Annotated in this window: 57 protein-coding genes (1 of these 57 only partly in view); 32 read left to right on the forward strand and 25 right to left on the reverse strand. The window is 46.6% G+C overall.

The genetic code is table 11. The features are described from left to right. Both PLE7327_RS21535 and PLE7327_RS21540 read left to right on the forward strand, forming a co-directional pair. Positions 1-208, forward strand: the 3' portion of a protein-coding gene (locus PLE7327_RS21535; protein WP_015145875.1) for a serine/threonine phosphatase. It extends 1,994 nt beyond the left edge of the window; only the last 208 of its 2,202 coding nucleotides appear in the window; the start codon falls outside the window, past its left edge; the stop codon is at positions 206-208. Positions 209-221: 13 nt separating this feature from the next. Further along, positions 222-1,460 carry an FHA domain-containing serine/threonine-protein kinase gene (locus PLE7327_RS21540; protein WP_015145876.1) on the forward strand — a complete coding sequence of 413 codons (1,239 nt, stop codon included), beginning with the start codon at positions 222-224 and terminating at the stop codon, positions 1,458-1,460. Between the two features lie 29 nt (positions 1,461-1,489). Here the strand turns inward: PLE7327_RS21540 and PLE7327_RS21545 are convergent, their stop codons facing one another. The 3 genes from PLE7327_RS21545 to PLE7327_RS21555 form a co-directional block, all read right to left on the reverse strand. Further along, positions 1,490-1,708, reverse strand: coding sequence for a DUF4327 family protein (locus PLE7327_RS21545; protein WP_015145877.1), 219 nt, complete (start codon positions 1,706-1,708; stop codon positions 1,490-1,492). Between the two features lie 186 nt (positions 1,709-1,894). Next, entirely contained in the window at positions 1,895-2,788 is an 894-nt protein-coding gene (argB, locus tag PLE7327_RS21550; RefSeq protein WP_015145878.1) for an acetylglutamate kinase, read from the reverse strand. Between the two features lie 47 nt (positions 2,789-2,835). Further along, positions 2,836-3,045, reverse strand: a complete 210-nt coding sequence (locus tag PLE7327_RS21555; protein WP_144266156.1) for a hypothetical protein — start codon at positions 3,043-3,045, stop codon at positions 2,836-2,838. 542 nt (positions 3,046-3,587) lie between these two features. On the opposite strand from PLE7327_RS21555, the gene PLE7327_RS21560 reads away from it, so the two are divergent. From PLE7327_RS21560 to PLE7327_RS21575, 4 genes are all read left to right on the forward strand, one after another. After that, the gene (locus PLE7327_RS21560) at positions 3,588-4,508 is read left to right on the forward strand and encodes a DUF4388 domain-containing protein (RefSeq protein ID WP_186005349.1); all 921 of its coding nucleotides are present in this window, start codon (positions 3,588-3,590) and stop codon (positions 4,506-4,508) included. Positions 4,509-4,781: 273 nt separating this feature from the next. Further along, the gene (locus tag PLE7327_RS21565; protein ID WP_015145880.1) at positions 4,782-5,498 is read left to right on the forward strand and encodes a hypothetical protein; all 717 of its coding nucleotides are present in this window, start codon (positions 4,782-4,784) and stop codon (positions 5,496-5,498) included. Between the two features lie 106 nt (positions 5,499-5,604). Beyond that, positions 5,605-5,850, forward strand: a complete 246-nt coding sequence (locus PLE7327_RS21570; protein WP_015145881.1) for a hypothetical protein — start codon at positions 5,605-5,607, stop codon at positions 5,848-5,850. 108 nt (positions 5,851-5,958) lie between these two features. Then, a complete protein-coding gene (locus tag PLE7327_RS21575) occupies positions 5,959-6,720 on the forward strand; it encodes a DUF561 domain-containing protein (protein WP_015145882.1) in 762 nt (253 codons plus the stop codon). Positions 6,721-6,816: 96 nt separating this feature from the next. Here the strand turns inward: PLE7327_RS21575 and PLE7327_RS21580 are convergent, their stop codons facing one another. Beyond that, positions 6,817-7,299, reverse strand: coding sequence for an adenosine-specific kinase (locus PLE7327_RS21580; RefSeq protein ID WP_015145883.1), 483 nt, complete (start codon positions 7,297-7,299; stop codon positions 6,817-6,819). Positions 7,300-7,520: 221 nt separating this feature from the next. On the opposite strand from PLE7327_RS21580, the gene PLE7327_RS21585 reads away from it, so the two are divergent. Beyond that, complete coding sequence (locus PLE7327_RS21585) at positions 7,521-7,991, forward strand: CRR6 family NdhI maturation factor (protein ID WP_015145884.1); 471 nt, start codon at positions 7,521-7,523, stop codon at positions 7,989-7,991. A gap of 7 nt (positions 7,992-7,998) precedes the next feature. Here PLE7327_RS21585 and PLE7327_RS21590 read toward each other — a convergent pair whose 3' ends face one another. Next, positions 7,999-8,277, reverse strand: a complete 279-nt coding sequence (locus tag PLE7327_RS21590) for a Mo-dependent nitrogenase C-terminal domain-containing protein (RefSeq protein ID WP_217523268.1) — start codon at positions 8,275-8,277, stop codon at positions 7,999-8,001. Between the two features lie 344 nt (positions 8,278-8,621). Here PLE7327_RS21590 and PLE7327_RS21595 point away from each other — a divergent pair, with 344 nt between their 5' ends. Both PLE7327_RS21595 and PLE7327_RS21600 read left to right on the forward strand, forming a co-directional pair. Beyond that, a complete protein-coding gene (locus PLE7327_RS21595) occupies positions 8,622-9,785 on the forward strand; it encodes a Na/Pi symporter (protein ID WP_015145886.1) in 1,164 nt (387 codons plus the stop codon). Between the two features lie 393 nt (positions 9,786-10,178). Beyond that, positions 10,179-10,703 carry a hypothetical protein gene (locus PLE7327_RS21600; RefSeq protein ID WP_015145887.1) on the forward strand — a complete coding sequence of 175 codons (525 nt, stop codon included), beginning with the start codon at positions 10,179-10,181 and terminating at the stop codon, positions 10,701-10,703. Positions 10,704-10,707: 4 nt separating this feature from the next. Here PLE7327_RS21600 and PLE7327_RS21605 read toward each other — a convergent pair whose 3' ends face one another. Continuing rightward, complete coding sequence (locus tag PLE7327_RS21605) at positions 10,708-11,778, reverse strand: PotD/PotF family extracellular solute-binding protein (RefSeq protein WP_015145888.1); 1,071 nt, start codon at positions 11,776-11,778, stop codon at positions 10,708-10,710. Between the two features lie 92 nt (positions 11,779-11,870). Beyond that, complete coding sequence (locus PLE7327_RS21610) at positions 11,871-12,518, reverse strand: TetR/AcrR family transcriptional regulator (protein ID WP_041393728.1); 648 nt, start codon at positions 12,516-12,518, stop codon at positions 11,871-11,873. A gap of 191 nt (positions 12,519-12,709) precedes the next feature. Here PLE7327_RS21610 and PLE7327_RS21615 point away from each other — a divergent pair, with 191 nt between their 5' ends. The 5 genes from PLE7327_RS21615 to PLE7327_RS21635 all read left to right on the forward strand — a co-directional run bounded on the left by PLE7327_RS21615 (position 12,710) and on the right by PLE7327_RS21635 (position 15,993). Then, the gene (locus PLE7327_RS21615; RefSeq protein ID WP_041393730.1) at positions 12,710-13,168 is read left to right on the forward strand and encodes a YbjN domain-containing protein; all 459 of its coding nucleotides are present in this window, start codon (positions 12,710-12,712) and stop codon (positions 13,166-13,168) included. A 257-nt stretch (positions 13,169-13,425) separates the two neighbouring features. Then, positions 13,426-14,145 carry a biotin/lipoate A/B protein ligase family protein gene (locus tag PLE7327_RS21620; protein WP_144266238.1) on the forward strand — a complete coding sequence of 240 codons (720 nt, stop codon included), beginning with the start codon at positions 13,426-13,428 and terminating at the stop codon, positions 14,143-14,145. Positions 14,146-14,178: 33 nt separating this feature from the next. Further along, positions 14,179-14,664 (forward strand): allophycocyanin subunit alpha-B, encoded by a 486-nt coding sequence (locus tag PLE7327_RS21625; RefSeq protein WP_015145892.1) that lies wholly within the window; start codon positions 14,179-14,181, stop codon positions 14,662-14,664. 82 nt (positions 14,665-14,746) lie between these two features. Continuing rightward, on the forward strand, positions 14,747-15,244 hold the full coding sequence (locus PLE7327_RS21630; RefSeq protein ID WP_015145893.1) for a hypothetical protein: 498 nt from the start codon (positions 14,747-14,749) through the stop codon (positions 15,242-15,244). A 242-nt stretch (positions 15,245-15,486) separates the two neighbouring features. Beyond that, entirely contained in the window at positions 15,487-15,993 is a 507-nt protein-coding gene (locus PLE7327_RS21635) for a M48 family metallopeptidase (protein WP_015145894.1), read from the forward strand. Between the two features lie 21 nt (positions 15,994-16,014). Here PLE7327_RS21635 and PLE7327_RS21640 read toward each other — a convergent pair whose 3' ends face one another. Then, the gene (locus PLE7327_RS21640) at positions 16,015-16,833 is read right to left on the reverse strand and encodes a carbon-nitrogen hydrolase family protein (RefSeq protein ID WP_015145895.1); all 819 of its coding nucleotides are present in this window, start codon (positions 16,831-16,833) and stop codon (positions 16,015-16,017) included. Positions 16,834-17,387: 554 nt separating this feature from the next. Between PLE7327_RS21640 and yidD the strand changes: the two genes are divergently transcribed. Both yidD and PLE7327_RS21650 read left to right on the forward strand, forming a co-directional pair. After that, a complete protein-coding gene (gene yidD, locus PLE7327_RS21645) occupies positions 17,388-17,636 on the forward strand; it encodes a membrane protein insertion efficiency factor YidD (RefSeq protein WP_015145896.1) in 249 nt (82 codons plus the stop codon). Between the two features lie 50 nt (positions 17,637-17,686). After that, positions 17,687-18,607, forward strand: coding sequence for an NAD(+) kinase (locus tag PLE7327_RS21650; RefSeq protein ID WP_015145897.1), 921 nt, complete (start codon positions 17,687-17,689; stop codon positions 18,605-18,607). 102 nt (positions 18,608-18,709) lie between these two features. Here the strand turns inward: PLE7327_RS21650 and obgE are convergent, their stop codons facing one another. The 3 genes from obgE to PLE7327_RS21665 all read right to left on the reverse strand — a co-directional run bounded on the left by obgE (position 18,710) and on the right by PLE7327_RS21665 (position 21,253). Then, on the reverse strand, positions 18,710-19,738 hold the full coding sequence (gene obgE / locus PLE7327_RS21655; protein WP_015145898.1) for a GTPase ObgE: 1,029 nt from the start codon (positions 19,736-19,738) through the stop codon (positions 18,710-18,712). A gap of 100 nt (positions 19,739-19,838) precedes the next feature. Continuing rightward, positions 19,839-20,540 (reverse strand): Mo-dependent nitrogenase C-terminal domain-containing protein, encoded by a 702-nt coding sequence (locus PLE7327_RS21660; protein ID WP_015145899.1) that lies wholly within the window; start codon positions 20,538-20,540, stop codon positions 19,839-19,841. A 107-nt stretch (positions 20,541-20,647) separates the two neighbouring features. Then, complete coding sequence (locus PLE7327_RS21665) at positions 20,648-21,253, reverse strand: L,D-transpeptidase (protein WP_015145900.1); 606 nt, start codon at positions 21,251-21,253, stop codon at positions 20,648-20,650. A 463-nt stretch (positions 21,254-21,716) separates the two neighbouring features. Here PLE7327_RS21665 and PLE7327_RS22940 point away from each other — a divergent pair, with 463 nt between their 5' ends. The 3 genes from PLE7327_RS22940 to PLE7327_RS21680 all read left to right on the forward strand — a co-directional run bounded on the left by PLE7327_RS22940 (position 21,717) and on the right by PLE7327_RS21680 (position 24,365). Continuing rightward, entirely contained in the window at positions 21,717-22,469 is a 753-nt protein-coding gene (locus PLE7327_RS22940) for a hypothetical protein (protein ID WP_015145901.1), read from the forward strand. Positions 22,470-22,697: 228 nt separating this feature from the next. Further along, on the forward strand, positions 22,698-23,510 hold the full coding sequence (locus PLE7327_RS21675) for a DUF2993 domain-containing protein (protein WP_015145902.1): 813 nt from the start codon (positions 22,698-22,700) through the stop codon (positions 23,508-23,510). Positions 23,511-23,732: 222 nt separating this feature from the next. After that, a complete protein-coding gene (locus PLE7327_RS21680; RefSeq protein WP_015145903.1) occupies positions 23,733-24,365 on the forward strand; it encodes a GerMN domain-containing protein in 633 nt (210 codons plus the stop codon). A gap of 7 nt (positions 24,366-24,372) precedes the next feature. Here the strand turns inward: PLE7327_RS21680 and accB are convergent, their stop codons facing one another. The 3 genes from accB to PLE7327_RS21695 form a co-directional block, all read right to left on the reverse strand. Continuing rightward, on the reverse strand, positions 24,373-24,873 hold the full coding sequence (gene accB / locus PLE7327_RS21685; RefSeq protein WP_015145904.1) for an acetyl-CoA carboxylase biotin carboxyl carrier protein: 501 nt from the start codon (positions 24,871-24,873) through the stop codon (positions 24,373-24,375). Between the two features lie 93 nt (positions 24,874-24,966). Continuing rightward, positions 24,967-25,524: an elongation factor P gene (gene efp / locus PLE7327_RS21690; RefSeq protein WP_015145905.1), complete on the reverse strand. Its 558-nt coding sequence runs from the start codon at positions 25,522-25,524 to the stop codon at positions 24,967-24,969. Positions 25,525-25,605: 81 nt separating this feature from the next. Then, positions 25,606-26,655 carry an aromatic ring-hydroxylating dioxygenase subunit alpha gene (locus PLE7327_RS21695; RefSeq protein WP_015145906.1) on the reverse strand — a complete coding sequence of 350 codons (1,050 nt, stop codon included), beginning with the start codon at positions 26,653-26,655 and terminating at the stop codon, positions 25,606-25,608. A gap of 135 nt (positions 26,656-26,790) precedes the next feature. Here PLE7327_RS21695 and PLE7327_RS21700 point away from each other — a divergent pair, with 135 nt between their 5' ends. Beyond that, positions 26,791-27,933: a peptidylprolyl isomerase gene (locus PLE7327_RS21700; RefSeq protein WP_015145907.1), complete on the forward strand. Its 1,143-nt coding sequence runs from the start codon at positions 26,791-26,793 to the stop codon at positions 27,931-27,933. Positions 27,934-27,970: 37 nt separating this feature from the next. On the opposite strand, the gene PLE7327_RS24570 is transcribed toward PLE7327_RS21700, so the two are convergent. Further along, the gene (locus tag PLE7327_RS24570; protein WP_015145908.1) at positions 27,971-28,189 is read right to left on the reverse strand and encodes a hypothetical protein; all 219 of its coding nucleotides are present in this window, start codon (positions 28,187-28,189) and stop codon (positions 27,971-27,973) included. A 215-nt stretch (positions 28,190-28,404) separates the two neighbouring features. On the opposite strand from PLE7327_RS24570, the gene thiL reads away from it, so the two are divergent. The 4 genes from thiL (at position 28,405) to PLE7327_RS22945 (ending at position 31,650) form a co-directional block, all read left to right on the forward strand. Next, complete coding sequence (gene thiL, locus PLE7327_RS21705; RefSeq protein WP_015145909.1) at positions 28,405-29,406, forward strand: thiamine-phosphate kinase; 1,002 nt, start codon at positions 28,405-28,407, stop codon at positions 29,404-29,406. Between the two features lie 88 nt (positions 29,407-29,494). Next, complete coding sequence (locus PLE7327_RS26795; RefSeq protein WP_144266239.1) at positions 29,495-29,692, forward strand: zinc ribbon domain-containing protein; 198 nt, start codon at positions 29,495-29,497, stop codon at positions 29,690-29,692. Positions 29,693-29,804: 112 nt separating this feature from the next. Further along, positions 29,805-30,989: an NAD(P)H-quinone oxidoreductase subunit H gene (locus tag PLE7327_RS21710; RefSeq protein WP_015145910.1), complete on the forward strand. Its 1,185-nt coding sequence runs from the start codon at positions 29,805-29,807 to the stop codon at positions 30,987-30,989. A 202-nt stretch (positions 30,990-31,191) separates the two neighbouring features. Beyond that, a complete protein-coding gene (locus PLE7327_RS22945) occupies positions 31,192-31,650 on the forward strand; it encodes a hypothetical protein (protein WP_015145911.1) in 459 nt (152 codons plus the stop codon). A gap of 224 nt (positions 31,651-31,874) precedes the next feature. On the opposite strand, the gene PLE7327_RS21720 is transcribed toward PLE7327_RS22945, so the two are convergent. Beyond that, entirely contained in the window at positions 31,875-32,858 is a 984-nt protein-coding gene (locus PLE7327_RS21720; RefSeq protein WP_015145912.1) for a succinate dehydrogenase/fumarate reductase iron-sulfur subunit, read from the reverse strand. Positions 32,859-33,313: 455 nt separating this feature from the next. On the opposite strand from PLE7327_RS21720, the gene PLE7327_RS21725 reads away from it, so the two are divergent. From PLE7327_RS21725 to PLE7327_RS22950, 3 genes are all read left to right on the forward strand, one after another. Beyond that, complete coding sequence (locus tag PLE7327_RS21725) at positions 33,314-33,718, forward strand: AbrB family transcriptional regulator (protein ID WP_015145913.1); 405 nt, start codon at positions 33,314-33,316, stop codon at positions 33,716-33,718. Positions 33,719-33,963: 245 nt separating this feature from the next. Then, the gene (locus tag PLE7327_RS21735) at positions 33,964-34,815 is read left to right on the forward strand and encodes a CPBP family intramembrane glutamic endopeptidase (RefSeq protein ID WP_015145914.1); all 852 of its coding nucleotides are present in this window, start codon (positions 33,964-33,966) and stop codon (positions 34,813-34,815) included. A 16-nt stretch (positions 34,816-34,831) separates the two neighbouring features. Continuing rightward, positions 34,832-35,551 (forward strand): COP23 domain-containing protein, encoded by a 720-nt coding sequence (locus PLE7327_RS22950; protein ID WP_015145915.1) that lies wholly within the window; start codon positions 34,832-34,834, stop codon positions 35,549-35,551. Positions 35,552-35,673: 122 nt separating this feature from the next. Here PLE7327_RS22950 and PLE7327_RS21745 read toward each other — a convergent pair whose 3' ends face one another. Together PLE7327_RS21745 and PLE7327_RS21750 are read right to left on the reverse strand one after the other, a co-directional pair. Further along, on the reverse strand, positions 35,674-36,501 hold the full coding sequence (locus PLE7327_RS21745; protein WP_015145916.1) for a hypothetical protein: 828 nt from the start codon (positions 36,499-36,501) through the stop codon (positions 35,674-35,676). Positions 36,502-36,573: 72 nt separating this feature from the next. After that, positions 36,574-39,507: an RNA helicase gene (locus PLE7327_RS21750; RefSeq protein WP_041393745.1), complete on the reverse strand. Its 2,934-nt coding sequence runs from the start codon at positions 39,505-39,507 to the stop codon at positions 36,574-36,576. Positions 39,508-39,871: 364 nt separating this feature from the next. Here PLE7327_RS21750 and PLE7327_RS21755 point away from each other — a divergent pair, with 364 nt between their 5' ends. After that, positions 39,872-40,861: a diguanylate cyclase gene (locus tag PLE7327_RS21755; protein ID WP_015145918.1), complete on the forward strand. Its 990-nt coding sequence runs from the start codon at positions 39,872-39,874 to the stop codon at positions 40,859-40,861. A 37-nt stretch (positions 40,862-40,898) separates the two neighbouring features. On the opposite strand, the gene PLE7327_RS21760 is transcribed toward PLE7327_RS21755, so the two are convergent. The 3 genes from PLE7327_RS21760 to PLE7327_RS21770 form a co-directional block, all read right to left on the reverse strand. Beyond that, the gene (locus tag PLE7327_RS21760) at positions 40,899-41,114 is read right to left on the reverse strand and encodes a hypothetical protein (RefSeq protein WP_015145919.1); all 216 of its coding nucleotides are present in this window, start codon (positions 41,112-41,114) and stop codon (positions 40,899-40,901) included. A gap of 33 nt (positions 41,115-41,147) precedes the next feature. Further along, entirely contained in the window at positions 41,148-43,622 is a 2,475-nt protein-coding gene (lon, locus tag PLE7327_RS21765; RefSeq protein ID WP_015145920.1) for an endopeptidase La, read from the reverse strand. A 383-nt stretch (positions 43,623-44,005) separates the two neighbouring features. Continuing rightward, positions 44,006-44,998 (reverse strand): hypothetical protein, encoded by a 993-nt coding sequence (locus PLE7327_RS21770; RefSeq protein WP_015145921.1) that lies wholly within the window; start codon positions 44,996-44,998, stop codon positions 44,006-44,008. Between the two features lie 391 nt (positions 44,999-45,389). Here PLE7327_RS21770 and PLE7327_RS21775 point away from each other — a divergent pair, with 391 nt between their 5' ends. The 4 genes from PLE7327_RS21775 to PLE7327_RS21790 all read left to right on the forward strand — a co-directional run bounded on the left by PLE7327_RS21775 (position 45,390) and on the right by PLE7327_RS21790 (position 54,017). Then, positions 45,390-46,178 (forward strand): class I SAM-dependent methyltransferase, encoded by a 789-nt coding sequence (locus PLE7327_RS21775; protein ID WP_015145922.1) that lies wholly within the window; start codon positions 45,390-45,392, stop codon positions 46,176-46,178. 253 nt (positions 46,179-46,431) lie between these two features. Then, the gene (locus PLE7327_RS25535) at positions 46,432-50,934 is read left to right on the forward strand and encodes a PAS domain-containing protein (protein WP_015145923.1); all 4,503 of its coding nucleotides are present in this window, start codon (positions 46,432-46,434) and stop codon (positions 50,932-50,934) included. Beyond that, positions 50,931-51,377 carry a response regulator gene (locus tag PLE7327_RS21785; RefSeq protein ID WP_015145924.1) on the forward strand — a complete coding sequence of 149 codons (447 nt, stop codon included), beginning with the start codon at positions 50,931-50,933 and terminating at the stop codon, positions 51,375-51,377. Before PLE7327_RS25535 ends, PLE7327_RS21785 begins: the two co-directional genes overlap by 4 nt. 27 nt (positions 51,378-51,404) lie before the next feature. Then, positions 51,405-54,017, forward strand: a complete 2,613-nt coding sequence (locus PLE7327_RS21790) for a PAS domain S-box protein (protein ID WP_015145925.1) — start codon at positions 51,405-51,407, stop codon at positions 54,015-54,017. Between the two features lie 160 nt (positions 54,018-54,177). Here PLE7327_RS21790 and PLE7327_RS21795 read toward each other — a convergent pair whose 3' ends face one another. The 4 genes from PLE7327_RS21795 to apcB all read right to left on the reverse strand — a co-directional run bounded on the left by PLE7327_RS21795 (position 54,178) and on the right by apcB (position 57,254). Next, complete coding sequence (locus tag PLE7327_RS21795; RefSeq protein ID WP_015145926.1) at positions 54,178-54,831, reverse strand: hypothetical protein; 654 nt, start codon at positions 54,829-54,831, stop codon at positions 54,178-54,180. 253 nt (positions 54,832-55,084) lie between these two features. Next, the gene (locus PLE7327_RS21800) at positions 55,085-56,278 is read right to left on the reverse strand and encodes an FtsW/RodA/SpoVE family cell cycle protein (protein WP_015145927.1); all 1,194 of its coding nucleotides are present in this window, start codon (positions 56,276-56,278) and stop codon (positions 55,085-55,087) included. An 82-nt stretch (positions 56,279-56,360) separates the two neighbouring features. After that, positions 56,361-56,564 carry a phycobilisome linker polypeptide gene (locus PLE7327_RS21805; RefSeq protein WP_015145928.1) on the reverse strand — a complete coding sequence of 68 codons (204 nt, stop codon included), beginning with the start codon at positions 56,562-56,564 and terminating at the stop codon, positions 56,361-56,363. A 204-nt stretch (positions 56,565-56,768) separates the two neighbouring features. Then, positions 56,769-57,254 carry an allophycocyanin subunit beta gene (gene apcB / locus PLE7327_RS21810; RefSeq protein WP_015145929.1) on the reverse strand — a complete coding sequence of 162 codons (486 nt, stop codon included), beginning with the start codon at positions 57,252-57,254 and terminating at the stop codon, positions 56,769-56,771. Positions 57,255-57,325: the final 71 nt, after the last annotated feature.

Below are 57,325 nucleotides of genomic sequence, written 5' to 3' on the forward strand. Positions count from 1 at the left end.
GCTGTGTTCTGACGGTCTTTCCGACAATCACCTGATCGAAACCCATTGGCAAACCTACTTGATCCCTCTAATTAGTGCTAACAACAATTTAGAAAAGGGACTGCGCAAGCTGATCGATTTTGCCAATCAACACAACGGTCACGACAACATCACTGCCATTCTTGTCAGAATGAAAGTACGACCCTATCTGGGAGGTGGCACTTGGTAATTTATCTAGCCTCATGATCGTTCTAAGTCTTTTAAATCCTGAAACCCATCAGCCTTTGCAAAAGTGGAGTTTCTCTGGAAAATCCGCCATCCGTATCGGTCGCCATCGCGATAACGATATAGTTCTGGCGCAATTTTTAGCCGTTTCTCGACATCACCTCGAACTCCAGCGACTCGAAGAGTCTTATACTAATTCGAGATGGCAGTTAATCAGTTACGGCTCGAACGGGACGTTTGTCAATGGCAGACTTGTCTCCCAAACTATTCTCAAAGATTCCGATCTAATCCAATTGGCCCCAGAGGGTCCCCTACTTCAATTTCGCTGTCAGGCAACCGAAGTAAATGTTCAAAAGACGCCAGTCGAGGTTTGCACCCATCTGGGCAATCCGCCGACTAATTTATTTTGTATTCACTGCGGCAAACCGATCGTCAAGCAACAGCATTTTATTCGTCACTATCAGGTGTTGCGAATCTTGGGACGAGGAGGCATGGGAACGACTTATCTCGCTTGGGACAGACGAGGAACCCCGACGGATTCTCCCTTGTTGCTAGTCCTCAAAGAAATGAATGCAGACATCGCACAGATTGCCAAAGCGAGGGAACTGTTTGAAAGAGAGGCTCGCATTCTTAAAACCCTCGACCATTCCGGCATTCCCAAGTACTATGATTTTTTTGTCGAAAATGGCAAAAAGTATCTGGCGATGGAATTAATCCACGGTCAGAATTTAGAACAATGGATCCTTGAGAAGGGGGCTGCTAAACCCCAACAAGCATTAACGTGGGCTATTCAAGCTTGCGATATTCTCGCCTATCTTCACTCGCTCAAACCGCCACTGGTTCATCGAGATGTCAAACCTGCTAACTTGATGTTACGCAAGATCGATAATTGCATCATGCTTTTAGATTTTGGCGCCGTGAAAGAAGTTGGTACGCCACAAGAAACGCGCATTGGCGCGCAAGGATACAGCGCTCCAGAACAAAGCCGAGGCAAACCTTGCCCGCAATCCGATCTTTATGCGATTGGGGCGACCCTAATCTTTTTACTGACGGGCGAAGCTCCTTTGAAATATTATCGTCGCCTGGGAGAGGAATGGAATTTTGATGTTAGTAGAGCGCCTAACATTCCCCCTCAGCTAGGTGAAGTTATCGTCAAGGCATGTCGTCCTCAATGGTACGATCGCTACCAAAGCGCTCAAGACTTGTCGCAGGCACTGACGGACTGCTTGGAGCGACGGTCGATTACCAAGCCATGAGGGCAAAGTATCTCTCGCTCCTACAGATGCTATTCTTCATCCCAAGCTTCGACTAGCAAGACCTCGCTGACCGGATCTTGCATGGTGAAGCCAAAATCGAGGAGTTCCTTTTTCCAAAAAGCCCAGTCGTCGCCATAGAGTAGGGCTAATTTCCAAAGCGGATCGTTGGGTTTGATCGCTTTTGATGAAACAAGTGAAGACAACTTGCGCTGAAACTTCACCATCGGGTGAGCGACTTGATTAGTCATAGACTGTTATCAATTTGCAAACTTAACTGGTTGTGTAAATGCTCTTTGAGCGATGCTTCTTTCTTTGTAAAGGTTCTACTGGATGTCTCGATTGTTATACGACGCTGAAGCATTCAATGTATATTTTTACCTATGAAAGTAGTTTTTCGCAAGTCTTTTTGAGACTAGGTACGGTAATTACTACCTTTATTGCATATATCCCGATGCAACGATCATCGAGCCAATGCCTTCATCGGTAAAGATTTCCAGGAGTAAAGCGTGCGGCAGACGACCATCGAGAATGTGTGCCGCCCGAACACCCTGCGCCAGCGATCGCACGCAACAATTGACCTTGGGGATCATGCCGCCTGCCACGATTCCTTGCGCGATCAATTCCCTCGCCTGTTGAATATTCAATCTAGTCAGCAGTGTAGAGGGATCTTTATAATCTCGTAAAATCCCCGGCGTATCGGTGAGCAAAATCAGCTTTTCTGCGCCCAGTGCGGCGGCAATTTCTCCAGCTACGGTGTCGGCATTGATATTGTACGCCTGTCCGCTTTCATCGGTAGCCACGCTGGAAATTACGGGTATGTAGCCGTTTTTGACCAGAGACTCGACCAACCTAGCATCGATATTGTTCACTTCGCCAACAAAGCCAATTTTTTCCTGGTCTACGGGTCGTGCCGTAATCAGATGCCCATCTTTGCCACAAAGTCCGACGGCTAATCCTCCGGCTTGATTGATAAGAGAGACGATTTCTTTGTTGACTCGTCCGACCAAGACCATCTCCACCACATCCATGGTAGGAGCGTCCGTTACCCGCAATCCATCTTTAAATTGAGGTTCTATGCCTAGTTTATCGAGCCAACTATTGATTTCCGGACCCCCTCCGTGAACGACGACGGGACGCACGCCAACGCAGGAGAGAAAAACGATGTCGCGGATGACTTTATCTTTGAGCGAACTGTCTTTCATCGCCGCACCGCCGTATTTGATGACCACGGTTCGACCGGAAAATTGTTGAATGTAAGGCAGTGCTTCGCTCAGAACTCTCACGCGAGTGGCTGCTGTTTGTTGAATATATTCACTCTCGTTGCTCATAACTGAGATAGTTGGATATTAATTGTTTCGTTAATCAGTTTATTGGGTTAGCAATCCTGACTTACTGTTCGCTGCGAACTAATTTCTAGTACAAACGAAAATCGTTTCTCTAGTTTTTTGGGCATAATTTTCCCCTCGCGCTTTTTTGCTTCGACTTCGATCGCGGGTGAGGGGTTAGCGATCGCAAACTTAATTTTACCCGAACGACATGACTTTACATTACACCAAGCTTGCCAATTCCAATTTATTTTTTTCACGAGCAAGCTATTTCCGATTGAGCTTGTCCCCTTTTGAGGTATTTGGCAAATGAAACCTTGGCTATTTTTCAGCATCTAGAATAGCGATCGCGAGAGAGAAAATTATAGCTATTTATACATGTAAGCTTTCGTCACAAGCAAGAACTAATAAAGATTATAAACGAATTACATACAAAAAAGTAACTTATCTATAACAAAAAAACAAACAAACTATTGAATAAAGAGTTTTGTATTTATATTTAGCAATCAAAAGTTGTTTAAAGAAAGAACGCGATCGCCTAAAAAATTTTCTTTACAAAAAGTTCTCTAGTTTTTATACCGCTCGTCTAGAACAATTAAACAAGCAAATAATTAATAACTAAAGGCAAATGCTCGCTAGTCCGAATGATGTCTCGAAGTGCTATGCACCGAGCGCACCTAACACGGCTCGACCTCTTCTGCTCGCACAAAAGAGCCAATAATATTACAGTTCTTCTAGAAGCTATTACAGTTCTTCTAGAAGCTCGAATAGTTTAAGTGTTGGAGATTTAGTTGAAATGGGAATGAGTGGCTCTTTGGAAACTTTCTCCCTTCCTGAGTTGTTTCGACTGATTGACTTAGGGACGAAAACGGGACGACTAACCGTACAACCTTTACCGAATTCAGAGGCGACCAGAGCGGTTGGCGCTTACTACATTTGGTTTCAAAACGGTCGGTTGGTCGCGATTACCAATCGCCAAGACAGTCAGGGATTGATGACTCTAATTGAAAATCGCGGCTGGTTGAGCAGGCGCGTTATCGAAAAATTAGCCGAGCTATGTCCGCTCGATATGTCATTCGGTGTATATTTGAAGACCATGGGGGTCTTGAAAGCAGAGCAACTGTGTTTACTTTTCCAAATGCATCTGCATCAAGTATATAGATTGTTTGAAGTGACATCGGGATGGTTTGTTTTTGAAGTTTCCTCGCCTGATGGCTCAGCAGCGAGTACCCTGACAATGCCATGGTTTGAGATGACGGGGATCGGCATGAGGGCGATGGAAGTCGCGCTATTGGCTCTGCGATTGGTCAGACACTGGGACGGGTATATCGATAAGCTGCCAGAACTGGGTTGTGCCTTGGCATCGCTAGTTCGCCATCCCCCTTTCCGACTCGACGCGCTGGAGTTGGAGATCTGGAAACTTGCCAATGGTTCGACGGTTCTAGAAGAGATCGCTTACCGGCTAGCCCAATCGTCCTTCGTCGTGCAAAGGACAGCTTTTCGTCTGATAATGGGCGGATTGGTAGAAGAAGTCACCCCAAACCTGCCAACCAATGGTCTAAGCGCTCAAGTTCTAGGACAAGAAAGGGCAAACTCAACCGAAGCATTAGCCGACAAGGAGTCAATCGCGGCAACCGTCAGCCAAGAATGGGAATCTGACAAATCTGAGACTAACAGCTCGTTGTTTGAGAATTTAGTGAGCTTTTTGCGGAGTAAATTTTAGTGGAAATTTTGCAGATTGAGATCGCCGCAACGGTTGATTCTCGAAAAACGCGCTTTGTTCGCCCGACATTCGCTTTCATTAATCGATCGGATGGTGATAACCGCCTTTTAATGAGAAGAAAAAGGTTACAGTATTTATGTAGGTTATAGAACCGATGGAGTCTTGTTGGTTTTAGCCAGCCAAGAGAGCGAGCATCCGGGCGGCTGAAATTACGCCTTGGCTTGCCTCATGAGTCGCAAATAAACGGTATAGGATTGCTAGTGATTGTCGAACATGAGTCGCGTAATTATTATTGTTAACAGCGAGGTCAAAGCGTCGGGAAAGCATGCTGGGGCTTCACCCGTGACCGAAAAAATGGTAGCCGCCCTCAAAAGCGCGATCGCTGCCAATTCGCCGACAGCGACTGTGGAAGTGTTAGCAGCAACAGCGCTGTGGTCGCAGGCAAGCCAGAATCAGCTTCAAAATTCCAATCCGATCTATTGTCCTTTAACGATTCAGTTGCCCGATTGGTTTGACTTTCCCGCTAGAGACATCTACAAAGCCTGTCGGGATATCGAGGGTAGGCGGCAATGGGTCGAACGCCATTTAGCTTACAAAACCAGTATTAGAGATTCTTGGTTAGGCGATCTTTGGCTGCCCGTGGTGCTGACGACAAAGAAAACTCTCTACGGGGAGGTCATCGGCGAAGGCGCTATCCCCAACTCTTACGAGCAACCCGTCGATTTGACGAATGAATTGCGCAAGTCTCTCTATTATCTAGCCGATCGCTTATTAGAATCTTTATCCGCTCCGCCAGCCGTTTACTTGTTGCAATTTAGACTAATCGGAAAAGAGATTGTCTTCGACCGACTGTGGCCCTTTCCGGCAGCTCCGGCGATCGCCTCGATCGGGAGCCAACAACCCGATCTGTTTGCCTGTCATTGGCAATGTTTGCTCGGAAAATCGCTCCGAAACTTGAGAAACATTTCTAAATCCCTGACTTTACCATAGGGAAGACTAATAAGAGAAAGAAGCTACAGGAGATACACATTAATGTTATGTTTAGTTTAAAATCCTCATTCAAGTTAGATAAGTACAAATAACTACTCAACCAGAAATGACAGCTCAATTAGTCTCCGACAGCTCTAGCGCCAGAGAATTCAGCGAGTCTTCCGTATCCAGTCGAGGTAGTTTGGCAACTGTTAGCGACAATGCAAGTTTAATGAAGTTGATGAAGTCCTATCAAGCCGACCAACAGGTTGAATACCTTCATTTGCAAGCCGAAATCGAAGTCCTCTTTCAACAGTTACAAGCTCTCAAACAGCAAAAGCTCAAACAAACCAATCGGCACGAAAAGAACTAGCGATCGCCGTGCCGAAATGTCAATCCAATTCGCAATTAACTATCGATCGATTGCGAAGTGCCAATTGTTTTGTCAAAATTATCCTAATTGGGATTCTATCGAAGAACTATGACCATCGACGCTCAATTACAGAAAGCATTTGCGGATCGGAAAGCCCTCAAAATCATTAGCGGCTTGAATAATTTCGATCGCGAGCGAGTAGCAGCCGTCGTCAAAGCAGCTCAAGCCGGCGGAGCGACTTTTGTCGATATTGCCGCCGATCCAGATTTAATTCGCTACGTCCGTCAGCTGGTAAATCTACCGATTTGCGTTTCGGCAGTAGAACCGGAATTGTTGGCGGGCGCGGTGGAAGCCGGTGCCGACCTCATTGAAATCGGTAACTTTGACAGTTTTTATGCCCAAGGGCGGCGTTTTGAAGCCCCCGAAGTTTTAGCCCTAACTCAAAGGACGCGATCGCTCCTACCGGAGGTCACTCTTTCGGTTACCGTTCCCCATATCCTATCCCTCGACGAGCAAGTTCGACTGGCAGAAGCCCTCGTTGAAGCCGGGGCAGACATCATTCAAACCGAAGGCGGAACCAGCAGTCATCCCGTTCATGCCGGAATTTTAGGCGCAATTGAAAAAGCGACTCCTACCTTAGCGGCTGCTTACAGCATTTCTCGCACCGTATCTACTCCCGTACTCTGCGCTTCTGGGCTATCTAGCGTCACCGTTCCCATGGCGATCGCAGCTGGCGCTTCCGGCGTTGGCGTGGGTTCCGCAATCAACCAACTCAACGACGAAGTAGCCATGGTAGCTGCCGTTCGGAGCTTGGTAGAAGCGCTAGAAACCGTTAGCTTTGCTGGCGATCGCGCTTATACTTATAGTTAAATCCAAATAATAACGGATATTGGATGGTGGCGAGGCAATCTTGCCACCGATATTTTATATTTGTCCCCAATCGTTCGTAAAAACTCCTAACGAACTTTATAATTTGTATCCAATCGTTCGTAAAAATTCCTGACGGACTTTTATATCTTCATCGCTTTCGACTCCCTTGGGCGAAAAACCATCCACAACCCCAAGGATTCCCCGTCCTTGTTCGGTTTCGGCAACGATAACCCGTACGGGATTAGCAGTGGCACAGTAAATCGTGCAGACTTCCTGGCATTGTTTGATGCTATTGAGAAAATTGATGGGAAAAGCGTCTTTGAGTAAAATGATAAAACTATGTCCCGCTGCGATCGCCTGAGCATTTTTTATCGCTACTTCTTGTAATTTTTCCTCGTTTCCTGCTACGCGAATCAAACATTGTCCCGATGCTTCGCAGAATGCTAGCCCAAATTTCACTTGTCCCGACGTTCCCACCATTACTTCATACAAGTCTTCTACTGTTTTGATGAAGTGGCTTTGACCGAGAATGAGATTGCATCCTTGGGGAATTTCTAGCGGCACAGATTTCAGTTCCATCGCTATCTCCTCTTTCTACCTAACTTATAAATTTATCAGCGCGACAGCTTTAGTAGCGTAAAAGCGAGTGACAATAGATTGAATCTTGAAGATTTTCAATAAATCCCATAGATTTTTTAGGAGTAGGTAAAAAAATTTTGGCGTAGGAAATGATATCTTGTTGATAAGATCTGACAGCAAACGATAAAGCATAATAATAACAAGGAATTCAACGGCAAAGCATGATGAGAATTACCTTGGATCGAGAATGTTTGCACGGGTTGGATCTATCTCCAGTCAGAGAAGTCGTCAATCGCCTTTTCAAACAGGGCGCGATCGCTACTAGCGAACAACAAATTAGCTTTGATTTTAATTATCCTCGCGATCCCGCCGATCCGAGAGAACTCTCGGAAATTCCAGAAATCCGATTATGGTTCGTGCGTTTAGATGCCGCTTATCCTTGGATGCCTTTTCTACTCGACTGGAAAGCGGGAGAATTAGCCCGTTACGCGGCAATGCTGGTTCCCCATCAATTTAACCGTAGCGAAGGCATCCGGTATAACCCGGAAGCACTAGAAATTTTTGTCATGCACAAGGTTTTCATTCTAGCAGACTGGCTCAAACAGCAGGGAATTCCCAGTCAGTCTCGCCTTCAGTCAATGGCGCAAATGTTTGGATACGAGTTAGATGAATCCTTTCTTAAATTGCTTTAGAGAAGGTTCAAATACTTTCTCCACACTCTTCGACCAAGTAACAGGCAGCACGAAAACGAAGTCTCACCAATTGTTCGTAGAAAGGATTGAGTTTGCATAGCGGTGGGATATGGGCTACCTTGCGACCAAAGAAGATAAGATCTCGTTCAAAGGGACATTGAACCGGAATGACTCGACAAAGAAATCGAGCAAAATTGCGATTTTGAATCTCAATAGTATCAAGCCAATAGCGCAAGGCTTCTAACCAGTGGCAAATTAGTTGAGCGATTTTTGAATTGGATCGCATCCTGCTTTGAATCATCGTTGTCAACCAGGAACAGCTACGTGATTTTTGAGCTGTAATTGCTGCCCTCAGTTCCCAACATATGTAGATTGGTTTAGCTTTGGTTAAAGAAACGGATAAGAGTTTTGCTTTTTGTATAAAGATTTCATCAAGGAAGCACTTTCATCTTCTGGGCGTGCTAGCATCAGTCCGCTTATATGAGCCAGGAACTTCAGTTCCTGGCAGACTTGCGCAGATTGTCATTCATCCAATCGATAGGCTTTAAGATCTCTAGCTAGTTTTCATAATTCCCAAATATCCGTCTGTATTAATAATGCCTAGCCATTAAAATTGCTATCGTAAATTCTATGGATAACGTAACGGAAGAAATCGAGCCTTCAAGTCAAGAAAAGACTTCTGCTTACTTGTGGATAGGGATCGTTGTCCTCGTTTACTTGCTCATTGTTGCGGTAGGGATAATTAGCTACGGCTTCAAATCGGTTGCGGGCGATCGCGCTCAAGAATTGTTTCAGTTTGCCACCAATCCCCTAGCTGGTTTAATTGTCGGTACTCTAACGACTGCCTTAATCCAATCCTCTAGTACAGTAACCTCTGTCATTGTCGGGTTAGTCGCGGGAGGGCTGCCCGTAACGGTTGCGGTTCCGATGGTGATGGGCGCCAATATTGGAACGACGATTACCAATACTCTTGTCAGTTTAGGACATATCCGCAACCAAGAAGAGTTCAAAAGTGCTTTCGCTGCGGCTACCATTCACGATTTTTTTAATCTAACCTGTGTTCTGATTTTTTTGCCACTGGAGATTGCAACTCATTTTTTAGAAAAGTATGCCTCATTTTTTGCCAATTTATTGGTTAATAGTTTCTCTACCAGTCTCGATGGCTTTGATGTCATTCAAGTCGCAACTGCCCCTGTCGCGAACCTCTTGAAAGCAGCAACAGAGGTTTTTCCCCATCCGTTTGACGGTCTTGCTCTCATGGCGATCGCTTTGGTACTGATTTTTGTCTCGATCCTCTACATGGGCAAGTTACTGAGACTTGCTATCGTCGGACAGGCAAAGATCCTGTTGCGAAGCGCGATCGGTCGAGGTTCTGCGATGGGAATTTTGTCGGGAATGCTCGTCACTATTTTAGTTCAATCCTCCTCAACGACGACCAGTCTGATTGTCCCGCTAGTAGGAACGGGTTTGCTCGCCCTAGAAGAAGTCTATCCTTTTACTTTGGGCGCGAATATCGGCACTTGCGTGACTGCCTTAATCGCAGCCACTGCGGTAGTAGATAACCATCTAGCTGCTCTTGAAATTGCCATGGTTCACCTGCTTTTTAATGTCACTGGAGTAACGCTGATCTATGGCATTCCTTTCTTAAGAAATCTACCTATCTTGGCTGCCCAAACCTTAGCTCAAATTGCCAGCCAAAGAAAGTATATTGCTTTTGCTTATATTTTCAGCGTCTTTTTCTTGATTCCCGCAATTTTATTGGGAGTAACGTCAATGCGATCGCGTCTTCTTTAGTAGTAGCGATCGATCCTCATAATATTAGAGGATGTCTGACAAGTATTCTTTGTCATTCTGAGTGGAGCGTAGCGGAACAAAGAATCTAGCTTAGAGATGCAAGCGCTAGCTAATCGCTTCGTTCAGCATGATATTTGTGACTTTCAGACTTTCTCTTAAAACTGCGACCGATCGCGACCCTAGCAATCGCAAAAGTTTGAAAAATTGAGGGTTAGAAACAGCGAAAAAGCCGACGAGACAATAGAAATTTTTGAAGAACTTTAAGAAGAGAATGTCGATATTTTGGTAGTAGTTTAGGAAGGCAATATTGGATAGCTGGGAACAAAGCGATCGCGAAATACGACTCTTTATAGTAATATGTCATTTATTATCGGTTAGAATCGCCAGATCTCGATGAAGTTACCTAAGCTATTTTTGGGAACGACATTGCTAGCAATATCGAGCTTATCTTTAAGCGTTCGCGACTTATCAGCCCAAGAACCAGAACAACAACTAGCCTGTTTCCCCTTACAAGTTATCGGCGGTTCGGGAGAAGAACTCTCAAAGACAGTTTCGCCACCTAGCGTTCCTCTTTTTAACAATAATTGGAATACAGATTTTGCAGTCGATGCTCGCGCGGATTACGATAACTACGTTGCCACGCTAACGCCAGAACATGATGGCGAATACTCGATCAAAATGTATCTGAAGTACAGTAACAATACCACAGATAAATTCTACGACCAAAAAGTGGTTTTATCTGCAGGTCAACCTTTGACCATTTCAGCTACTCCTCGTCGCAACGAGCAACCCTATCAGGTGAATATTTTTGTAGGCGGTTTAGTCTCAGTTGGCAAAACTTATCGGCTTACCGTTGAAGGGTGTTCTCAAGAAAGTTTCAGATTCGACACGGACACGAATGAAAAGTTCGATCGCTAGAAAACTATTGTCCGATCGCAGCTTTAAATTCTGTCCAGGCTTGGTCATAAAATTTTGTTGCCTCTCCAACATCTTTAATGTATTGCAAATTTTTTAGAGAATCCAAAGGGGGATAAATGGCAGGATTCTTGAGGTTATTTTTATCTACTAACCCTTTGGTCAAGGCTATTTTATTCGCCGTTGCAAACTTAGCATAGTCGGCATTTTTCGCTGCGACTTCTGGTTCTAGCATAAAATTAAGGAATTTTTCCGCCAATTCTCTGTGAGGAGCACCTTTAGGAATTGCGAGGGCATCAGCCCATAAAATCGTTCCTTCTTTGGGAACCGCATAGCGCAAATTTGGATTTTCTGCGGCAACCTTAGCCGTGTCTCCATTCCAATCGGAAGCAACATCTGCCTCTCCTTGGTTGAGCAAATCTCTACACGTACCCGGACCGAAAGCGACAACCATATCCTTGTGCTTGACGAGTAGGTCTTTTGCCTTGGCAATTTCTTCTGGTTTGGTAGTGTTGGGGTCGTAACCCAAATAAATCAAGGCAGCAGCCAGAGTAGGACGCATATCGTCTAGCCAAGCTACCCTTCCTTTATACTTGGAGTCAAACATCGCTCCCCAACTGTCAATCTTGCCTCCGGTAGCCTTGATGTTATAGCCAATTCCCATCGTTCCCCAATGGTAAGGAATTGAGTATTGGTTGCCCGGATCGAAGGGGGGATCGAGAAATTTTTTCTCAATATTGGCAAGATTGGGAAGCTTGTCTTTGTTAAGTTTTTCTAACAAGCCATCGGCAATTAAAATTGCGACCATGTAATCGCTGGGGAAAACCACATCATAGCCTGGATTGCCCGCCTTGAGCTTGGAATAGAGGGCTTCGTTATTATCAAAGACATCATAGTTGATTTTGGCGCTATACTGTTTCTCAAATTGCGCGATCGCATCTGGAGCTAGATAGTCCGTCCAGTTATAAATATTGAGAGCCTGCTCCTTTGCCTTATTGTTCCGATCGATGCTGCTACAGCCTATTGATAATGTCAGACCAAATACGAATAAAATTAGAAGAATCAGCGCTTTTTTCATCGCTTTTGCTTTGGAAACTCAACCGTTAGAAGAACATGGGGGTTAGATTACCATAAAACAACTCGATGCGCTTTAATAGCGGGTGCGGGTAATTATTCTTTTTCTTGTGCAAGGACTCCGTTGAGAAAAATATCTGCGATGCCTTCTGCCATTTCTTGCAGGGCTTTAGGAGAAGCTTTGGGTTCCATGATAGTGTCATTAGAAAACCCCGCGATCGCAAACATCCCTAAAAAGACTTGAGCGACAATTTTGGGGTTCATCGGGCGATAAATCCCCTTATCCATCGCCGTCTGAAAGAAAGCTTCGGCAACGTCTGTCATTTTGGCGATAACTTCTGATTGAATGCGTTCTCGTAACTCCCGATGATACTGTGCCTCAATAAAACACACGCGCAATAGATCGCTATTGTCTTGCAGTCGCATCATTCGCCGCCGCATTACTTGAGCAACCGCCTTATAACTTCCCATCTCGCTGAGTTCCGTTAGCAGATCCGTTAAAATATCTATCCAGCCAGAAGTCGCCACTTCGATAAGAATGGCTTTTTTATTGGCAAAATGGCGAAATATAGTTCCTTCGGCGACATTAGCAGCTGAGGCTAAATCCTTCGTCGTCGTTCCTTCATATCCTTTAGCAGCAAATAGACGCAAAGCAGCCTGAAGAATGCGAGTGCGAGTGTCATCTTCTTGAAAACTTGAATTGTTGATTGCTTCTGCCGACAGTTGCTGGCGAAAACTTTGCATAATCATAATAGGATTTAGGAGCGAGAGACAGATTGCCCTTAACATCGTAGAGTTATTGTCTACTATGAAACTTCATTATTGATATTAATCTTTATTAAGGATTAAGTTGTGTCGTTGAAAAACCGAATTCGGAGATAGCTATGTCCAATCCCAATCCAGAAACTCTAGCAGCCGACAGTCCAAATAGATCGATGAGCGATCGCGAACTTGAAACCATGACGGACGAATTCATCGAACGAACTAGCAGCCACAAAGAAGTCATAGAGACAGTTATCTCTAGCTTAGAACAAAATAACAGCGCTATGGTCGTCCAGACCGATTCAGGCTATCTATGGAAATTCCAATACGGTAGCGTAGAAGTTTTCGTCCAGCTAACGGGAGAAAGCGACGAAGATTTGCTCACCGTATGGTCGCCCGTGCTCAAATTCCCAATTCGGGACGAAGCTGGACTGATGCGCAAACTGCTAGAGATGAACTGGTCAGAAACCTTGGAAACTCGTTTTGGCATTAGTGGCGACCGCGTCGTCGTTCTCTCTCAGCGCGCCGTTGCCGACCTTTCCCCGGAAGAAATTTCCAGGGCAATTACCCTCGTTGCTACTATCGCCGACGATAATGACGAATCCCTCAAAAAAGCCTTTGGAACAGCTTAATATGTTAGAGGGTAGGGGAGTTGGGGAGACTTCTGAGACGGGGAGACAAAGAGGAGTGGGGAGAAAGTTACCTAATCCCCAATCCAAAATCCAAAATCTGTGGAACGCAGTCGCCGCACGCCGCTGGAATTGACGAAGTGCAAGCAGGCTTCGCCGTGAGACGGCGGAGTACCTTGCACTTCCAGCACAACGGCGACCGCAATCCAAAATCCTATTGGCGCTTGATTCCCCTACTCGAAGCATCTGGTGAAATACAGATGGCGATAGATCGCTGGCTGCTACAACAGCACCGACAAGGCAAGCATCCCCCTACCTTGCGATTTTATACTTGGTCGCCCGCAGCGATTTCTGTTGGCTATCATCAACATCATTACCCCGAACATTGGCGCGAATTAACCTGGCAAGGAAAGCCGATCGATTTGGTGCGTCGCCCGACGGGAGGGCGGGCAGTTCTGCATCAAGGCGATCTGACCTATATGGTCGTCGCGTCGAGTATTCCTGGCAGGCGGACAGAAGTTTATCAAAAGATTTGTGAATTTCTCGTTCATGGATGGCGATCGCTTGGGATCGAGCTACGCTATGGCAGTGCCGGACGCGGATACATTCACAATCCCAACTGTTTTGGCACGGCTACTAATGCCGATTTGGTCGCCCCAGACGGACGCAAACTAATTGGTAGCGCCCAACTGCGACAAGGAAATGCCATCCTACAACACGGTTCTATTTTATTAAACCCCAATCGCCAGCTCTTTAGGCAAGTCTTTGGCGACTCTGCCCCCGAACCCGTAAATTTACCAATTCAACTGACAGAAACTCGCGCGAGCCAAAAAGTCGTCGTGCAAGCCCTCACAGAAGCAGCCAGTCAGTGTTTTGGCATTGAGTTAGTCACCCAACCTTTATCCGAAATAGAACTTCAAGAAATTTATTGCGCCAATGTCAGCGATCGAGCGCGACATCCGACACTCAACTCAGGATAAACTACATTATGTTAATAGATTTGTGTTGATATCATGAGTGTAGTTAGCCAAGTCATTCTCAAAGCCGACGACGAACTCCGATATCCCAGTAGTGGAGAACTTCAGGGGATCCAAAAATTTTTAAAAACTGGTGAGCAGCGCATGCGCATCGCCCAAACTCTCGCAGAAAACGATAAAAAAATTGTCGATCGCGCCCAAAGCCAATTATTCAGAAAACGCCCTGATTTCAGGGCGCCAGGAGGAAATGCCTACGGTCAGCGCCAGTACAATCAATGCCTGCGCGACTATAGCTGGTATTTGCGTCTAGTGACCTATGGCATCCTGGCAGGAAGTGTCGAACCAATCGACAAAATTGGTTTAATCGGAGTTAAAGAAATGTATAATTCCCTCAACGTTCCCGTTCCCGGTATGGTTGAAGCCATTCGTTGCCTTAAAGATGCTGCTTTAGGGCTGCTGAACAAGGAAGATGCCATGGAGGCTGCCCCCTACTTCGATTACATTATCCAGGCAATGTCTTAATCGAGCATTGAAAACCAGAAGCTTGAAGTCTGAAAGAATGTCATGCTTTTCAGACTTCAAACTTTTAAAATTCAGCATTAATATGTCTGGCACCAAAAAATTCCCTTGGCTTTCTTCTTGTCTACTAATCCTAACCTATGGGGTTTTTGGCTGGGTTGTCGCTCAATCGAGTCTTGTTTGGAGCGAAGGGATAGTCGCACAAGGAAGAGCCTTAGGTTGGATTATAGACGATAAATCTGTCCATATAATTATCGATCTCTTAGGTGCCGCTCTAATTTTATTAATCGCGATCGCTTTTACGGCTCCCATTGCCCTGGCAACTATCTTTTTCGGCAGTTGGCTCAAATCAGAAACTAGAGCTTGGATTTCCATTCTAGGATGGGCGTTTGCTGTAGTATTTATCATTCGCTGGATTAATTACTTTGCCAGAATTTTGGTCTTGGTATGCGCCGCTCTTTTAGGACGATTGGAATTTCAGGCGGCAGGTTACAATAGCTGGCAAACATTTATTATCCTGACCTTAATCTGTCTCGGTGGATTCGCTAGCGGCGTGTTAGCCTTTATGCAGTTAGGACAGTAGATGAAGGGCAGGGGAGACAAGGAGGATAAGGGAGACTGGGAAGTGTGGGAAGTGTGTGAGGAGACGGGAAGATGGGGAGACAATTAACTACACCAATGACCAATGACGAATTTTTTTAGGGACAAGGGAAAAGGGGAAAAATGAAAATGTCCTTTGCCCTTTCCCCTTTCCCCTTTCTCCCAATCCCAATGACCAATGACCAATCCAAAATCCAAAATCTAAAATCGAATAACTGAATTGCTATGCCTGAAAACTCGGACAAAAAACCCATACAGCGAATACTGATAATCGTAGCGAGTAGTGCTTTTCTGGCAACGATGATATTTCCCATTGCTGGTTTGTTTAGCGATTCTCCCCAACCGTCAAACAATGTAGCGACTATAGATGCACAGTCATTTCAAAAACAATTGCAAGAGCAAGCACAAGGATATGAAGCCGTCCTCAAACGCGAACCCGATAACCAAATAGCGCTTCAAGGATTAGCAGAAACGCGACTTCAGATGAACGATCCTAAAGGAGCGATCGCGCCATTAGAGAAATTGGTAAAGTTAGATCCTAATAACCCAATTGGTTTAGAAGGATTGGCCAAGGCGCGGATTCGGATGAACGATCCTAAAGGAGCGATCGCACCATTAGAGAAATTGACAAAATTATATCCCGAACAGCAAGAAATTCAAAGCGTGCTGAAACAGCTTAAAGAGCAAGTCGCCCAGGGAAGTCAACAAACCCAACCCAAAAATCAAAAGTAATCGGCACTCGAAAACGTTTGCTTAAGCAAATACGCGATGTTGCAGCGATGGCATTTGTCGGCGGACTTGTTCGAGGCGAATGGGATTAATTTCTGCGATCGCTATGCCGGGTTCCTCTCCGGCATCTGCTAAAATCACCCCCCAAGGATCGACGATCGTGGCATGACCGTGAGAATAGCGCCTTTCGTAGTGATTTCCCGTTTGTGCAGGTGCGATGACGTAGCAGGTATTTTCGATCGCTCTCGCTTGCAGAAGCACTTTCCAGTGATCTTTTCCTGTAAAAGCAGTAAAAGCGGCGGGAATGAAGAGAATCTCGGCTCCTTTGAGCGAGAGATGGCGATAAAGTTCTGGGAAGCGAACGTCGTAGCAGATAGAAAGTCCTATCTTGCCTAGCTTATCAGAAGAATAGATAGGCGGTAAGGCATTACCCGCCATAACGGTACTAGACTCTCGATAAGTGTTTCCGTCGGGGACATTTACGTCAAACAGGTGAACTTTCTCATAGCGAGAGACTTCTATTCCGCTCGGATCGACTAGCAATGCAGTATTATAAGCTTTATTAGGATTGTTCTCGACAGGCACGGGAAATCCCCCGCCTAAAATTGTGACTTGAAACCGTTGCGCCATCGTTTTCAGAAATTTTTCAGCTTTGAGGGCAATCGTTTCAGCTTGAGCGAGTTTCTCTTCTTCTCTACCCAAAAAAGCAAAATTTTCCGGCAACCCGATTAATTCTGCTCCCTGACCGACTGCCAATTCTATTAATTCTTCAGCCTGAACTAGATTTTTTTCTAAGTCAGGCGTGCTAGTCATTTGGAGCGCAGCAGCGAGATAGGACATCATTAGTTTAGCCAGGAATCTTATTTTGAAATAATTAGCTATAATTGCTTTATTTTATCGCTTTTGATGCTATTGATAGGATGTAAGTCTTATAGGACTTGATATTTGGGAGACAAGAAATTGATTTCTTGGTGAAATCGAGTCACACTAAATCTCCCTGACTGCTAATATCAATTCCGTTAACGTTGGAATTGTATATACATAGTAGTGCGAGCAAGATGCTCGCACTAAGTATAATTCCGATACAAACCGATTTGAGATAACCCAGAACAAAAGGTAAATTTACTTGTCAATCTTCTTAACTATGGAGAAGCAGCGATAGACTTTGCGATCGCTTCTCAATTAAACTAATCAAATTTTGGTTCTTCTGAGAAATTTTGCGAGATATTAACTTGGTCGCAGTTAGGACTTTACCAAAAACCCCAGATTCCTTACTGAAATTATTTGACTATCGATTCCAATATCAACGCTTTTCATCGAACTAGATGGGATTAAAGCGATCGCCCTCTAAAATCCAATAGCATATTTATAGAGAGTTCTTTTTATGATAATTATCTATGAAAATCCCGGTCGTATGGCTGATTAAAGCTTACAGACTCTTTATTTCCCCCCTCTTTCCTCCGACTTGTCGCTTTCATCCCACTTGCTCTCAATATGCCCTAGAAGCCGTGGAAAGATTTGGAGCATTGCATGGTAGCTGGCTAGCGATTAAACGCATCCTGCGCTGTCATCCCCTGCATCCCGGCGGTTACGATCCCGTTCCACCCCTACCGCTCAAGAAACCAAAATCATGTCGCTGCCCTTGAGAGAGGATGAGATTTCTCGCTAAACTAGAGAGCAGTTGAGAACAGCGATCGTGGAGCTTAAACAGGTCATTATTGCCCATAAAGCCGGGGATCCCCAAAGCCAAGCTTGGGCAGAAAAATGTGCTCGACAGCTAGAAACCCGTCACTGTAAAGTTTTGATGGGACCTAGCGGATTTAAGGACAATCCCTATCCAGTTTTTCTCGCCTCTGCCACTTCTAAAATCGATCTGGCACTCGTATTAGGAGGAGATGGGACGGTACTGACAGCAGCACGACATCTCGCCCAAGAAGGTATCCCGATTTTGGCAGTCAACGTGGGAGGACATCTGGGATTTCTGACAGAACCTTTTGAAGAATTTCAAGACACCGAGCAAATTTGGGAACGCCTAGAATCGGATCGCTATGCCGTGCAGGAACGAATGATGTTGGAGGCGCGTCTGTTTGAAGGAAGTCGGATCGCTCCTCAGCCCGTAAGCGATCGCTTTTTTTGCCTCAACGAAATGTGCGTCAAACCCGCCAGTATCGATCGCATGCCCACCTCAATTTTAGAGATGGAAGTCGATGGAGAAATCGTAGATCAATATCAAGGGGACGGGTTATTAGTCTCAACCCCCACGGGTTCTACTTGTTATACGGCTTCTGCTAACGGTCCCATTATCCATCCCGGTATGAGTGCGATCGCGGTTACTCCCATCTGTCCTCTGAGCCTCTCTAGCCGTCCTATCGTTATTCCGGCTGGTTCTGTCGTCAGTATTTGGCCCTTAGGAGATTACGAACTCAATACCAAACTCTGGACTGATGGAACGCTAGCAACCTCAATTTGGCCTGGACAGTGGGTTAACGTCAGCATGGCAAAACGATTTGCTAAGTTTATTGTCCTGCGAGAAAGTTATTCTTTCTATCAAACCCTACGGGAAAAGTTGCAATGGGCAGGCGCAAGAATCCGCTATAGCAACAATCATCGGAATTAGCAGTGCGATCGCAGTCGATTAGATATTGGGATAATATCAATTCGGTTAATGTTGGAATTGTATATACCTGGTGGTTGTCTAACCGGATTTGATATTATATAATTACCCATCCAAATGTACTAAATAATGTACTAATTCCGAATCCTTCTCCAAACCTGCCCAGACTGCATTCAACAGCGCATCGAGTCCGATGCGAGCTGCGGCTGAGATAATCAAAATGGGATCTGAAGTTAACCGAGTCAGTTGACCTTTGACAGTATTTGCTATCTCCTCGTCAATCGCATCCGCTTTGTTGAGGGCGATAATCTGAGGACGATTGACTAACCCCCGTCCGTAAGCTTCTAACTCCTGTTGAATGGTTTGGTAGTCAGCAATGGGATCGGCAGCCGTCAAATCGACCAAATGCAACAGCAGACGCGTGCGCTCGATATGGCGCAGAAACTCGTGACCCAAACCCACGCCCTCATGGGCGCCAGCAATTAGCCCCGGAATATCGGCAAAGACAGTACCGTCTCCGGTTGGTTTGCGCACCACTCCCAAATTGGGGACGAGGGTAGTAAAAGGATAATCGGCAATTTTTGGATGCGCTGAAGAAAGGGCAGCAATGAGGGTAGACTTTCCCGCATTGGGCACGCCGATAATGCCGACCTCTGCCAATAATTTCAGCTCCAGACGCAACCGCCTGCGCTCTCCTGGTAGTCCGGGTAAAGCATATTCGGGAGCGCGATTTTGATTGCTCAAAAAATGCCTATTGCCCAACCCACCTTTGCCACCTTTGGCAGCACAGAACTGTTGTCCGTTCTCGACCAAATCGACCAGCAGTTCGTCGGTATCGGCATCGTAGACAACCGTGCCGCAGGGAACTTCAATAATGCGATCGCGTCCGTCTGCTCCCGTACAATTATTAGGACCGCCACGCTTACCATTTTCTGCTCTAAAGTGGCTGGCATACTTAAAATCTAGCAGCGTTTGCAGGCGATCGGTTGCCACCAAAATAACCGAACCGCCGCGCCCCCCATTGCCTCCAGATGGTCCTCCTGCTGGTACGTACTTTTCTCGGCGAAAGGCAACGATGCCGTCACCACCTTTCCCAGCTTCTACTTCAATTTCTGCTAGATCGATAAATTGCATATCAGTCGTTAGAGGTTAGTTCTATTAGTGAATTAGTTATTAGTTATTAGTCGTCTTTGCATCCCCCATAACCAACAACTAATAATAACTACTCACAAGTCTAGATATATTCTGAAACATCTTCTTTACATTCATCCGCCAGGTAGGACAAGGCGCGGAATCGCAAACCGACCAACTGTTCGTAGAGGGGATTGAGCTTGCAAAGCGGGGGAATATGGACGATTTTGCGACCAAATAGCGTGATATCTCGCTCGAACGGACATTGAGGCGGAACCATCTTACAGATAAAGCGAGCTAACCGAGGATCGTGAATTTCCATCCCGTCAAGCCAGTCCTTAATGGGATGTAGCACGTCGGGATGAGGATGGGGAGGACTGACTAAAGCAGAAGCCAATTGCTCATCCGTCGCTGAAGCCGAAGTTTCGACGGGCTTGCAAACCGTGTGCTCCAGAGCTTGTAAGGCTTTGACTTTGAGTCCGAACGCATCGCTAAATTGATGTAATAGTTCGGCTTCAGAGGTCGAATAAACTCCATCGGCTATGGCGACGAGAACGGCCGTTCTTAAAAAGTTTTCTGCAATTGTTTCGTCTCCTCCTAAAATTTCGGCTAATTCTTTTGGCTCGATAGATTTGTACAAAACCGATCCATCAGCATCAGAAAAAGCTAATTCTTTTGTCAGCTCAGCAATCAACTCTTGTTCTTCTCGATCGTAGTGCCCGTCCGTCCAGGCGATGGTTAGCAAACCTCTTAGCCATGCGGCGATTTGTTCGTTGGTATAAGGCGATCGAGTAACATTAATCATGACAAATAATAAAAATAGTTGACAGTATGGATTCCTCCGATTTCGATTTTATCCTTAGCTTTGCGTTGCGCGCAGTGAGGCTCGATTAGGGTTTTCCATACTCCGAGCTATGGCTCTACAATTACGGGCGTTCCGATTTGTACCAGAGCGAATAAAGCGATAATGTCTCGATTTCTCATGCGAACGCAGCCGTGAGAAACTGCTCGTCCTATCAGGTGTTCGGCAGGCGTGCCGTGAAAACCAATAAAATTTTTTCCGTCCGTCCAAAAACCGATCCATCTTTCTCCTAAAGGATTGTTCGGCCCTGGCGGAACGATCTTTCCATTCCACGGATGCTCCCAAGCAGGATTTTCTACCTTTTGAATGACCTGAAAATTCCCTGTGGGGGTTTCCCACCCTTTTTTGCCAACAGCAACTGGATAACTTTCCTGGATCTCGTCGCCTTGATAAAGATAAACCCGACGCTCTCGCAATTTAAGAACTAAACGAGTGTCGAGGGGATGAATAAAAGGATTAGTAAAAGGATGAAAAGGATTGGTAAAAGGGTCGCTAAGAAGGTTAGAAGTCGTCGCTAGAGCGTTAATATTCCTGGATACGGGCGCGTTCGTGATTTCAGAGGCAGACGCCTGCTGTTGGGCATCTAATAAAGGAATCGCCGTTCCGACGCAGAGCAGCCCCAAAATTGGGTAAAGAAATTTGGTGGTGAGGAACATTTCTTTTGTAGTTGCGCCTTATTTATATTTCTTCTTAAATTTTGCCCGCTATTTCGGAAAAGTTTTCCTTCTTTCGGAATATTTTCAGTCTTTAGTCCGGACTTGGTTTAAACTCAGATCTTGTACCTTTGGCATCAACGCCTAGAACTAAAGTTCTAGGCTCAAAGCTCAACTCGATTAAAATCGACTGAAATTCCTATTAGGTCTTCTTTAGAAGACTTTTTCGCTCGGACAGGAAATTAATGACAACAGCAGTTGTTGAGAATGGTGCAAGATCTCAGTATATGAGACGCTTAATTTATTCCTCGGCGGTTAATGCAACTACTGCAAGATGCAAGTTTAAAGAAACTTAACTGCCTAATATTTTTCAAACTTAGTTTCTCTAACGATAGATAGAGGTCATAGAAGAATCTCCAGCCGAATATAAAACAAGAAACTTAACTAAAAAAGTTTGGAGAAGACAATGGCTATTTATAAAAACCTAAAAGCGATCGCCTCAACTACGCTTTCTCTATTCTTGTGTGCGGTTGCTATTGCTCCAGCCAGTGCTCAGTACTCCCCTCGGCAGAGTCAGCAGCCAACCCAACGAAGAATGATGCAGCAACAAGAACAACAGATAGGTCGCATTAGGAGCGTTTCTAGCACTACCTCTACCTCTACAGTTGTTGTCGCGCTAGAAGATGGCACGACTCAAACCCTTCAAGTCTCGAATGCGAATCCCGATCTCGGACAAGCGAGACTCAAAACCAATGATTACGTGCTGATACGTAATGAACGAATTGTTGGAGTAGCCAATAGAGGTACGATTGCGAATATGATGGGATCGACGGCTGAGATCGAGCTAGAAAACGGAGAAACCAGAGAAATCGAAGTCTCGCGAGCCGACATGGGAACCATGAATCTAACACAAGGCTCTGAGGTATATGTTGTTAACAACCAAATCGTGGCACCAGCTAGTTCTATGACAAGTCAAACGGGGGGAACGACAACCACTCCCGATACGACCACTCCTAGTACGACCACTCCCAGTACGACCGACGAGACCACTACTCCTGGTACTACCACAACTCCCAGTACGACCGACGAGACCACCACTCCTGGTACTACCACAACTCCCAGTACGACCGACGAGACCACCACTGATGACGTAGATACTGAAATGCAAGAGACTCAAACGCCAGAACAAACTGAAGAACCCGTTAGAGGAATGTGGTAAATTCAACCGTTTGCCTTTGGATAAGGGAAGGATACGCCAATCTAGTTTGCAAAAAGAAAAAATCTATAGTCGTCCCTGGAGAAGGATTTAAATGATTTAAGAGTAAAGAATTTGAGGAGCAGAAACTAAGGTAAAATTGCCGGAAAAAGAACCAAAGTCGATAAAATCTGGTGAATCTCCTCTCCTTCAAACTCAAACCTAAATCTAGGGTTTTCAGGGACGACTAGCATGGAATTGATAACAATAATACTTTCTAGCTTACTGGCTGCGATTTCTCCGGCTGGCTTAATTATTGACAGCGTAGTTGAAAACACCTTGCGTTCTCAAGTCGAGGATGTCGAGCAGTTAGATGTTCGCATCGATAGCACGCCTGGCTATCAAGTGCTGCAAGGGAAAGTCGATCGCGTTCGCATTGCTAGTCGAGGCGTTCGACCGATTCGGGATCTCAGAATTGCAGTTGCAGAACTAGAAACCGACCCCATCAATGTAGATCTACAACGCCTCCAGAATGAAGGAGAAAAGGCACTGCCGCAAGCACTGCGCCAACCCTTCCGAGGAGCGGTTCGGCTCGCCATTAGCGAAAGCGATCTCAACCAAGCTTTAGAATCTCCCAACATCAAATCTCGACTGGAAGGGGTAATTAATAGCTTTGTGGAAGAGGCTAGTGAAGCTTCGGCATCATCTTTTAAAATATTAAAAGCGAGAGCAGACTTTTTGGGGAGCAATCGCCTTGGCTTAAGGCTGCAATTGCAGCAATCCCAGACGCACAAAGATGTCTCGGAGCCACCAGAGCCAGTCGAAATTAAGCTAGAGGTAGGACTAAATGTGGTAGCAGGGCGATCGCTACAACTGAACGATCCCAAAGGAATGGTTAACGGCAGACGTTTATCGACTAGACTCTTGAGAGGATTGGCTGAAGGATTGAGCGAAGAATTAGATTTGCGTCGATTAGAAAACAGGGGAATCACTGCTAGAGTGTTACACTTGAACGTCACAGACGAGGAAATGCATATTGCAGCATTTATCCAGGTGGAGCCATAAACAGAGACCAGTTATTTGATTTTGAAGTTTAGATTGTGGATTTTGGATTGGTGAGAGTTAATAGTGAGTGGTTAATGGTTAGTTTTCTCCCCATCCCCCAGTCTCCCTTATTTCCCAACACTCCCCATTTCCCAGTTGCCAGCCGATGAAAGATAGACAGGAACAGTAGACTGGATATATAGGGTCAATGAGTTTAGTCTAGCTGTATCAAAGAGGAGTTCTATGCAAGATCGACCCAAAAAACCTAAAAACAATCGATTATCTCTGGGAGTTATCGCAGGAATTACCATAGCAGCACTAGCTATCGGTGGCGGAGCCTCTTGGTTGGCTTATCGGACTCTCACTGCCTTAAAAACACCCTCCGAACCAACGGTAACCCAATCCGAACCGACGACCGCTCCGCCAGACCAATCTCTAGTCCAAGAAGAGGGAGCGCAAGTTTATTGGCTCGCCGATAGTGGGGGACGCTTGAAGTTGCTGCCGACCAAAGTAGCCGTTCAAAAATCTGCAAGCGAGCAGGAAAGGCTGGAAACGGCTTTTAAGGAATTATTAGCTGGACCTAAAAAGTCATCTGAGACTACGGCAATTCCTGAAGGCACGAAATTGCTAGATTTGACTGTAGAAAAAGATGGCGTTCATCTTAACTTATCTCAAGAATTTACGACGGGTGGCGGCAGTGCTTCGATGATGGGGCGCTTAGGGCAGATTGTATATACGGCAACGAGTGTAGACCCCAACACTCAGGTTTGGATTGATGTGGAAGGAAAACCGCTCGAACTGTTGGGTGAAGGAGAAGGATTGATGGTAGAACAACCCATGACTCGTAAAATTTTTGAAACGGATTTCGAGCTTTAGGAACGACTCAATCGGGATTGAGCCACATTAGAGTTTGACCGTATTCTACGGGTTCGCCGTTAGCCACGACGATCTCCATTATTTGTCCCGAAACTTCTGCTTCAATTTCGTTCATGAGCTTCATGGCCTCGATGATACAGACCGTTTGTCCCTGACGGATGCGATCGCCCGCTTCTACAAACGGCGGTTCGTCAGGGGCAGATGCTCGATAAAAGGTGCCCACCATAGGAGAAGTAATTGCTACCCATTTTGCGTCTGCGGGGGAAGGTGCAGAAACCTCTTGGGGTTCGCTGACAGGAGCGACAGGCGCTGTGGGCGGTTGAGAAACTGGGGAAACGCCACTCGGCGGTGCCGCTCCTACGGTAGCTGCTACAGTTTGAGTTGGTATGACTGGAGCGCTCTTGCGTACCGTTAGTTCAAAATCTTCGCTTTTTAGCGTTAACTCGGTAATATCGGTTTGAGCGATCGCCCTTAACAACTCCCGAAGTTCGTTGAAATTTATTGACACAAATCGTGCATCCCATATAACAATTAGGCGTTAGTTGTCCGCAGTAAGAACTCGACGACAACTAACAAACGATAAAGCCAAGCGTTCGCTCGTTCACTCTCTACCCAGATAGGAACCATCGCGGGTATCTACCTTAATCCGTTCGCCGACAGAAATAAACAAGGGAACCATTACCTGAGCGCCCGTCTCGACGATCGCGGGTTTTGAGCCACCAGTAGCCGTATCCCCTTTCACGCCCGGATCGGTTTCGATTACTTCGAGGATGACTGAAGTAGGAAGTTCGACTTCCAATACTTGCCCGTTCCAGAGTAAGATATTGACTTCCATCCCTTCTTTAAGAAACTTAGTGCGATCGCCAAGTTGCTCTGGTCTCAGATGAGCCTCTTCAAACGTTTCCATATCCATAAAGACGTATTGATCGGCTTCTTTATAGGTATGCTGCATTGTCCGCTTTTCTATAGTTGCTTGTGGAACGGTCTCGCCTGCTCGGAAAGTCCGCTCGACCACGTTCCCAGTCTGTACGTTTTTGAGTTTGGTACGCACGAAGGCAGAGCCTTTACCCGGTTTGACGTGAAGAAATTCTACAACTCGCCAGACAGATCCGTCTAATTCGATAGTTACACCACTGCGAAAATCGTTGCTCGAAATCATGAAGTGCTTTTAAAGCCTAAAAATATCGACATTTTATTTTACTAGAGAATGGGAGATGGTTAGGCTAGAAAATTTGCGCTCTCAACTGCGCCAGCGCAGTACCCGTTCTTTAACTGGATTGCTAAAGGGACGACCTTCAGAGATAGCGCGAGCAAATTCTGCTTTGAGCTGATAGTACCAACGGGCTTGCACGTCGGCATCTTCTATCAACATCAAGGGCGGGTCGTACTGCAAGCCGATCTGCTGTTTGATAACCATCTGTCGATCCTGATTTAAAAACGCTCGAATAAATGGCAACAAGAGCGGTTTTAGTAGGGCAAACCAAGGTAGGGTCGTATAAAATATCGTTGTCACTTCTGTCTCTGTTTCAGTAATCGGAGTAATGGCGGTTAAATTGCAAACAGTATTATTTTCAGTAATGACTTGTTCGATGCGAATGCCAGGTAGCCGAAAGGAAATTGCTACTTCTGGATTTTTGCCGATGAGATTATAGAAAAAGGTCGAGCGTTCCAGTCGATGTCGCTTCATGGTGAAACCGTAGGGAGAAGGAGAGAAGGCTTTTACTTCCTCGGACAGAACTGCATCGCTACGCCACCACCAAGCGCGATGGACAAACGGTACGTGGGCTGGATCCATTAAGCCGACAACGGCACGATCGACAAAGCAGGGGAAACGCTGTACTTCCATTGCCTGGTAGAAGCGATCGCCAAATTCGGGAACCTGCGGAATCTCGATTTCTGGCTCGCTTACAGCGGCGCGATTGCCGCGTGACATATAAATCCAGATGTTGCCCTGAATTTCGCGCACTGGATATTGTTTGACATGAAAGCGACTCAAATTAAGCTTTTGGTCGTCAGTCAGAGAGGGAATGGCACTACATTGTCCGCTAGCGTCAAAACGCCAACCATGATAGGCGCACTCCACCTCTTTTCCGTCGAACCGTCCGCAACTGAGGGGAACGGCTCTGTGAGGGCAGATATCGCGCAGAGCAAAAACCTGACCCATATTAGTACGTCCAAACAGAATAGGTTCGTTTAGTAAAGTCTTAGCAACTATCCGACCGGGTTTGAGCCGATCGCTGGGAAGGGCATAATACCAAATGTTACGTAAGAAAAAATTTGACTTATCCATTCTCACCAGAATTAAAGAGCGCGATCGCGCAGATCGCGCGAAGTTAGAGGTTGGATTGGGTATTGACAAGAGAGAGCTAAAACCCTACAAAGTATCTTTGGAGCGGTGTGGTAGTTTATGTAACTATTAAGATAAATGAAACCAATAAAAATTCTCTGGTTGCGTTGGTGCCGACATTTGTTGAAGACCAGTCTAGTTGCTCTACTTTTGGTTAGCCTGTCAGTTAGTTTAAGCGGAGCCGGATGGAATTGGGAACCTGCTAACTCGGTACTAATTGCTGCTTTAGCGCAAGGAAATGCGATTACCGACCCTTACGCAATTTTGCGATATTCTTTGCCGATCGACAACCAAGCAGTTCGGCAACTCCAAGACGCGATCGAAGATATTTCCAATCATTTGCGAGGAAAACGTTGGGGACCGATTGAGAAAGATGTAAAAGTTGCTGCCAAAATCTTATCTTCCAAAGAGAGCGATTTATTAGCTAGCGTTCCCGACGATCGCAAACCTAGAGCCGAAGCTGCGATCGCGCAGATGAAAGAGGATATCTCTCAACTGCAAGATGCAGTCAAAGCCCAAGATAAAAACCAAGTTTGGAGCAAGCGACGAGAATTACTCGCCCAGATTGGAAAATTAGAAGAGTTGATGGTACAAGGGTTTCCCTTTGAGGTGCCTGCCAAATACGCTAACTTGCCTCAGCTTAAGGGTCGTGCCACAGTAGAAATGGAGACGACTAAAGGACTCCTGACGATCGTCGTTGACGGTTATAGCGCCCCTGTCAACGGTGGAAACTTCGTCGATCTGGTGAATCGGGGATTTTATGATGGCTTGCCTTTCATGTCTTTGGAAGATGACTTTGTCGTGCAAACGGGCGATCCTCCCGGTCCCGAAGCCGGTTTTATCGATCCAAAAACGAAGCAATATCGAGCCATTCCGCTAGAAGTTTTAGTTAAAGGAGAAAAAGAGCCTATTTATGGCATTACTTTAGAAGATGCGGGAATTTATCTTCCCAATCTAGCGCTTCCTTTTAATGCCTATGGAGCAGTTGCTCTGGCTCGTCCGAGTGACGATCCCAATGGCGGTTCTTCTCAGTTCTTTTTCTTTAAATTCGACAATGAATTAACGCCTCCTGGCTTTAACCTGATGGATGGGCGCTACTCAGTATTCGGCTATGTGGTCGAAGGCAAAGAAGTTCTCGAACAACTGACCGACAAAGACAAGATTATTGCCGCTAAAGTGGTAGATGGACTAGACAATTTGGTGCAACCACAAGCGAGTTAAAGGTTGGGGAGTGGAAATTAGGAAGAATAGGCAACTCCTATTTTTCCTCCATGCACTCGCTCGACCGCGCAGAGCTATGCCGAGTAAAAGGGTTGACAATCGCTGCCATCACGCATAGCCATGCAAACGGAATCAGAAATGCGATCGCGCTCGCGAACACAGATGTAAATAAGCTGTTATTGGAGACGACTGCAAACCGATCCAGTTGGCTCATCTTGTCAAGTAAAACTGCTATGGTCAATACTGGTATAGACATTTCATCCCTCCTTTTTTTTCATAGTTAAGATTTCTAATCGTACTAGCTACGGAGAAAGCCAATTATTTAGGCAGACTATACCCGTAGCTTATCCGAGTGAAACACTCGCCCGCATTGACTAAATGTCATATCCCAACTATGACTTTTGTCACGATTGCTAGGGCGGTATACGCCGAATAACCTAGTTTGGATCTCTATAAGAAACAATAAATCGAGTGTCTCATCCCACAAAAACCGTTAAAGATATTGGCGAACAAGGGCTTTTGCAAAGGCTACAAAACTTTTGTCCGCCCGATATGGTGGGAGACGATGCAGCGGTACTGGAGATAGAATCTGGTTACTCTGTGGTAGTCACGACCGATATGCTGGTGGATGGGGTGCATTTTAGCGATCGCACGACTTCTCCAGAAGATGTGGGTTGGCGTGCGGCAGCGGCTAATTTATCCGACCTAGCAGCGATGGGGGCTTCTCCCATCGGAATTACGCTGGCTTTGGGTCTGCCAGGAGAGGTTGCGATAAGCTGGGTAGAAGCTCTCTATCATGGACTCTACGATTGCCTGCAACGATATCAAACCCCAATTGTAGGAGGAGATATTTGCCGCTCTTCAGTCATTACCGTCTCGATTACCGCCTTTGGTCGGGTTTTACCCCAGCGAGTCATCCGTCGTTTTAATGCTAAAGCAGGCGACGCGGTCGTGGCGACAGGATTTCACGGTTGCTCGCGAGCGGGATTAGAATTACTCCTACATCCAGAAAGCGGTCAAAATTTGGCAGAAATTGCCAAAAATACCTTGATTAAGACACACCAACGGCCACAACCGAGACTTGACATTTTAGACCATCTGTGGGTGGTAGTAGGAGATCGATCCGTTGCCGGGATGGACAGTAGCGATGGGTTAGCCGATGCAGTCGTGCAGATTTGTCGTTGCAGTGGCGTTGGCGCTCGCATCGAGCGGCAGGCAATTCCTATCTCACCTGCTTTGCACCAGTTTGTTTCGCCAGAGCAAGCTTTAGAATGGATCTTGTATGGCGGAGAAGATTTTGAGTTGGTTTTGTGTCTTTCGCCCCAGTCAGCTCAAGACTTAGTAAACCGCTTGGGAACGGGAGCAGCTATTATTGGTACGATTACTGGCGAACCAACCGTCGAGCTAATCGATCGCAGTGGCAATTATGCCCCGCGACAGCTAACCTTATCAGAAGGCTTTCAGCATTTCTAAGACAATTCGGAGTTCGCAATAGCGATCGAAATTATCAAATAAGACGAGCAGCGCAAAACTTCCGTAGTTTTTAACCGGAAGCGGACATATTGATGCTGCAAGTAGGAAAGGTGAAAAATTTGTTTGCACCAATTGCGGTCATGTCGATGATGCCAATTGGCAAGCAGCTAGGAATATCAAAGCCAAAGCAGTAAATCAATATCGATTGCTGCTTAAAACAACAACAAAGGTACGGCAGGACTTGCCGAAACCCAGACAGTTAATACTTATAATGATTAAAAGATAATGATTAAAAGAGAGGTGCTGCCGTTCTGGTATCTTAAAAGCTTTTTCAAGCTGCCAGTTTTAGCAACCAAAGCACCTTACCAATTTTTTGATGAGGGGACATTTGCTGTAGTATGGCAAGAATTGAAACCAGAACCGAACCCATGGTACTTAACATGGGTCCCCACCATCCCTCAATGCACGGCGTACTTCGCTTGATCGTCACCCTCGACGGGGAAGACGTAATCGACTGCGAACCCGTCATCGGTTATCTCCATCGAGGGATGGAAAAAATTGCCGAAAATCGTACGAACGTCATGTACGTCCCCTACGTAAGTCGATGGGACTACGCGGCGGGGATGTTTAACGAGGCAATTACCGTTAATGCGCCAGAAAAATTAGCTGACATTCAAGTTCCCAAACGCGCCCAGTATATCCGCGTCATTATGTTGGAACTCAACCGCATTGCCAATCATCTGCTATGGTTGGGACCATTTTTGGCTGACGTAGGTGCTCAAACTCCTTTTTTCTACATCTTCCGCGAACGGGAGATGATTTATGACCTCTGGGAAGCGGCAAGCGGTTATCGGATGGTCAATAACAACTACTTCCGCATCGGTGGCGTGGCAGTAGATTTACCCTACGGTTGGGTTGATAAGTGCGAAGATTTCTGCAACTACTTCGAACCGAAAGTCGATGAGTACGAGAAGCTAATCACCAATAACCCTATTTTCCGTCGCCGCGTCGAAGGCGTAGGAACGATTAGCCGCGAAGAGGCAATTAACTGGGGACTTTCCGGTCCCATGTTACGGGCTTCCGGGGTGAAGTGGGATTTGCGTAAGGTTGACCACTACGAGTGCTACGATGACTTTGACTGGGAAGTTCAGTGGGAAACAGCTGGCGATTGTTATGCTCGCTATCTGGTACGGATTCGGGAAATGCGGGAGTCGGTAAAAATTATCCGTCAGGCACTTAAAGGACTTCCCGGCGGTCCTTACGAAAATCTGGAAGCGAAGCGGATGATGGAAGGGAAAAAGTCTCAGTGGAATGATTTCGATTACCAGTACATCGCCAAAAAAGTCGCACCGACTTTTAAAATTCCCAAGGGCGAACATTACGTCCGCCTCGAAAGCGGAAAAGGGGAATTAGGGATCTTTATTATTGGCAACGATGATGTCTTCCCCTGGCGTTGGAAAATTCGGGCAGCCGATTTCAACAACCTGCAAATTTTACCCCATATTCTTAAAGGAGTAAAAGTAGCAGATATTGTAGCGATTCTCGGCAGTATCGATATTATTATGGGTTCGGTGGATAGATAATCGGTGATTGGTGACTGGGTAGAATTTATCCTATTTTCTAGTAAATGACTTGTAGGGGCGAACAACCGTTCGCCCCTACTTTTCTTATCCCAAGCTCGCGTTAGAATAGCGTGAGGTTTAATGCTGTAACCAAGTCCAACTAGCGATGCCAATAAAAAATAGACAAACATCCTCAACCGAAAAGCCAGTTGGAGGCAACCATATGAACACTTTTTTATCAGGCGTCGCAGTTCTGCTGTCTGTAATCGCGCTAGCAGGCGCAGGCTTTGCACTCACTCAAATGTTCCAATTACAGCAGAGCTTTCGTGAACTCAACGACTTTGTGCAAAGCTCACCTACTGTTTCCGAAACTGAATCTGACCAACAGGCGAACACTGAAATTCAGCCCGGTCAGTTTGTGCAATACGCATTTAAAGATAGGGCACAAGTCGAACTATTGTCGGTCAAGCGGATTCAAAATCCAGATGACGGGCAGCGAAATATTGTCAATGTCCAAGTGCGGGTTCGTAACCTTAAGGGTGGTGTAACTCATATAATTTCGCCAGACCAAACAATAGCACGAAATCCTAAAACTAATGAACGTTACGAATCCTATGATTATGTGATTATGTGGTTGACAAGGCGGCAAGAGAACAGGCTCGGAGGGACGGTACGGAGATAGATCGTTCAGGCAGAATTGCTCGTTCCACTAGTTCCATTACAATGGGTTTAGTGAAGAGAGGATCATCTGTTGATGGTTATGTATGGCTACTCATTCCTGAGGAAGTCCAAATGATCGATCTGATAGTACCAAAGACGGCAATATTCGAGAAAGTACCTATTTCAGAATAAGGTCAAGCTTCGGTATTCGATCGATAGTTTAACTAAGGTTTTAACTAAGGTGATTTACTGCTCGCTTGCTTGAACGGCTTCAATGAGCGATCGCACTTCTTCGGTTCCTTCGGATGGCTCGAAATAGGTGGGAAACTTCCCGCGCGTTACCATTCGCAATCCCAAAGGCACAAGGCTCATTAGCCCTCGCAAATCGCGGAAATAATTTCCTACGACATATAAGCCAAACTTGCGCTCGTCTATCCAGCCGCCTTGCTTGACCAACTCTATCAACACCTTGCGGTGGCGAATCGAACGGCTGGCTTGGGCATTTTTACGCTCTAGGATTTCCTGCTTGATTTCGCCGATGCGATCCATCGGGGCGACATCCATAGGACAGACGGCATTGCACATATAGCAGCGCGTGCAGCCCCAAACTCCTTGGGTGCCCAGGTTGTATTTCTCCAAGCGAGCTTCCGTGGTATCGTCGCGGGAGTCATCCACCATGCGCTGGGCTTTGGCTAGGGCGTGGGGACCGACAAAAGAGGGATCGACCGCGCGGGCATTACACTCAGAATAGCAAGCGCCGCACAAGATACAATTGCCCGATGCATCGAGACGCGATCGCTCCTCTGGCGTTTGCAAGAATTCTCGTTCTGGAATTTGTCTGGCACTGGTGCTGACGTAGGGATCGACGGCTTCTAAATTATCCCAGAAGCTTGTCATATCTACGACCAAATCTTTCATTACAGGCATGTTGCCCATTGGCGCTACGATAATTTCTGGGAGCTGAGTATCCGCTCCGTGGGAAAAGCGAGCAAGTTCGCTGCCAACGTTTTCTTTACATGCCAGGGCAGAACGACCGTTAATTCTCATCGCACAGCTACCGCAAATAGTGTTGCGGCAATTTTTCCGAAAAGCGAGGGTTCCATCGAGTTCCCACTTAATGCGATTGAGACAGTCTAAAATTGTATTTCCTGGCTCTACTTCTAAGGTATAAGTCTGAAAACTAGGTGCGCTGTTGGGCTGCTGTCGAAAAATTTTAAAACTGACTTGCATGGTTTCAATCGTTTGATCGTTTATTTTTTAAAAAAATCTTTAGATCTTGGGAAAAATAACTCCATAGATCAATCGCGCTGCTTCAAGCTTACCAAAACTTTAAGCTGCTTCCAGGAATTATCTAAGTAGTCTTTAGAGGATGGTATATTGGCTCAACTCGTTTTCCGAGCTAACCTCTGAGACTGCCTCAATTCTACTTTATTCTTTTTGTTTTGTTGGCAGATTGACTGAATTTCTCGATTATTTTGCACTTAAATCCCTGTTAAGGGGTTTTCAGACTATAGACATATCCTGTATTCAGTCTTCCTCTAACCATTCTAGTCTTAAATTTATAATTCTTGAAAATTTTTTTGTCAAAGTTTAAGCAGATAACGTCATATTTTTGATAAGATGAATCTTAACAACAAAAACACAAAAGACAATTAGTAGAAAAAGAAAGGAACATTGAGAGGATTATGAGTGAAACCGCGACTGCCCCCTTAACAGGAAAAGCACTACTTCAAAAAGTAAAAGAGCTATCCCATCTACCTCGGCGAGAAACAGCAAAGCGCTGCGGCTATTACTCTACTAAAGACGGACAAGTGCGCGTTAATTTAACAGATTTTTATGACGCAGTTTTAGCAGCGAAAGGCGTTCCTCTAGAACCAGGCGGAGCAAAAGACGGGCGCGGACGCGAACCTACCTATCGCGTTAGCGTTCACAAAAATGGTCAAATTGTCATCGGTTCGACTTATACCGAACAGATGGGATTAAAACCGGGCGATGAGTTTGTTATCAAACTCGGATACAAACACATTCACCTCAAACAAATTGAAGATGATTCGGAAGTTGAAGACTCCGAAGAAGCTTTAACCGCGTAATCGATTGGCAGCAAAAACATCGATCGAAACCGCGATCGAGGTAACTGGCGCAAGAAGAGATAAAGCGCGTTTGCGATTAAATTTCCATCAAAATCTGCTATTTAATCGGGCAGACAAGCATAAAGGGTCTACCAAAAGGGCGATTGTATTTTCTAGGCTCGCCCTAGCAGACGCAAACCGATCGAATTAGGCGAGTCAAAGCGTCTTAAGTAAATTCCTGAAAATTTTAAGATTAGGGAAAATTTTTGGAGCTTCAACCGAATCTGAATCTATTTTTTGAGTGGCTGCGAGGAGCAAACTCCCTACTTAAGATAGGCGTCTTTTTTTTAATTTGGGCGATCGCGTGGTTGCCGATAGCAATTCCGATTGCATGGCGATTTAATTGGCATCCAACTAAACCTCTAAGGCAAGCTTTAAAACTTGCTTTGTTGGCACCGCTATACGCGATCGCCCCCCTTATTGTTTGGGGTGCTGCCACAATTGAAAAGTCTTCTTTTGCTGACTATGGATTAACTTGGCAACCCAAATTTTTTCTATCTACAGTAGCAGGATTGAGCTTAGGAATTGGGGGATTAATCGTCGTTTTTACGGTCGAGAGATCGCTCGGTTGGCTGCAATGGCAAACGGAAAATTTGCCCCGCCTTCGCTCGGTTATTTTTCCCCTACTCGCATTGGCATTGTGGATAAGTATTACAGAAGAATTAATTTTTCGCGGCTTTTTGCTCGACGAACTGCAACAGAGCTACAAGATTGCAGTGGCTGCAATCGTATCTAGCACGATTTTTGCTCTATTACATTTAATTTGGGAGCGGGCGCAGACAATTCCTCAACTACCTGGGTTATGGTTGATGGGCACGATCCTCGTGGGTGCGAGATTAGTCGATGATGGAAGCTTGGGATTAGCCTGCGGATTGCACGCTGGTTGGATTTGGGGGCTATCATCTCTTGATTCCGCGCAATTGCTCTTCTATACAGGTAAGGGCAGCCCTTGGATAACTGGGATCGGAGGGCAACCCATAGCGGGAATCGCCGGAATTTTGTGTTTATTCGGAACGGGAGCTATCCTGAGTGTAGGATTTCTCAAATTCTTCTACTGAGATTGCTAGATTAGCCATGTCGCTCAAACTATCTTTCTTAAGAATTCTGACAGCCGCGATCGCGTTTATTACAGTTATTGGCGAGAGGGCGAGCGATGCGCAAGCGAGCGCTTTTATCTGCACGGAAGACAAGAGCGGGATACCGACTACCTTTGCACAAACATCAAGCGGTTCAGTCCCTATCTTCAGGTGGGTATCGGGATATTTCAGTCAAGCAGGTTATCCTCCCAGGCGACGCTGCCAAGAAGTGACGGAACGCATGATGAGTTTCAAAGCGCAGGGAAGACTAAGTCATCTTACTAGCGGCAGAGTTAAAAACCAACCCGTAATTTGTGCTGGAACGAGCTGCGAGGCGAGCGGAGATAATATTTTATTTACCCTCAGACCCAATCAAAACGCGAATCAAATCTTGCAAGAGATAGCTGCAAATCGCCAAGGGACGAGCGGACCTTCCGCTCAGCTAACGGGTGGAGGCGAGACGACAAATAGCACCGCTATAGCTGCAAGAAGACCCAGTAACGTCATTACGCACAATCAAGATGGCTCTGTAACCTTCGATCTCGATCGCTATCTTAACGTTGCTCCCACATTGGAACCTAGCAATTCCGAAAGACCGTTCGAACTTCCTTCTTCCCAAAGAACGGGTAACTCTCCGAGCTTTCCCCCGACAACGCAGCCGAATAATTCTCAAAAACCGCTAGAACTTCCTTCTAATAGTGGAGGAAGCAGGTGGTAATGGCACAAAGCGATAACCTTTAAGATGAATTGGCGATCGCTAATAGTTTTAGCGAGTGTAGCTAGCTTGACAATGACGTTTATCAAATCAAATCTGTTTAATTAGTCACGATCTCGACTCTACTATTCGCGATCGCGCAGTATGGGGGCTTCTTGCTGGGGAGAAAGCAAGGGATTGCCCTCATTGCATTGGGCTGGTTCGGATCGCTTCAGCATCGAGAGGTTGCTCTCGCGAGTTACGCCGTAGCGACCAAGCGCTGCTTCTAACCAAGCCGTGTCAAAAGCAGGCGTTGCTACGCCTTCCATTCCCCAACGCCAGCCGATATAGATAGCGCGTTTGGAAAAGACGACGGCTGGAACCCTCTCTTCAGTTACCCAAATAGCCGCAGGTTCGCTGTCAGTCTTTGTCGGGATGAGAGTGCCGCCAACGAGGTCGCCAGACATAGCTTGCGGTTGAGTCGGCGCTAGCTGACCGCCTACGGCTTCTAGAGCAATGGGAAAGGAATTAGAAAATCCCCAATAAGCGCCAAAAAGGGATCGCAATTGTTTGCGTACTTCCGGTAGCGAGAGGTTGCCTGTCGGTCCGGTAACGATGACGCGCCCGCCTCTAGCCATCCAGACTTCTAAAGCGTTGGCTTGCGCCCAATTGAGGCTATCTACATTGGGCAGCAGCAGGACGCGAACGCCCCCTAAATCGGTTTCATTTCGCCATTTGGATGCATCGACGATGCAGTAGTCTACACCCGTTGCTCGTAGCCGTTTAGTAATTTCTTGCCATTGCGCTGCATTTTCTTGGGCTTTGACGACTCCCAATCGGGCGGTGACGGCAATTGCTGGAGAGATAAATAGGACAAAAGGGCAAAGATACGAGATAAGTGCTATGAGTTTGCGTTTTTTGAGGGTATTCAGACCAAAAGCTACTCTTTTGAACCTCGAAACACTTTTTAACACGAGTCATCTCCTTATCCTTTATTCTTGGGGCGATAGGCATGAGTAATAGATTAATGCAAATCGATTCCATCTTCAAACCGGAAACCGTTTCATCATCGAGACTGCGACCCTGGCTTGACTTTTTAAAGAGATAGGAACGCCCGGAATTTGCGGAATCTGCCAAAGCAGATCGATAGTTCGACGCAGAAGCCTAACGATATCTCCTTCATCGAGACTGGTATTATCGCAAAGTTCGTTCCAATCTATTCCCAATACCCACTGTTCTATCAAACCCATCAACTGAGTATCCAACCAAACGGGGATGGCAATATCGTATCGCGCTTGCGCCTGGTATAGCTGTCGTCGAATTTCCCGTAAGCCGATTTCTTGCGACTCGGTTTTGCGAAAGGCTTCTAACACTTCTTGGGACGGCGGATAATTCGTCCAAGTATCGGGGCGTAGCGGTTCGGTAATCAAGGCACTCATAGCAGCCGCCAATTGATGGGGTTCCAGGCGATCGAACGCTCCTGACATCAATGCCAAACCGAGCCAAAGTTCGTTTTCGCCTCGAATGGTTGCGGCTGCTTGTCCCAGAGGAGTCGGCACCAGCCCATCGAGTGCTCTAAATTCTCGCAAAATTTCAATTAGATTGAGAAAATCTTGCCAATAATAGGATTTATGTGCCTGTTGATTCTGATATTTTGCGTGACTTCTGTAGAGTTGTTCTCGTATTGTGAGGCGGCGTTGATGCAGTTTGAGCAGGCGAGCGGGATTTTTTTGCTGTTGCAGGGGATGATTATCCAGATTGGCTCGAACGCGATCGATTCGCTCCTGCTGGGCAATGACTTCGGGAGCAGTTGCTGCCGTCGCATCAAGCCGCCGAGTAATTTGCTGTGCGATCGCGGCAGTCTTCTCGTCTCCTTTATGCCAGGGACCGCAGTGGTGATAAGACGACACTTCTAGAAGCGCTTCTAACTCCGGTACGGATAATTGCGCTCCTTGTGGCAAGATAGCAGGCAGTATGTCGGTAATATCAGCCAGCGTAACGATATACCAGCGATTATCTTCTCCCAAACAAACGAGATCGGGCGCTTGTCCCGAACCGGGGATTTTAGCGACAAAAACGGCAGACAGAGGAGAAGCCACCTTGACGTGTTTTCCTTTGATGGCAAGCAAGCTACCAGGGGAAAGTTCTGCCAGCCGAGAGGCGATTTCGTGCTTTTTGTTAGCTTCTGCTTGCTGCTGAAGGATTTTTAAGAGCCGTTCTTCTTCTTTGAGACGTTCTTTGAGTTTGGCATAGCTGGCAAAGTCGCGATCGTCGAGTCCGGCTAGTTCTACGTCGATTTTTGCCAGTTCTGTAGTCAATTCGGCGATCGCCTTTTTTTCTGGGGCGAGTTTCGACTGCGCTAGATATTCGGCAAAGCTGCGTTCTAGTAATTCTTTGGCTTCCTCTAGAGTATGTTTTTGCAGTAAATTCAAAACCATGCCGTAGGAAGGCGTAAAACAACTCTTGAGCGGTTCGGCTTTGGCTGTTGCTAGATAAGCAGCTTCTTTTGCTCCTTCAAAGGGAGTCTGTACCGTCACCACATAGCCTACCTCATCTTTCCCTCGCCGTCCGGCTCTCCCGGCGAGTTGTAAAAACTCAGAAGGAGTCAACATGCTGTGTCCGTCGTCCGTGCGCCTGCTGAGGGCAGAAATAACGGTAGTTCGGGCGGGCATATTGATTCCTGCCGAAAGGGTAGCGGTGGCAAAAACCACTTTGACCAACCCCTGCTCGAATAACTGTTCGACTAATTCCTTCCAGACGGGAAGAATTCCAGCATGATGAGCAGCAATCCCGCGCGTTAGAGGTTCTAGCTGATCGAAGCGAATGAAATGGGACTTCTCTGCCATAAAATCCCATAGTTTGACTTGTTCTTGGGGATTTTCGCTTAAAAAATCCAGCAAGTTTGAGGTGGCATCGGGATTGTTGGCTAGAAAATCGAGTAGCTTTTTGTGTAAGATAGGCGTTTCTTGAGCCAAAAATGCCAGCAGTCGTTCTTGTAAGTCGGGATTTTCAGACAAAAAGAAGACCAGCAGCCTGTGGATAATGGCTTTGGCTTCCGATTCATTAACGAGTACCAAATCTTCGAGTTCTCTAACCGCTTGGTCGCACCCTCGGCGGCTGAAGATTGCATAGATTGCTGGCAGTAAATCCCGTTCGACTAGCTGTTCGACCACAGTCAGGATACTGGGGCAGTCTTCTCGTCTGCGTCGCCGCTTTTCTTCTCTAGGAGACTTCGATTTGAGGCTGGGATTGATGGCAGTTTGCTTGGAATTGAGAAGGGGATATAGCTTCTCTTTGGTGGAGAAGAAAAATCGCAAGGGAACGGGACGGTAGTCGGAGTCAATTAACGCGCAGTGATAAATAACTTGCTTTCCATTTTCCTTGGATCCAGCCGCGAGGCGCACTCGCTCGATCCAGTCCGTCAGTTCTTCTGGATTGCCAATGGTAGCGGAGAGGGCAACTAACTGGATAGTAGGAGGACAGTAGATAATCGATTCTTCCCAAACCGTTCCCCGTCCGCGATCGCTGATATAGTGGCATTCATCTAAAACTACGCTTTCTACATTTTCTAGCGATGTCCCCACCTGTCCGATGGGAGTTTCGTAGAGGATATTACGGAAAATCTCCGTGGTCATGATCGCGATCGGGGCATTGGGATTATAGACTACATCTCCGGTGATCAAACCGACCTTTTCGGTTGCCTCTCCATCTCCCCAACTGCCAAATCGCTCTTGAAAATCTCGAAACTTTTGATTGGAAAGCGCTTTTAGTGGCGTGGTGTAAAAGACTCGCTTGCCCCGCGACAGAGCGCGGTAGATGGCGTATTCTCCGATTAAGGTTTTACCTGAACCAGTGGGAGCGCAAACGACAACAGACTTCCCGGCATCGAGAGCTGCGATCGCTTTTTGTTGGAAATCATCCAGTTTAAACGGAAATAGTTCTTTAAGATTTAACTTGGGATTGCTTAGACGTTCTTTCACTAATGGTTTTTCTTCTCTAACTCCTAACAAGGGCGAGTTGTCATGTACTGGCTATATTGTAAGCGACACTCTATGAGGATGGGTTAACTTATTAAAACTAAATGCTTCCCAGCTTTTACCTGAAGGAGCGAATAGGTTAGTCTTCGACTTAGCCTATTTAACTTAATTTTTATTTTATAAATAAAATCTTCAATTCATTACCAAAACAAAATAAACTAAAATTCTATACTTATCGAAAATTGTGTATAAGGAACATTAGGAAAGTCTAGAAACGTCTATAAACATCACAGAAGAAACTTCATTCGCTATTGCGATCGGTCGAGTCAAAATTTTTCTAGATTTATTTGGTAGGACACAAGTATTAATGAAAGCGTTTAACCCCCAAGACTTCCATATTCTTATTGTAGATGGCACTAGCGATAATGATAATCTTCAGCCGACGATCGCCAGGTTGGCAGCAACGGGGTACGACATATCTTTTGTGGCTAACGAACAGGAAGCGCTAGAGGCAATTAAACAGCTCCAACCAGATTTAATTCTTTTCAATCTCACCAAGCAGGATGCAAACCCGCTAGAAATAGGCAAAACCCTACATGCCCATTCTGAGTATGCTCGAATTCCTAAGCTTTTTCTGACCGCTAATCGGGAACAAGAGGCATTGCTCGAAACGCTCGATAGCGGCATGGTCGATTCCTTGAGCCAACCATCCAACGAGTTAGAAGTGCTGGCTTGCATTAGAACCCATTTGAAATTAAAACGAAATTGGGATGAATTGCAGAAAGCTTATTCGGAATTGGAAAAATTAGTCAACACCGATCCTTTAACAGGCGTGGCGAATCGTCGCGCTCTATTAGCGTTTGGAGAGAGAGAATTCAACCGCGCCAAGCGATATGCCCATCCCTTTTCAGTTTTAGCGATCGATATCGATCGCTTCAAACAAATCAACGACACCTACGGACACGATATCGGCGATCGCGTTTTGATTGCCATGTCAAGATCGATTACGCAATACCTTCGCCAAGTTGATTGTTTTGGGCGATTTGGCGGAGAAGAATTTTTAGTCTTTTTGCCGGAAACAGAAGAACTTCAAGCGACAAAAGTTGCCGAACGCATACGCAAAAGAATCGCCAAAAACTCCCTCCAAGTTGCCGAACAAACCGTAACCATAACTATCAGCATCGGCATAGCGACTTATCAACCCGGCGACGGAACGCTCGATGCCATTATAAAACGCGCCGATCGCTCTCTCTATAGCGCTAAAGAACAAGGACGCAACCGAGTAGGGATTAGTGTTCCCGTCGTCTCATCTTCTTGTAGCTGTCAATCGAAGTCGGAATTAAGAAGTATTTCTTAATTGCAAGCTATCAAACTTAATTGCAAGCTATCAAAACCTAAGCCGAGCAGGCAACGCGACAACCGATATCGATACATAGTGCCATCCATGCAATTGCATCGGTTAGCGCTCCCTCAAAGTTATCTCGTTTCTCTTTAATCTTGCTACAGATGGGGAGAGCGGGGGAGAGATTTGTAGCAAGGATTGGGATAATTAATATTATTGTGCCAATAGTTTCGATCGCCTCGAATTCAAATGCAGACAGGTTGGACATGAGGACGACAGCCAAAAAACGCTTTCCCCATTATCAAACCACAGGTTGGTTCATCTGTCGTCGCACGAGAGCATTTTCTAAAACTTGCTCGATGCGATCGCACAGGATAAATTCCATCTTTTCCCGTGCGTCTTGCGGCACTTCTGCCAAATCTTTTTCGTTCTGTTTGGGTAAAATGATACGAGTAATCCCAGCTCGGCGAGCAGCTAACACTTTTTCTCGGACTCCGCCGATGGGTAGAACTTCGCCGCTGAGGTCGATTTCTCCAGTCATAGCAGTATCGGTGCGAACGGGTTGGTTGGTTAGCAAAGACGCGATCGCAACTACCATCGTCACTCCGGCTGACGGACCATCTTTGGGAATTGCACCCGCCGGAACGTGGAGATGCAAACCGTTGCTCTTGAAGGCGCTAACGTCAATTCCGAGCGCGTCCGCATTAGACCAGATGTAGGAATAAGCCAGTTTAGCGGATTCTTGCATGACTTCCCCAAGCTGACCCGTTAGAGTCAAATCTTTCCCTTGAGGCAGTAAAACCGCTTCGACAAAAAGGATTTCTCCGCCTTGCACGGTCCAAGCTAAACCCGTCGCTACCCCTGGCCGGCTGACTTTGCGCTTCTCTTCTCGCCAAAAATGCGGCGGACCGAGCAGTTCTTCGAGTTGTTCGGGATGAACGATAGTCGGCCTGGTTTCGCCGCTGGCATAGCGGACGGCAACTTTGCGACACAGCGTTCCTAATTGCTGTTCGAGCTTGCGTACCCCAGCTTCGCGGGTGTAGAGTTCGATTATTTGACGCAGCGTTTCTGTCGAAAGCTGTACGGCATTCGCTGGCAGTCCTGCCTTTTCGATTTGTCTGGGCAAGAGATATTGCTCGGCGATCGCCAGTTTTTCCTCTTCAGAATAACCGGACAGTTCGATAATTTCTAGCCGATCGAGCAAGGGTGCAGGCACGCGAGACAAATCGTTAGCCGTACCGATAAAGAGGATTTGAGACAGGTCGAAGTCCAAATCGAGGTAGAGATCGCGGAAACTATAGTTTTGCTGCGGGTCGAGAATTTCTAGCAATACCGATGCCGGATCGCCGCGATAGTCCATACCGATTTTATCGAGTTCGTCGAGCATGATGACGGGATTTTTGACTCCGGCTCGATGCAATGCCTGTACGATACGACCAGGCATGGCGCCGATGTAGGTGCGGCGGTGACCCCGCAATTCGGCTTCATCTCGCAACCCGCCGAGACCGATCCGCTCGAAAGGACGACCCAAAGCGCGAGCGATCGACCGACCCAGACTGGTTTTCCCAGTTCCTGGCGGTCCGACGAAGCAGATTACCGTTCCGATGCTGTAACGCTCGTCGTGTCGTTCTGGCTTTTCCTCCTCTGTGTCCTCGTTCCGAGCCATTCGTTTGAGCTTGAAAGTGGCTAGGTGTTCGATGATGCGATCTTTGATTTTGGACAGACCGTAGTGGTCGGCATCGAGAACTTCTCTGGCATTTTGCAAATCGAGATTATCTTCAACCGTCTTATTCCACGGCATTTCTAGGAGCCAGTCTAGATAGGTGCGAATGACCCCGCCTTCTGCCGAGGCACTGCCGATGCGTTCTAAGCGAGCCAATTCGCGTTTGGCTTGCTTTTCAGCTGGTTCTGGCAAGTTGGCCGTTGCTAGACGCGATCGCAATTCTTCGATCTCCTGTTTTTCAGAATCGACTTCGCCGAGTTCCTCCTGAATTTTCTTTAGTTGCTGGCGCAGGAAGAATTCTTTCTGCTGCTGGTCGATTTCCTTTTTGGTTTCGCCGAGAATTTCACCGCGCAGACGCAGGACTTCGATTTCTTTTTGCAAGTCTGCCAGCACTTGTCGCAGAAGCAATTCCAGATCGTTTTGCTCTAGCAAGGTCTGCATTTTGGGGACTTCCTGCTGAAGTAAAATGGCAGTCTGATAGGCTAACTGTGCTGGAGATTCGATATTGAGCAAGACCGTCAGGACTTCTTCTGGAAAGTTGGGATTGAGGGAGGCTGCTTCTTGCCAGAGGGATTTCAGCGCGCTCGTGAGAGCTTGGATTGACTGTTGCTGCGCTCCTGCCGCGATCGCCGCTTCTACTGTCAGGTTGGGCAAGCGCTCAAATTTAACAATATAAGTCGGCTCGGTCTGCAATAGTTGTTCGATGCGGACTCGCTCTTGACCTTCGATGATAAGCTGAATCGGTCCTACGGGCAACCGAAGCATCTTATGGACTACTGCTAAGGTGGCGATCGGGTAGAGTTCTTCTAAGCTCTCAATTTCAGCTTTTTCTTCCTTTTCTAGCTTTTGAACGGCTTCTGGACGCACGGCAGCAATGATGACTTGTTTTTGCTCCGTCATCATTACCGACTCCGCCACCGATACCGATCGTGGTCGTCCCGCTACCACTGGCAAAGTCACGCCAGGTAATAGGACAATGTTGCGTAGCGGCAGCAAAAAACCCGTTTCTAATTTTTCTCTCGGTTTAAGCGCTAGGTGTGGAAGCGGGAACATAATACCTCCTCATCCTGTCGATTCAAGAGTGGTCTTCTTACCTTAATGCTATAAAATCCCTGAGTTGAAGGAGATCGCTAAACCGTACTCGTTTCTAGTGCATTTTCTTCACTGATTTTTCTATAGGCGATCGTCGTAGCTAAACCTTTGTGCCAGTATTGATGTCATTGTCTCCTCCCAACATCCGATAAACTTATATCTTGTATCTTGCACCTTTGGCATCAAGGTTTAGAACTCTAGAACTAGAGTTCTAGGCTCAAAGCTCAACTCGATTAAAATCGACTGAAATTCCGATCGGGTCTTCTTTAGAAGACTTTTTCGCTCGGACGGGAAATGAATGACAAGAGCAGTTGTTGATAGTAGTGCAAGATCTCAGATAAACGCTATGCTTCTCGTTTGAGAATCACCATTTTGTTACCAACTACTGGGTTGCGAGCTAGTAGCGTTCCTTGAGAATCGATGATTTCCAATTTGCGAAAATCTAATTTCCGAGAACGTTCTAGGATAGAATTTGCCAATTTATCTTGTCTGCCGGGGTTGAGTTGATACCAATTGTCTCCCACAGTTACGAGCAAACGACCTGCCAAGAAATTTGCTTCTACCGAACGAACCAATCCTTCTGGATACTGACTGGTAATCGCAGCAACTTGCTCTTGAATCGCTGCAATTAAACTCTGCTCAGGCGTTAATTCCGGTTCGGGTGGCGGGATGATTTCTACGGGTTCGGGTTTTCCGGGTGCTTTGAGTTCTGGCGGGGTTTTTACCACCTCTGGAGTTTGGGATGGGGCTTCCGGTGTAGTTTCTGGCGGGACTTCTCCGATTTCTGCAGACGGTTGGGGCAGCAGCAATACAGAAGTTATCAACACGGCCACGACAATTCCTGCGAGAATCCCCGTCAATCCCCAATCTGAGAGCTTCTCTTGCAAGGGTGCTGGCAGCCAAGAACGAATCTTAGCTAAAATGCCATCCCACCAGGTTTGCAAGCTGCTAAAACTCGGTAAAATCCTATCTATCCAACTTTCTTCTTCTGATGGTATTGCTTCCTCGATTTCTTGAGAAGCGATCGCTTCTTGGGCAGGTTTTGTAGGAGCGATTTCTGCGGTTTGGGTGGGGACAGCTTGCGTTGTTTCGGGCATTGTTACCTCGATTTTCCCTATCGAAGCCACTAATGTCTCAGTATTGGCTAATAAACTTTCTACGATCGCTTTAGAAGGCAAATTCTCGACCGATTCTGCCCTGAGTTGGTTGACAATGCGATCGAGTTGCTCAATGTTTTTTTGCAACAGTTCGATAATTTCTGCCTGAGAATAGCTATTCTCAGAAGTTTCTGAGGGGGTTGGGTTATTGGGTGTTGACTGTTGCCGTTCTTGTGACATGGACTCTCCTCCTAGACAGCTTAGAAGCTGCCGCCCTAGCACCAATCTATCATTTCTCTCAACCTTACCTCGGATAGAGTTGCTAAATCTTTGCAGATGTAGCACCTGCTAGCATCTTTGTCTCTTTATTTCGATCGCGCGATCGTCGGTTTGGATAACCCAAATATTCTGAAATATATGCATTTTAGGTAATCTAAAACCGCTCTTGAAACAACATCTAGATCTCTCAATAGACCTCAAAAATCCTAATTTTTGACTTTATTAGGGAAAATAAAGTATATATCGATCGAAGCTAATATCCGATGGATATTTAGTCTCTTAGCAGACAGGCTCGCAGCTTCAGCTTGACCGAGCTGATAATGTCTTTGACCTAGAGGAAATAGGGGTTCTAATGACACAAGTTTTTTTGGAAAAATCTACAGTAGAGCAATGGGACAGAGACTATTACCACCCTATTGCTTTGAAATATTACGATCGCGCCATTTCAGACATGCTTCGGATGATGGAAGTTGAGCCTGGCGCAACAGTTCTCGATGCCGGATGTGGACCTGGCGTTCACAGTATTCGAGTTGCAAAGGCGGGTTATCGCGTTTGCGCGATCGACATCTCAAAAACGATGCTCGAACAAGCGAAGTGCCGCGTAAGAGTTGCAAATGTTAGCGATCGCGTAGAATTTCATCAAAAGGATTTGACCCAACTCGACTTCCCAGACAGCTCGTTTTGCTATGCTTTTTCTTGGGGAGTCATCATCCACATTCGAGAGGCTGAAAAAGCCCTTGACGAGCTGGCCCGTATCGTTGAGCCAGGAGGTAAGCTAGCACTATACTTAACGAACAAGACAGCAGCAGACCACAAAATTGAATCTTTGATGCGCTTTGTACAGCGAAAACCATTGGCAGACTTTCACAGTTTCCCCTTTGGCGACGGTATTTGGTACCACATGAACAACCATAAGCTTTGGCTGTGGAGATTCGACGCTCAAGCAATCGTCAACTATCTTGCAGAGAAAGGATTGGTTTTAAAACATCGTCGCATAGGGGAACTATCAGAAATTCAGCGACGCTTACAAGGTCTCCCCCGACACCTACTTTTGCGATTGAATAACTTAGCTTATAGCTTAAACATTCCCCCAGACATAGCTACAACTTCGCTGTTCGTCTTCGAGAAAAAACGTCGGTAGAGCAGTAGCAAGCATTAAAACTCATATAACTTGGCAAAGGGAGCCAATTTTCAAGTTCCTCTCCCAAGTTTGGGAGAGGCATTTAGGAAGTTTAATGACAATGGCGCAAAATCCTTCGTCTTTCAAGCTGGTTGAGAGCTTAAAATGAAGAACGGGATTTTTCTGGGTCTTGGAAAAACCGTCTATAAAGTTAAAGTTAAGAGGTAAGACCTATCTTTACTAATAATGTCGCTTCAGTCATTGATGCAACTTTATGGAACGATTGCTCGATAAGCTCGCTCTAGAGCAAGTCATTGAACGTTCTCCGCTGACGATTTCGCCAGATATTTCTGTTGTCGATGCGATCGCCTTGCTCGCTCGAACTCAAGTCAGTTGCATTCCGGTAGTAGAAGACTCTAAATTAGTTGGGGTATTTTCGCCCAAGGATGTGGTTCGCCTCGTCGCTTCTGGAGAGGACTTATCTGGAGTTAGAATCGATCGAGTAATAGAGCAGCCAGTCATGGCGCTAAAATTATCCGACTCCGATAATCTCTCTACAGCTTTGTCCCTGCTGCACCAGCAGGGGACTTGCTCTTTACCCGTATTAGACGAACGAGAGCGCTTTGTAGGACTGGTGAGTGCCTGCCAACTCTGGGGAACGCTGAGGCAAAAAATAGAGAGGCAGGTAGACGAACGAACCGACGAGCTTGCCTGGACTAATACGCTATTGCAAAAGCGCGAACGACAATTGAAACTTGCCTTGCAAGCCGCTAAACTCGGTTTCTGGGAACTGGATTTAAAAACGGAAGAGCTATCGTCATCGAGCCAATGCAAAGCCAACTTTGGCTTGCCTCCTGAAGCTGACTTGTCCAACGCCAGACTATTTGAACTCATCCATCCCGACGATCGCGATCGCGTGCGAGAATCTCTCAGGAAGGCGATCGAGCAACAGACAGATTATGAGGCACAATACCGCAATATCTGGCTCGATGGCAGCATTCATTGGGTCTTAGCCAGAGGTCGCGGCACTTACGAAGCCGACGGCACTCCGACTTCTATGCTTGGCGTTACCTTCGACATTACGGAACGCAAGCAAACCGAAGAAGCACTGCGAGAAAGCGAGACTCGGTTGCAGAAGTTAGCCGCCAACCTACCAGGAGTCATTTATACATTTGTCATCTATCCCGATGGCTCGATGAAATTTGAGTACATTAGCGAAGCGTGCCGGGAAATTCAAGAAGTAGAGCCAGAGGAAGTTCTCAGAAACGCTGCTATTTTGTACGAACAAATTCATCCCGAAGACTTGCAAAAAGTTCTCGCAGCCAATGCCATGAGCGCCCAAACCTTAGAACCGTTTGCCTGCGAATGGCGTATCATCACTAAATCGGGAAAACTCAAGTGGGTGCGAGCTATTTCTCGACCGGAACGCCGCGACAACGGGCAGACAGTTTGGTACGGTACGCTATTAGATATCAGCGATCGCAAGCTAGTCGAGCAACAGTTGCGCCAGAGCGAAGCGCGTTTTCAAATACTAGCTCGCGCTACCAACGATGCCGTCTGGGACTGGAATTTACTAACCAATGAAATCTGGTGGAACGAAGCCGTACAAACGCTCTTTGGTTATTCAAAAGAGCAAGTCGGCACCGAGGTGAGTTGGCGATACGAAAATATACATCCAGAAGATAGAGAGAGAATCGTTTCTGAAATTCATGGCATCATCGATCGCGATCGACAGTACTGGTCGAACGAATATCGCTTCCGACGCGCCGACGGATCTTATGCCGATATCTTCGATCGCGGCTATATCGTGCGCGACAATACGGGCAAACCAGTCCGCATGCTCGGCGCGATGATGGACATCAGCGATCGCAAACGAGCTGAAGAAGCGCTTCGGCAAAGTGAAGCCACTCTCCACAGCTTCTTTGACAGCGCCCCCACGATGATGGGAATTGTCGAACTGCGAGATAACGACATCGTGCATCTCATCGATAACGCAGTGACGGCGCAATTATTTGGCAGAACGCCCGCAGCCATGCAAAATCAGTTAGATAGCCAACTAGGCATACCGCAAGAACACATCAGCCTGTGGCTCGATCGCTACCGCGAAGCCAAACGTACTGGAATCCCCGTTCGCTTCGAGTACTTTCACCCCGTTCCCGACGGAGTAAGATGGCTATCGGCTATCGTTTCTGCCATTGCAGGCGGTTCTGAAAGTCATCCGAGATTTGCCTATATTGCCGAGGACATTACCGAACGCAAAAGGGCAGAAGCAGCTCTGCGAGAGAGCGAAAAGCGCTTTTACAACGCCTTTGAATATGCCGCCATCGGCATGGCACTGGTAGCGATCGACGGTCGCTGGCTTAAAGTGAACCGTGCCTTGTGCGAAATTGTCGGTTACTCGCAAGAGGAATTACTCGCTACTAGCTTTCAGGCGATTACCCATCCAGAGGATTTAGAAAGCAGCATCGCTTACATGCAGCAACTTCTGGCGGGCGAGATTAACACCTACCAGATCGAGAAGCGTTACCTTCACCGACAAAGGCATACTGTTTGGGTTTTGTTAAGCGTGTCTGTCGTGAGAGACGATCGCGGTCAACCTTTATACTTCATCGCGCAGATTCAAGATATCACGGCTCGCAAGCAAGCAGAAGCCTCGCTTCGGGAGAGCGAAGAACGCTGGCAGTTAGCTATCCGTGGCACTAACGACGGCATCTGGGACTGGAACGTTAAAACCAATGAAGTCTTTTTTTCACCTCGCTGGAAGGAAATGCTGGGATACGAAGACGGGGAAATTGCCAACCATCTCGATGAATGGTTAAAACGAGTGCATCCCGACGATCTCGGTTGGGTAACTCAAGCTCTTGAAGATCACTTCAATCAGAAAACCCCTTTTTATATCACCGAACATCGCGTCCGGTGCAAAGATGGGACTTATAAATGGATTCTCGATCGCGCTCAAGCGTTGTGGGACGAACGAGGTAATGTTGCTCGGATGTCAGGATCTCATACCGATATCACCAATCGCAAGCAAAGAGAAGAACTTTTAGAAAACATCGCCCGTGGGGTTTCCGCAGAAATTGGCGAAGCCTTCTTCCAGTCATTAGTTAAATATCTCAGCAAAGCCTTAAAGGTCGAATATGCTTTCATCAGCGAAATCGTCGATCCAGAAAGCAATCTCGCTAGAACGGTTGCCGGCTACAGCGACGGTCGCGCGATCGAGAATTTTGAGTATGCTCTGACTAATAATCCCTGTGGAGATGTTATCGGCAAACAGATCTGCGTCTACCCTCAGAACTTGCAGCAGCAATTTCCCCACAACGAAATCCTTCAACAACTAGGAGCCGAAAGTTATTTAGGCGTTCCTTTATTTGACTCGTCCGGTCGGACTTTAGGTGGAATCTCCATCCTCAGTCGTCAGCCACTGCGCGACGCTCGATTGATGGAAGAGACGCTGAAAATCTTTGCCGTTCGTGCTGGGTTGGAACTAGAACGCAGACAGGCAGAAGCCGAATTGGTACGCCAAAATCAACGCTCTCACCTTTTTTCTGAAATTACGCTAAAAATTCGCCAATCCCTGCAACCCGAAGAAATTCTCCAGACCGCAGTTACCGAAGTACAAAAACTGTTGAGTGCCGATCGCGTTTTGGTTTTTCGGCTGTGGGACGACGGTTCGGGAACCGTCGTGCAAGAAGCCGTCTTGCCTGATTTCTCCGAGATTCTAGGACAACAAATTTACGACCCCTGCTTTAGTCGAGATTATCAACAGAAGTATCGTCAAGGAAGGGTAAGCGCGATCGCAGACATTAGAAATGCCGGCATTGAGTCCTGCCACGTCGAGTTGCTCGAACGATTTGGCGTGAAGGCTAACCTAGTGGTACCGATCCTTCAGTGGGAAAAGTGCTGGGGCTTGCTCATTGCCCACCAATGCGATCGTCCCCGACAGTGGAGCCGTTTTGAGATCGAGTTGTTACAGTTGTTGGCCAACCAAATTGGCATTGCCCTCGCTCAGGCGCAACTGTTAGAGAGAGAAGTGCGCCAGCGTCAGGAATTGGCTCGCTCCAACGCCGAATTGCAACAGTTTGCCTACGTGGCTTCCCACGACCTCCAAGAACCCCTGCGGATGGTAACGAGCTATTTGCAACTTTTGGCAAAACGATACCAAGGCAAGCTCGATGCTAGAGCAGACGAGTTTATTGCCTATGCCGTAGACGGGTCGAACCGAATGAAAACCCTGATCGATGACCTGTTGAGCTATTCTCGCGTCAGCACTCGCGCTCAACCCTTTGAACTCGTGGATTGCAATGTTATTTTGGAGATGGCGATCGCCAATCTCCAAGTTACTATTAACGAGACTGGCACAGCCATTACCCGCGCTCCCTTACCCCAAGTTATGGCCGATGCGACTCAACTGATGCAATTATTTCAAAATCTCCTTAGCAACGCCATCAAATTCCGAACCGAAGGCGTTCCCCCACAAATTCACATCGGAGCAGTTAGAAGGCAGGAAGCAGCATCTTCCCCCGCTTCTTCTTCCAAAGAATGGCTGTTCTGGGTACGCGATAATGGAATAGGCATCGAGCAACAGTATGCCGATCGCATCTTTGCTATCTTCCAGCGCTTGCACGGTCGAGGCAAGTATCCGGGAACGGGGATCGGACTGGCAATTTGCACAAAGATCGTCGAGCGGCATGGCGGACGCATTTGGGTAGAGTCAGAATCTGGCAAGGGAGCGACTTTTTACTTCACTATTCCAGAGCGAACAGGTAATCTATCGTGAGCGAGCGAGACTGTAATAAACCAATCGAGATCTTGCTAATAGAGGACAATCCTGGCGATATCGAGCTAACTAAGATTGCCCTGGAAGATAATAAAATGACCATCAATCTCAGCGTGGTAGAAGATGGTGTAGAGGCACTAAAGTTCTTAAAAAAAGAGGGGAAATACGCTAATGTACCTCACCCAGACCTGATCTTACTCGATCTCAACTTGCCTAAAAAAGATGGTCGCGAGGTGCTCGCAGAAATGAAAGCCGATCCAATCCTCAAACGCATTCCGGTCGTAATTCTCACGACTTCCCAAGCCGAAGAAGATGTCCTGAGAGCTTACAATCTTTGTGCCAACTGCTACATTACCAAACCCGTTGACTTCGATCGGTTTGTTAAGATCGTGCGCTCTATCGAAAATTTTTGGTTTACTATCGTCAAATTACCTCCACAATAGCAACCAGTTATTGGTAACCAAGGATCGATGACCAATGACCAAATCAAAGTTTTGTTAGTAGAAGACAATCCCGGCGATATTCTGCTGTTGCAGGAATTTTTGCGGGATGTCAGTTCGACTCAGTTTGAGTTAACGCCTGTCGAGAGTCTGGGCGAAGCCTTTTCGTCCCTTGCTCGCCAGAGCTTTGATGTCGTTCTGTTAGATCTCTCCCTGCCGGATAGCCAGGGATTAGAAACCTTTGTCAAAATCGATCGCGCCTTTCCAATTCTTCCCATCATCGTGCTAACGGGTTTAGACGATGAAACCATCGCCATTCGCGCCATGCAGGAGGGAGCGCAGGATTATTTGGTCAAAGGACAAGTCGATGGAAACTTGTTGGGGAGAGCGATTCGTTACGCGATCGAACGCAAGCAGGCACAGGAGGAGCTACGACAGCGGGAACGCCAATTAAGCGCGGTTTTTAATAGCGCTCTCAACGCGATCGTTATTGCCGATGATGAGGGCAGATATATCGATGCCAACCCATCTGCCTGCGAGCTGTTTGGCGTTTCGAGAGAAGAATTACTCAATGCGAGAATTGCCGATTTTGCCGAGCCGGGGTATGATTTCGCTCGCGCTTGGCAATCGTTCCGAGAGCAAGGACAGATAGCTGGAGAGTTTCGCCTGCGCCGTCGGGATGGCACGGTTCGGGAGGTAGAATTTGCCGCAACGGCTAATTTCCTGCCCCACCGCCATTTGTCGATTCTGCGAGACATCACCGAGAGCAAAACAGCTGCACTCGCCCTCAAACAGCAGACAGAAACTTTGCAGACGATTTTTGACAATATTCCGGTCATGTTAAGCTTCTACGATGCTAACGGTCGAATACGGATGGTCAACAAAGCATTAGAAAAAACCTTGGGCTGGTCGTCAGAAGAACTGCAACAGATAGATCTGATAGCCGAATGCTATCCCGACCCGGATTATCGCGCCTCAGTTATAAAATCAATGCAAACTGCCGACGGTAGCTGGAGGGATTTTCACACCAGAAATCGCGCGGGGGAAATTCTAGAAACTTCTTGGGCAAACGTTCGCTTGCCGAATGGCTTTAATGTGGGCATCGGTCAAGATATCACCGAGCGCAAGCGTGCCGAACAGAAAATCTACGAACAAGCCGCACTTCTAGAGATTACTACCAATGCCATTCTCGTGCGCGATCGCGCTAACCGAATTATCTTTTGGAACAAAGGTGCCGAACAACTTTATGGCTGGAGTGCCCAAGAAGCCATCGGGAAAAACGCCACCGACCTACTCTACAAAGAAGCTACGTCCCAAATCGACTTAGCTCTACAAACTGTCATCGAGAAAGGTGCGTGGCAGGGCGAATTGCATAAAGTCACCAAAGCCGGCAAGGAAGTCATCGTCGAAAGCCGTTGGACGTTGGTGCGCGACGAAGCCGGACAACCCAAATCAATTTTGACCGTCGATACCGACATTACCGAGAAGAAGTCCTTAGAATCTCAGATTCTGCGCGCCCAACGTCTAGAAAGCCTCGGTACCCTGGCTAGCGGGATTGCCCACGACCTCAACAACATTCTCACTCCGATTCTGACCACCGCCCAACTCCTGCCGCTCAAACTGCCCGATTTAGACGAGCGCAGTTTGCAATTGCTGAAATTACTCGAAGACAGCGCCAAGCGCGGCGCAGATTTGGTCAAACAAATTTTGTCGTTTGCACGCGGCGTTGAAGGCAAACGTGCCGTAGTACAAGTCGGGCACCTGTTATGGGAAGTGGTCAAGATTGCCAAGAGTACCTTTCCTAAATCTATAGAAATCGAAGCCGATATTCCAACCCACGAACTGGGAACGGTTTTGGCAGATGCTACGCACCTGCATCAGGTATTTATGAACTTAATTGTTAATGCGCGAGATGCCATGCCCGATGGCGGCAAGCTAACGATTACTGCTAAAAATGTCGTTATAGACGAAAACTATGCGAAAAAAAATCTTTATGCAAAAGCCGGACGCTATCTCGCGATCGCGATCGCAGATACGGGGGTGGGAATGTCTCCCGAAGTCCTCGATCGCATTTTTGAACCGTTTTTTACGACTAAAGAAGTCGGAAAAGGAACGGGATTAGGTCTGTCAACGACTTTAGGAATCATCAAGGGTTATGGCGGCTTTATTACCGTTCGCAGCCAGGTGGGAGAAGGCAGTGAATTTAGAGTCTATCTGCCGCAAATTGACGACGTGCAAAAGCTAGCAGAGGCCGAGTCTCAATTGCCCAGAGGACGGGGAGAATTGATTTTAGTAGTAGATGACGAAGCCGCCGTGCAAGAGATTGCGCAAACCTCCCTAGAAGCTCACGGCTACAAGGTCCTTATCGCTGGCGACGGAATCGAAGCGATCGCCCTCTACGCACGGCATAAAGATGAAATTAAAGCCGTCTTGATGGATATCATGATGCCGTCGATGGATGGCGCGACAGCTATCCGAACCTTGCGCAAGTTCGATCCCCATGTCAAAGTTATTGCTACTAGCGGTCTCGTTTCTAATGAAAAGATTATTAAAGCTTCTGGTGCAAGCATCCAGGCATTTCTATCAAAACCCTACACCTTGAAGGATTTATTAAACGTGCTGCACGAGGTGATTAATCGTTAAGGCTAAAATATCACCATATCAAGTTATCATACTCTAATTCAGCAATGCCGAATTTATACCAATTCGCAATTAGTCAGCAGCTCGGTATGTAAGGCTTTTTCGTTGAGCATATGTAGCGTTCTTTTTTATAAATATCTAAATATTATTAGACACCTAGAGGCTAGCTAGCTAGCTCGGTAGTCAAACAACATCCCATACTGGCAGCCGTTTTCTTCAGTCGGATCGAGGGAAAGAAGGGAAAGCAGGGATTGAACGTCCAGTGATAACTAAGCTTGGGAAAAGGCAGCCAGAGGTTAAAGCTGACTTGCCAAAAGGGAAAGAGGGGAGAAAAAACCCAATCGAGAACCAAACTCTCCTTAACCGCACCAGAGAGAGAGGTAGAAGGAGCCAGCGACCAAGCTTCTCGATTAAACTCTTCTTTTAACAGTTGTATTCTCCAATGGGTGACTTGAGCGCGCGGGGAAGATTCCGAAGACACTATGCAGATACTATTTTCAACGAAGCGATCGCTAGAGGCGACCACGAGCAGATTTGTTCCATCCAGAGTAGCCTCAAAAGTCGCAAAATCTCGATCTTGCCAACTCAGCAGCACGGTCTGACCATCCGTGCCAACATATTCAGCTACTAGGTCGGTTGGCTCGACCAACGTATTGCCATCTTCACCTAACTTCCCTCTAACCCGACCGACTAGGCGACTGCCATCGCTGAAATGATAAGACCAGTTATACAGCTTCGCGATATAAGTTGGCTCTTTACCGAAGGTGAAGGACAAACCGACGGGTGATAGAGTCAATCGGGTACGGTAATTAGTCACTGGTTTTTCTAGGGTTATGAGAGGTGCTGCGAGCGAGCGGGTCTTTTTGTATTATTTTAGCTCGTACCGAGCGGGCTGGTACTTCTTTTATCTAAGTCCTCGAACTGAAATTCTCCTCAAAGCCAATCTTTCCTTGTTCGATTCTTTTGTTGATTTCTCCGATCCCCTACTTCAGAAAAATTAACGAGAGCATTATAGCAATTTCCTAAATACCTGCTCCAAATAGTTAAATGGGAAAAGGGCGCGATCGCTGTTAAGATTTGTTGGGCATCTTTACTATTTCGCGACTTTGTCTCAACGGTACTATCTCAGCTTCCTTGCTTTCTCTCGCCACCCGAATCAGCAATCCAGCCAAAATCAAACTTGCCAGACTAGAACTTCCGCCATAGCTGAACAAGGGCAAGGGTAAACCCGTTGTCGGCAGTGCCCCAGTTGCTACGCCGATATTGAGCAAGGCTTGTCCTACCATTACCGTCATCGCACCAAGCGCCACCAATTGTTTGACGCGATGGTTACATTTCATGGCAACGAGCAAAGCTAGTGTGGCATAGCTGACGAGCAATAGTAGCAGCAGGATACCGCCTGCGAAACCAAATTCTTCGGCAAAGACGGCAAAAATAAAATCCGTGTCCTGAAACGGTAAGTAGGAGAGCTTTTGCTGCGATAGCCCAAAACCCTCCCCCCAGGTTCCCCCAGAACCAATCGCTAGTAAACTTTGAACCAGTTGATAGCCTTTGTTCCTCGGATCTGCCCAGGGATTCAGGAAGGAGATAATCCGCTGGCGTTGGTATTCGTTAATGGTGACGCTGACAAAGGCGGTCAACACGCCAGTAATGGCAGTTCCGCCGAGATAGATCGAGGACAATCCCGACCCTAATGCAATCAACCATATAGTTATGCCGCACAAAGCCGTAGTACTTAAATTGGGCTGAAGCAAAATTCCGGCAAGCGTCGCCGCGAAAACTCCTAGCCAAGTCAGGCGTACTTTCCAAGGCAATTGTCTCCACTTCCCAAAAAACCAGGCACTTTGCAGAACAAGCGCGGGTTTCATAAACTCTGAGGGTTGCAGGAGTATCGATCCGAGTTTAATCCATCGGGTGGCTCCGTTGACCTCCGAACCCAGGGGAGTTAGGGTTAAGAAAATCAATCCCAAGCACAGCAAAACTAGCCAAGGGGCGATTTTTAATAACAAACGAATTGGCGATCGCGCGATCGCATTGCAACCCATTAAGCCTATCCAGATCCAGATGAGTTGGCGTTTGACGTAATACCATCCATCTCCTCGCGTCGCGTCATTATCTGGATTGGCAGCCACGGCATAGGAGGCAGAAAATAAGACGACTAAACCGATGCCAAGCCACAACAGGGTTAGCCAGCGCAGCAAACGCGCTTCAATCGACCAATTTTTTACTTCTGGGTCAAAAATAGGAATGAGATACCGCAGCACAGTAAATTTTTATCTCCAGCCCTTGACAAAGCAAAAAGAGGTCGTCACTGACCTCTCTTCGATCTGCTGACAGTTGAATTGATTATAGTAAGCCCGTATTTGTTCCTGGCTTGCCCGTTGCTAGCTGAACTTTGATAATTTTTCCGCCCATTTTCATGATGCGTTGCTGTTCGCGGAACCAGTTATCATAGGGAACTAGCTTGGTAAAGTAGGTGTTTTGTAATTCGCGCTGCGTCCGAATCCGGGTTTGGCTGGGCACGCAAGCAGTCACTTTGAACATCCGCATAAGTTAGATTCTCCCAATCTATTTATCCGATATTTTAAGGGTTGTGCTTTTCTTATTTACAACAAAGGCCGGGAGTCAGGAGTCAATACTAGATCTTTAAAACTTATCTTTTTATTAAGATTAAGCCTTTAAGGAGCTAGCACTCACTCTAGACTTCCCGAACCTCTAATAGACAACTTTTCTTCGGTTGCCGGATTAGTCGCTCTAGCTCAAGCCAGAACAGATGTAGTCGAAGTATACGCCCATTTCTTTGCCAGCATCAGCACCAACTAGGCTAGCAGTAACTTCTTTCATTGCCTGGATAGCTTGGATGGTGGAAGAAATGGGAACGCCTAGAGAATTGTAGGTTTCCTTCAATCCATTGAGAACGCGCTCGTCGAGGATAGAGGGATCGCCAGCTAGCATTGCATAGGTTGCATAGCGCAGGTAGTAATCCAAGTCGCGGATGCAAGCAGCATAGCGGCGGGTGGTATACATATTTCCGCCAGGACGGGTTACGTCGGAGTAGAGCAAGGATTTCGCGACAGCTTCCTTGACGATTCCAGCAGCATTAGCGCTGATAACGCTGGCTGCACGGACGCGCAGTTCGCCGCTAGCGAAGTAGTTCTTGAGCTTATCCATGGCAGCACCGTCGAGGTACTTTCCTTGAACGTCAGCAGAATTGATGACAGAAGTAATTGCGTCTTGCATAGTTTTGCTTCCTTATTTTGCCTAGTCTTATAAATCTTTACGAACAAACGCGAGAGCTTTTTTTGACAAAG

Source organism: Pleurocapsa sp. PCC 7327 (genome assembly GCF_000317025.1).
Taxonomy (GTDB): Bacteria; Cyanobacteriota; Cyanobacteriia; order Cyanobacteriales; family Microcystaceae; genus Hydrococcus.

Coding starts and splice junctions, on each gene's coding strand:
- PLE7327_RS21790 (WP_015145925.1), top strand. CDS start 51,405: ATGACCAATGACCAAATCAAAGTTTTGTTAGTAGAAGACAATCCCGGC.
- PLE7327_RS21695 (WP_015145906.1), bottom strand. CDS start 26,655: ATGGATAAGTCAAATTTTTTCTTACGTAACATTTGGTATTATGCCCTT.
- argB (WP_015145878.1), bottom strand. CDS start 2,788: ATGAGCAACGAGAGTGAATATATTCAACAAACAGCAGCCACTCGCGTG.
- PLE7327_RS21680 (WP_015145903.1), top strand. CDS start 23,733: ATGCAAGATCGACCCAAAAAACCTAAAAACAATCGATTATCTCTGGGA.
- PLE7327_RS21545 (WP_015145877.1), bottom strand. CDS start 1,708: ATGACTAATCAAGTCGCTCACCCGATGGTGAAGTTTCAGCGCAAGTTG.
- PLE7327_RS21570 (WP_015145881.1), top strand. CDS start 5,605: ATGACAGCTCAATTAGTCTCCGACAGCTCTAGCGCCAGAGAATTCAGC.
- PLE7327_RS21775 (WP_015145922.1), top strand. CDS start 45,390: ATGACACAAGTTTTTTTGGAAAAATCTACAGTAGAGCAATGGGACAGA.
- PLE7327_RS21700 (WP_015145907.1), top strand. CDS start 26,791: ATGAAACCAATAAAAATTCTCTGGTTGCGTTGGTGCCGACATTTGTTG.
- obgE (WP_015145898.1), bottom strand. CDS start 19,738: ATGCAATTTATCGATCTAGCAGAAATTGAAGTAGAAGCTGGGAAAGGT.
- efp (WP_015145905.1), bottom strand. CDS start 25,524: ATGATTTCGAGCAACGATTTTCGCAGTGGTGTAACTATCGAATTAGAC.
- PLE7327_RS24570 (WP_015145908.1), bottom strand. CDS start 28,189: ATGTCTATACCAGTATTGACCATAGCAGTTTTACTTGACAAGATGAGC.
- PLE7327_RS21640 (WP_015145895.1), bottom strand. CDS start 16,833: ATGATGTCCTATCTCGCTGCTGCGCTCCAAATGACTAGCACGCCTGAC.
- PLE7327_RS21725 (WP_015145913.1), top strand. CDS start 33,314: ATGAGTGAAACCGCGACTGCCCCCTTAACAGGAAAAGCACTACTTCAA.
- PLE7327_RS21610 (WP_041393728.1), bottom strand. CDS start 12,518: ATGCAAAGTTTTCGCCAGCAACTGTCGGCAGAAGCAATCAACAATTCA.
- yidD (WP_015145896.1), top strand. CDS start 17,388: ATGAAAATCCCGGTCGTATGGCTGATTAAAGCTTACAGACTCTTTATT.
- PLE7327_RS21560 (WP_186005349.1), top strand. CDS start 3,588: ATGAGTGGCTCTTTGGAAACTTTCTCCCTTCCTGAGTTGTTTCGACTG.
- PLE7327_RS21540 (WP_015145876.1), top strand. CDS start 222: ATGATCGTTCTAAGTCTTTTAAATCCTGAAACCCATCAGCCTTTGCAA.
- PLE7327_RS21760 (WP_015145919.1), bottom strand. CDS start 41,114: ATGTCCAACCTGTCTGCATTTGAATTCGAGGCGATCGAAACTATTGGC.
- PLE7327_RS21755 (WP_015145918.1), top strand. CDS start 39,872: ATGAAAGCGTTTAACCCCCAAGACTTCCATATTCTTATTGTAGATGGC.
- PLE7327_RS21565 (WP_015145880.1), top strand. CDS start 4,782: ATGAGTCGCGTAATTATTATTGTTAACAGCGAGGTCAAAGCGTCGGGA.
- PLE7327_RS21635 (WP_015145894.1), top strand. CDS start 15,487: ATGCCTGAAAACTCGGACAAAAAACCCATACAGCGAATACTGATAATC.
- PLE7327_RS21580 (WP_015145883.1), bottom strand. CDS start 7,299: ATGGAACTGAAATCTGTGCCGCTAGAAATTCCCCAAGGATGCAATCTC.
- PLE7327_RS22945 (WP_015145911.1), top strand. CDS start 31,192: ATGAACACTTTTTTATCAGGCGTCGCAGTTCTGCTGTCTGTAATCGCG.
- PLE7327_RS21615 (WP_041393730.1), top strand. CDS start 12,710: ATGAGCGATCGCGAACTTGAAACCATGACGGACGAATTCATCGAACGA.
- PLE7327_RS21605 (WP_015145888.1), bottom strand. CDS start 11,778: ATGAAAAAAGCGCTGATTCTTCTAATTTTATTCGTATTTGGTCTGACA.
- PLE7327_RS21590 (WP_217523268.1), bottom strand. CDS start 8,277: ATGCGATCCAATTCAAAAATCGCTCAACTAATTTGCCACTGGTTAGAA.
- PLE7327_RS21625 (WP_015145892.1), top strand. CDS start 14,179: ATGAGTGTAGTTAGCCAAGTCATTCTCAAAGCCGACGACGAACTCCGA.
- PLE7327_RS21575 (WP_015145882.1), top strand. CDS start 5,959: ATGACCATCGACGCTCAATTACAGAAAGCATTTGCGGATCGGAAAGCC.
- PLE7327_RS21660 (WP_015145899.1), bottom strand. CDS start 20,540: ATGATTAATGTTACTCGATCGCCTTATACCAACGAACAAATCGCCGCA.
- lon (WP_015145920.1), bottom strand. CDS start 43,622: ATGTTCCCGCTTCCACACCTAGCGCTTAAACCGAGAGAAAAATTAGAA.
- PLE7327_RS22940 (WP_015145901.1), top strand. CDS start 21,717: ATGGCTATTTATAAAAACCTAAAAGCGATCGCCTCAACTACGCTTTCT.
- PLE7327_RS21805 (WP_015145928.1), bottom strand. CDS start 56,564: ATGCGGATGTTCAAAGTGACTGCTTGCGTGCCCAGCCAAACCCGGATT.
- PLE7327_RS21585 (WP_015145884.1), top strand. CDS start 7,521: ATGATGAGAATTACCTTGGATCGAGAATGTTTGCACGGGTTGGATCTA.
- PLE7327_RS21720 (WP_015145912.1), bottom strand. CDS start 32,858: ATGCAAGTCAGTTTTAAAATTTTTCGACAGCAGCCCAACAGCGCACCT.
- PLE7327_RS21770 (WP_015145921.1), bottom strand. CDS start 44,998: ATGTCACAAGAACGGCAACAGTCAACACCCAATAACCCAACCCCCTCA.
- PLE7327_RS21600 (WP_015145887.1), top strand. CDS start 10,179: ATGAAGTTACCTAAGCTATTTTTGGGAACGACATTGCTAGCAATATCG.
- PLE7327_RS21675 (WP_015145902.1), top strand. CDS start 22,698: ATGGAATTGATAACAATAATACTTTCTAGCTTACTGGCTGCGATTTCT.
- apcB (WP_015145929.1), bottom strand. CDS start 57,254: ATGCAAGACGCAATTACTTCTGTCATCAATTCTGCTGACGTTCAAGGA.
- PLE7327_RS21630 (WP_015145893.1), top strand. CDS start 14,747: ATGTCTGGCACCAAAAAATTCCCTTGGCTTTCTTCTTGTCTACTAATC.
- PLE7327_RS21595 (WP_015145886.1), top strand. CDS start 8,622: ATGGATAACGTAACGGAAGAAATCGAGCCTTCAAGTCAAGAAAAGACT.
- PLE7327_RS22950 (WP_015145915.1), top strand. CDS start 34,832: ATGTCGCTCAAACTATCTTTCTTAAGAATTCTGACAGCCGCGATCGCG.
- PLE7327_RS21620 (WP_144266238.1), top strand. CDS start 13,426: ATGGCGATAGATCGCTGGCTGCTACAACAGCACCGACAAGGCAAGCAT.
- PLE7327_RS21710 (WP_015145910.1), top strand. CDS start 29,805: ATGGCAAGAATTGAAACCAGAACCGAACCCATGGTACTTAACATGGGT.
- PLE7327_RS25535 (WP_015145923.1), top strand. CDS start 46,432: ATGGAACGATTGCTCGATAAGCTCGCTCTAGAGCAAGTCATTGAACGT.
- PLE7327_RS21665 (WP_015145900.1), bottom strand. CDS start 21,253: ATGTTCCTCACCACCAAATTTCTTTACCCAATTTTGGGGCTGCTCTGC.